The following is a 56,832-nucleotide window of genomic DNA, read 5'->3' as shown; positions in this document are numbered from 1 at the left end:
CAAGCCGCGACGCAGTGCTCGCTGCGTAGAATGGAATAGCTCTGCGAGTAGGGTACGTTTCCAGCTGTTCCAGAGCTCTGGGTTGGTTGCACAGATATCAGCGACAGTTAAGCAAACCAGCAGCTCAAGTGACTCTTCATCGCGAACTTTTTTGGCGAATTCGGTAATCACATCCGGATCGTAGATATCACGGCGCTGAGCGGTCACTGACATTAACAGGTGGTTTTGTACTAGCCACGCAACTTGTTTGGCTTCAGGCTTCGATAGTCCATGCTCAATACAGAAAGAGTAAGCTTCAACAGCACCGATCTCGGAGTGGTCTCCACCACGGCCTTTTCCGATGTCGTGGAAGATTGCGGCTAGGATCAGGAGTTCTTTTTTCTGAACTCGAGGGTACACTTCACAACAAATTGGGTGTTTGTCGTGGTTCTCTACTTGGCTAAAGCGGTTAATGTGCTTGAGCAGGCGAATACTGTGTTCATCCACGGTGTAAACGTGGAACAGATCAAACTGCATTTGGCCGACAATTTGGCTCCATTGCGGTAAGTACGCCGATAGCACGCCCAGTTTATGCATCAAGCTAAAAGCTTTGTGCAGTGCGTTGGGGTGGCGAACTAAATCCATGAACTTGTCACGAGCTTCAGGAATGGTATGCAGGAAGCGGTTCAATCGGCGACGCGCCGTTCGCAGTTGTCGTAATGTTGGTGGGCTTACCCCTTCGATCGTCGAGTCATTCGCGATATGGATAAACATATCGAGAATCGTTTCTGGCCGTGCTTGGAATAGGGCTGGCTTACGCGCTTCGATTAATGAACCTCGACGTTGGAAGTCATTGTCGAGAATCTCGGCTTCTTGTGTTTGACCACCGTTAATGATGGCTTGGTCAAACAGCTTAAGCAGCATCTTGTTGAGCTCTGCTACACGACGAAGTGTTCGGTAGAACTCTTTCATCATCATCTCGACACCACGATTGCCTTCACCGGTATAACCAAGATGTTCGGCTACTTGAGCCTGATGTGCGAAGGTAAGACGATTGTCGTAGCGGCGTAGTTCGATATGCAATGCAAAGCGAACGCGCCATAAGAAATCTTGGCACTCCACGAGTTCACGATATTCGGCATCGGTAAGAAAGCCATACTTGCTCATTTCTAACAAAGAAGTCGCACCGAAGTGGCGACGTGCTACCCAACTCAGAGTGTGGATGTCTCTGAGCCCGCCCGGAGTTGATTTGATATCCGGCTCTAGATTGTAAGTTGTGTCGTGATAACGAGCGTGACGCTCTCTCTGTTCTTGAATCTTCGCCTTGTAGAAGGTCTCACTTGGCCAAAATGAATCGGAATGAATCTTAAGCTTTAACTCTTGAAAGGTGTCTTCGCTTCCGCATAGTAAACGTGACTCTTGCAAGTTGGTCGCAACGGTTAAATCATCGATGCCGATCTCAAGACACTCGGCAATGGTACGCACTGCGTGGCCGACTTCTAGCTTCAAATCCCACAATAGGGTGATGAATTGACTGACTTTCTCACCTAGTGCTGGTGGCAGAGTTTTTTGCGAGACGATGAGAATATCAATGTCGGATAAAGGGTGTAGTTCACCACGGCCATAGCCGCCTACTGCGACCAGTGCGATATGTGGCAATTTGCTAAATCCGAAATGTTCCCATAAACGATTGAGAAGCAAATCCATGTATTCGGAGCGCAGCAGAACCAAATCGGTAACTGGATGATGATTTAGAAATTCACTCTTTTGATACTGCGTGAAGATTTCGAGCTGATTTTTTAATTCGCAGATTTCAAGTTGTTCGTCATTGAACGTAATAGGGCATTGATAAGGCATAGTCTGCTATCCGTGCAAGCAAATGAGAATAGTAAACAATTTAACAGAAGCTGATGCAAAATCGAAATTGAGCGGATAAAAAAATATCCTCGGCAATGCGAGGATATTTTCAAAAGTCTGAGGTGTTCAGTTTGTTGAACTAAGCATTCTTCATAATACGTGGAATCGTATCATCGCTGCGTAGTGTTAGTACTTCACAACCTGTATCAGTCACAACTAATGTGTGTTCCCACTGAGCCGAGTTCTTGCTGTCAGCTGTGTACACTGTCCAGCTATCTTCGTCATCTAGACGGCAACCAAATTTACCAGCATTGATCATTGGCTCGATTGTGAAACACATGCCTGCTTTTAGCACTGTGCGATCGCTGTTTTTGTAGTGAACGACTTGTGGATCTTCGTGGAACTCAGAACCAATGCCGTGACCACAGTAATCTTTTACAATAGAGAACTTAGCGCGTGGGTTATTCTTGTTGTTTGTCTTGATGTACTTCTCGATAGCAGTACCAACTTGGCCAAGTTGAACGCCTGGTTTAACCTGACGCATGCCTTCGTAAAGTGCTTCTTGAGCAACCATGCATAGACGTTTGTTTGCTGGTGAAACTTCACCCACAAGGAACATTTTAGATGTGTCACCATGGTAACCTTGCGGACGAGTGCTTAGGTCTGCATTTTCGTCATCAGGAACAATCACAGTGATATCAACGTTTAGAATATCGCCATCTTTCAATACTGCAGGTTTGAATTGACCTGTGCTACCAGTCTCATCTTGTGATGCTGGAATACCATGACACACGATGTGGTTGATAGACGTACAGATAGACTTAGGGAAACCGTGGTAATCAAGTGGTGCTGAGTATGCGCCTCTCTCTAGAGCGTACTCGTGACAGATTTGGTTAAGCTCTTCTGTCGTTGTACCCACTTGGATGTGAGGTTCAATCATCTCTAAAATTTCAGAAGCCAGCTTGCCGGCGACGCGCATTTTTTCAATTTCTTCAGCAGTTTTAATTTTTACAGCCATTGCATATCTCTTAATTTGGTAGCACCTAAGTGTGCATATTGGGGCTATTCTATCAGTGCAGCATTTTAGCGCAACATTCCCATATCCATACAATGCTGGTGGATACTACTTAACTTAAGCCGATATTGCGCTGTAAGACGATGCTGAATCGATTTGATTAGGCCGCGATTTATCGGTGAAATCCACTAATAGGCTACAGTATAGCAGTCGCCATTTTTGGATTTTTTTCTAGCCATAGATAGACAAAATATGGTATAAAGCGCGCCGGACATCAGGACTGTTTTCTCCAATTGGCGAAACAAGCTTTGTGTCCACTAACTTATTTCTTTAAATCACACACATTCCGACACATGTTCCGGGGTGCCTCAACAACACAGATAACGGCTGAAAAGTGGTTAGTTGTTAGGGGTCGGATTCATGGGGGATGTGGAGGCCTAACCCCATAGAGGATTTTAAAATGGCAACTGTATCAATGCGCGATATGCTTAAAGCTGGTGTTCACTTCGGTCACCAAACTCGTTACTGGAACCCAAAAATGAAGCCATTCATCTTTGGTGCTCGTAACAAAGTACATATCATCAACCTAGAAAAAACTGTACCAATGTTCAACGACGCTCTAGCTGAAATCGCTAAAGTTGGCGAGAAGAAAGGTAAAGTTCTTTTTGTTGGCACTAAGCGCGCTGCATCTGAAGCTGTTAAAGAAGCTGCTATCAACAGCAACCAGTTCTACGTTAACAACCGCTGGTTAGGCGGTATGCTAACGAACTACAAAACTGTTCGTCAGTCTATCAAGCGTCTGAAAGAACTTGAAGCGCAAGCTCAAGACGGTACTTTCGACAAGCTTACTAAGAAAGAAGCTCTAATGCGCACTCGTGAAATGGAGAAGCTAGAGAAGTCTCTTGGTGGTATCAAGAACATGGGCGGCCTTCCAGACGCTCTATTCGTTATCGATGCTGATCACGAACACATCGCAGTTAAAGAAGCAAACAACCTAGGTATCCCAGTTTACGCTGTAGTTGATACTAACTCTAACCCAGACGGTGTTGACTTCGTTATCCCTGGTAACGATGATGCAATCCGTGCAGTACAGCTTTACCTAAACGCTGCTGCAGACGCGGTTAAAGAAGGTCGTAACAAAGATGTTGCTGCTGTAGCTGCTGAAAAAGACGGTTTTGTAGAAGCTGAATAATAGCGGCTCTGAGCCATATTTAGTTCATATTAAGCGGTCATAATCGATGGCTTAAGAACTGAATACAGTCAATATCAGGGGCCAATTAATTAGGCCCCTGTTTTTTATCTTTTTTAGAATTTACTGAGGAATAGAGAATGGCAACTGTAACTGCAGCTCTAGTTAAAGAACTTCGTGAACGCACAGCTGCGGGCATGATGGAATGTAAAAAAGCGCTTGTTGCTGCTGAAGGCGACATCGAGCTAGCAATTGAAAATATGCGTAAATCTGGCGCAGCGAAAGCAGCTAAAAAAGCTGGTAACGTTGCTGCTGAAGGCGCAATCATCATTAAAGAAGAAGCTGGCGTTGCTGCTCTTCTTGAAGTGAACTGCCAAACTGATTTCGTAGCTAAAGATGCAGGTTTCCTTGCATTCGCTAACGAAGTTGCTGAAGTTGCTCTAGCTGAACGTCTAGACATCGTTGCACTTCAAGCTAAGTTTGAAGACGCACGTATCGCTCTAGTAACTAAGATCGGTGAGAACATCAGCATCCGTCGTGTTGAGCTTGTTGAAGGTGTTGCACTAGCTTCTTACCGTCACGGCGAGAAAATCGGTGTTGTTGTTGCTGGTGAAGGCGAAGCTGAAACGCTTAAGCACATCGCTATGCACGTTGCTGCTTCTAAGCCTGAGTACGTTAACCCATCTGACGTACCTGCTGACGTAGTAGAAAAAGAAAAAGCTGTTCAAGTTGAAATCGCTATGAACGAAGGCAAACCACAAGAGATCGCTGAGAAAATGGTTATCGGCCGTATGAAGAAATTCACGGGCGAAGTATCTCTTACTGGTCAAGCTTTCATCATGGAACCTAAGAAAACTGTTGCTGACATTCTTAAAGAGAAAGGCGCATCAGTTACTACCTTCGTTCGTTTAGAAGTTGGTGAAGGTATCGAGAAAGCAGCTGAAATGAGCTTCGCAGACGAAGTTGCAGCGGTACAAAAAGGTTAATCCTTAGCGTATTGTTTGAAAAGAGACCGTGGCAAATGCTGCGGTCTTTTTATGAATAATGAATTATTTCCGGCTTTTAGCTGTTATGAATGCAAACTGAGCTCTTCAGTTTTTATCCATGACTGTTAATCATCAACTCTTTGGAAGGTAAGCTCCATGACTACGAACCCTAAACCAGCGTATCAACGTATTCTGTTAAAACTTAGCGGTGAAGCGCTACAAGGCGAAGAAGGTTTTGGTATTGACCCAACGATCCTTGATCGTATGGCTCAAGAAGTAAAAGAATTAGTTGAACTAGGCGTTCAAGTTGGTGTTGTTATCGGTGGTGGTAACCTTTTCCGTGGCGCAGGCCTAGCAGAAGCGGGTATGAACCGTGTTGTTGGTGACCATATGGGGATGCTTGCAACGGTAATGAACGGCCTTGCTATGCGTGACGCACTACACCGTGCTTACGTAAACGCACGTGTAATGTCAGCAATTCCTCTTAAAGGTGTATGTGACGACTACAACTGGGCAGATGCAATCAGCCAACTACGTCAAGGTCGTGTTGTGATCTTCTCTGCAGGTACTGGTAACCCATTCTTTACTACAGACTCTGCTGCATGTTTACGCGGTATCGAAATCGAAGCTGACGTAGTTCTAAAAGCAACAAAAGTAGATGGTGTATTTACTGCTGACCCAGTAGCAAACCCAGACGCAGAGTTGTATGATACGTTGTCTTACAACACAATTCTTGAGAAAGAATTGAAAGTAATGGACTTGGCCGCATTTACGCTAGCACGTGACCACAAAATGCCAATCCGTGTATTTAACATGAATAAGCCAGGCGCACTACGTCGCGTGGTTATGGGTGAAACTGAAGGTACATTAATCAGCGACGCTGACTAATTTTTCGGGCTTACTGAAGTATAATGCTTCGGTAAGCTTATCCTTATCACTCCAAATAAAAAGCTTTCTTGAAGAAAGAACATAATCAAGGTGAAATTGTGATTAACGAAATCAAAAAAGACGCTCAAGAGCGCATGGTAAAAAGTGTTGATGCACTAAAAAACAGCCTACAAAAAATCCGTACAGGCCGTGCTCACCCGAGCCTACTTTCTGGTCTTACTGTTGAGTACTACGGTGCACCAACACCTTTGACTCAAGTAGCTAACGTTATTGCTGAAGACGCACGTACACTAGCAATTACAGTGTTTGATAAAACACTGACTCCTCTTGTTGAAAAAGCAATCATGACTTCTGACCTAGGCTTAAACCCTATGTCTGCAGGTACGGTTATTCGCGTTCCACTTCCACCGCTTACGGAAGAGCGTCGTAAAGACCTAGTTAAAATCGTTCGTGGCGAAGCTGAAGGTGGCCGTGTTGCTATTCGTAACATCCGTCGTGACGCGAATGGCGATCTAAAAGCGCTTCTTAAAGACAAAGAAATTTCAGAAGACGAAGATCGTAAAGCACAAGACGAAATTCAAAAGCTAACTGACGCTGCGGTTAAGAACGTAGACGAAGTTCTAGCAGTTAAAGAAAAAGAGTTGATGGAAGTTTAATTTTCCATATTCTTTTCTTTCAGGAAAAACGCTGTACTCACGGTGCAGCGTTTTTTTATGCTATTCTGTTCGACTATTAGAATTTGATTCACTCTTTTATGCATAATTCTCAAGCGTTCACAGACTCTCTTCCTAAACACATTGCTATCATTATGGATGGTAATGGTCGCTGGGCAAAAGCCCAGGGTAAGCCTCGTGTCTTTGGTCATAAAAATGGCGTTCAAGCCGTTCGAAAAACCATATCTTCAGCAGCCAGACTTGGCATTAAAGCCGTAACTCTTTTTGCTTTTAGTAGTGAAAATTGGCGTCGTCCTGAAGAAGAAGTGGGTCTCTTGATGGAACTGTTTATTTCAGTGCTGTCGAGTGAAGTAAAAAAGCTTCATAAAAATAATCTACAACTTCGTGTTATTGGTGATAAAAGTCGTTTTAATGCGCGACTACAAAAGAAAATAGAAGAAGCGGAAGCTTTGACTAGCACCAATACGGGTATGGTTATTAATATTGCGGCTAACTACGGCGGTAAGTGGGATATCCAGCAAGCGATGACTTCGATTGCTCAACAGGTTAAGTCTGGCGATATTAATGTAGAAGACATTGATGAAGCTATGATTACACAGCACCTGACGATGGCAGATATTCCAGAAGTCGATCTACTTATCCGCACCAGTGGCGAGTGCCGCATTAGTAACTTTATGCTTTGGCAATTAGCTTACGCCGAAATGTATTTCACTGAACAATTCTGGCCAGACTTTAATGAAGACAGCTTAGTAGAAGCTGTGACTTGGTTTGTAAACCGCGAGCGTCGTTTTGGATGCACCGGTGAGCAAATTAAAGCTCTGATGGACAGTTAATAAGGATTTTTTTGGTTTGAAACAACGAATTATTACGGCGTTGATTTTAGCTCCCCTAGTTATTCTAGGTATTTTCGAGTTATCACTTCCTACGTTTATTCTTTCACTAGCAGTAATCTCGCTATTGGGTTTTTGGGAGTGGACTCAGTTTGTTGAAAGCAAATCACGTTATTTAGCGTTGATTCCAACAGTTGTGGTAAGTGCTGCAAGTTTTGCTTTTATACCTTTTGATGCATTTAGCCTTAATAACTTATCGGGTGCTCACTACGCCATTCTAACGATTGGTTCAATTTGGTGGGTAATCGCGAGTGGTATGGCAGTGACTTATCCTAAGTCTATGCCAGCATGGAAAGACTCATCAATTCTTCGTCACGCATTTGGCGTGCTGACTTTGCTACCATTCTTCTGGAGTGTGGTTATCTTACGTGCGAACGGTATCGATGTTGATCCTTACCACGGCGCAAAATTGGTAATGTTCGTTTGCTTGATCGTGTGGGCTGCCGACAGTGGTGCTTACTTTTCAGGAAAGAGCTTTGGCAAGCGCAAAATGGCCCCTGCGGTGAGTCCTAATAAAACGATTGAAGGTCTTATTGGTGGCATCATTACAGCAGTGATCGTGGCCTGGATCTTTGCTGACTTGTTTGATATCCAATTCACAAGCCCTCTCCACATGATTGTTATTACTCTTGTGACCGTCGTTATTTCTGTTCTTGGTGATCTTGTTGAAAGCATGTTTAAACGTGTTTCTGGGGTGAAAGACAGCAGTAATCTGATTCCTGGTCATGGTGGTATACTTGATAGAATAGATAGCTTAACGGCTGCGTTCCCTGTCTTTGCTCTGCTTTATTTAGCATTCTAATAAAAAAGGGCAGTGATTCTGCCCTTTATTACATTTCTACGGTCATATGTGATGCGAAATCTAACTATCCTTGGCGCTACCGGCTCAATTGGTGCAAGTACACTAAAAGTCGTTGAACAAAACCCAGAACTCTATTCGGTTGTAGCAATGGCTGCAGGCTCGAATGTTGAAAAGATGCTGGCGTTAGTTGAAAAGTGGCAACCAAGCTATGTTGCTATGGCTTGCCCTGATGCAGCATCTAAGCTGACTGAAGTGTTGTCTACAAATCACCCAAACATCAAAGTTCTTTCTGGTTCTGAAGGCATGTGTCAGGTCGCTTCTCTAGATGAAGTGGACACGGTAATGGCTGCTATTGTGGGTGCGGCAGGTTTGCTTCCTACGATGTCTGCAGTTAAAGCGGGCAAGCGTATCTTATTGGCTAATAAAGAAGCCTTAGTGATGTCAGGGCAGTTATTTATCGACGCCGTAGAGAAGTACGGCGCTGAACTACTTCCTGTTGATAGTGAACACAATGCTATCTTTCAATGCTTGCCTCAAAACGTACAAACTAACCTAGGCCGTTGTGATTTAGAAGAGAACGGTATCAACCATATTCTTTTGACTGGTTCGGGTGGTCCTTTCCGTTATACGGACGTTGCAGAGCTAGAGTCGGTAACACCAGAACGAGCTATCGCACACCCAAACTGGTCAATGGGCCCTAAGATCTCTGTCGATTCAGCAACTATGATGAATAAAGGCTTAGAGTACATTGAGGCGAAATGGCTATTTAATGCCTCTCAAGAGCAACTCAAAGTTATTATCCACCCTCAGTCTGTGATTCATTCTATGGTTCAGTACAAGGATGGCTCGGTGCTCGCTCAAATGGGCGAACCCGATATGGCAACGCCAATCGCTTTGACGATGTCTTATCCTGAACGCACAGAAGCGGGTGTTAAGCCTCTGGATTTCACCAAAGTGGGCGAGCTTACCTTCTTAGAGCCCGATTTAACTCGTTACCCATGTTTGAGATTAGCCATTGAGGCGTGCTATTTGGGTCAGCATGCAACAACAGCGATTAATGCGGCAAACGAAATTGCAGTCGATGCTTTCTTGAACAATCAAGTGAAGTTTACCGATATTGCTATCATTAACGAGTATGTTATGAACAAAGTATGTGAACAACATAACTCTGAGGGCTTAGATAGCTTGGAAAGCCTTCTTGAGCTCGATAATATGTCTCGTCAAATAGCCATTCAATTTATAAAAGAGCAGCTAGCATGAGTGGAATTCTGTGGAACTTCGCATCCTTTATTGTAGCGCTTGGTATTCTGGTCGCTGTTCATGAATTTGGACACTTCTGGGTTGCTCGTCGCTGCGGTGTGAAAGTAGAAAAATTCTCGATTGGTTTTGGTAAATCGATCTGGAGTAAAGTTGGCCGCGATGGCACAGAGTACAGCTTGTCTGTCATTCCATTGGGCGGCTACGTTAAGATGCTTGATGGTCGTGTTGATGATCTTTCTGAAGACGAACAGCAATACGCTTTTGATAAGAAACCGTTGTGGAAACGAACGGCGATTGTGGGTGCAGGTCCAGCATTCAACTTTATATTTGCCGTGTTCGCATATTGGCTGGTTTTTTTGATTGGTGTTCCAGCGGTTAAGCCTGTGATTGGAGAGGTAACACCTCAATCTATCGTGGCACAAGCCGGAATTGAAAGTGGAATGGAACTTAAATCTATTTCAGGAATCAAAACCGCAGATTGGGAATCAGTAAACTTGGGTTTGATATCACATATTGGTGATGAGTCCATGACTGTAACGGTTTCTTCTCAAGACGACATCGGCTTTGAACAACAGATAACATTGGATATTTCAGACTGGTCGTTCAACCCAGAAACTGAGTCAGCAATGACAACGCTTGGTTTTAGACCGTATTCTCCAGAGATATCGACAGTGCTCGCTCAAGTTATTGATGACGGTGCTGCCTATTCTGCAGGGCTAGAATCTGGCGACAAAATTGTCGAAATTAATGGTCAGCCTATTGAACAGTGGAAGTCGGTTGTTGAATTAATCCGTTCACACCCAATGATGCCCTTGGACCTTGTCGTATTACGAAATGGTGTTGAGCGGTCATTGGTTATGTCGCCGAATAGTCGCGAATTTTCTGATGGTTCTACAATCGGCTATGCGGGTATTGCTCCCGAAGTCGCAGAATGGCCAGAAGATTATCGCTTTGAGTTACAATTTGGTGTAATTGAGTCTGTAGGAAAAGCATTTGATAAAACAGGTCAGATCATTGGTTTGACACTGACAATGCTTAAGAAGCTAATCGTTGGTGATGTTGGCTTAAATAACTTGAGTGGCCCAATTTCAATTGCTAAAGGCGCAGGGGCAACCGCCGATTACGGTTTGGTTTACTTCTTAGGTTTTTTAGCTCTGATCAGTGTTAACTTGGGTATTATTAATTTGGTTCCGCTGCCTATGCTTGATGGCGGACATTTGCTCTTTTTCGCTATTGAGGCCGTTACTCGTAAACCTGTACCTGAAAAAGTTCAAGAAATGGGATACAGAGTGGGAGGCGCAATCCTCTTCTCTTTGATGGCTCTGGCAATATTTAATGATTTTACTCGTCTGTGAATGGTTTCTCACAGGCATTGGTAGTAGCAAGGAATAATTAGAATAAGTATGGCGATTAAGCAAATTCTGTTCGCAAGTCTATTGGCCACTAGTGTGGCTGCGAACGGAGCACAAAACTTTGTAGTTCAAGATATCAAGATCGAAGGTTTACAGCGTGTTGCACTTGGTGCAGCTCTACTGAAAATGCCAGTACGTATTGGCGATGAAGTGGATGACGGCGATGTATCTGAGATCATTCGTGCACTGTATGCTTCAGGCAACTTTGAGGACGTTAAAGTCCTTCGCGATGATGATGTTTTAGTTGTTCAAGTCAAAGAACGACCGACCATCGCAAGCATCTCATTCTCAGGTAACAAGGCGATCAAAGAAGAACAACTTCAGCAGAACCTAGACGCATCTGGTGTTCGTGAAGGTGAAGCCCTTGACCGTACTACACTGAGTAACATTGAGAAGGGCCTTGAAGATTTTTACTACAGTGTTGGTAAATACAACGCGACAGTGAAAGCCGTAGTGACGCCTCTGCCTCGTAACCGTTCTGACCTTAAGTTTGTGTTTACTGAGGGCGTGTCCGCTAAGATTCAGCAAATTAACTTTATCGGTAACGAAGTTTTCTCTGACGCAGATCTACTTAGTCGTTTCAACTTGAACGTTGATGTTGCATGGTGGAATTTCCTTGCGGATGAAAAATACCAGAAGCAAGTACTGGCTGGTGATATCGAAGCGTTGAAATCTTACTACCTTGACCGTGGTTACCTTAAGTTTAAGGTAGATTCGACTCAGGTTGCGATCTCTCCTGATAAGAAAGGTGTTTACATCACGCTAGGCCTAGACGAAGGCGAAGCTTATACCGTTAAAGATGTCTCTTTCCGTGGTGAGCTTATCGGCCGCGAGGCTGACTTCGAAGCGTTAGTGCCATTCGAAGATGGCGATACATATAACGGCTCTTCCGTAACGTCTTTAGAAGAGAGCGTGAAACGAATTCTAGGCGAATCTGGCTATGCGTACCCACAAGTTCGTACGATTCCTGAATTTGACGATGAGACCAAAGAAGTGTCGTTGGTTATCAATGTAGAAGCGGGCAGCCGTATCTACGTTCGTGATATTCGATTCACGGGTAACAACTCAACGAAAGATGAAGTACTGCGTCGTGAAATGCGTCAAATGGAAGGCAGTTGGCTGAACTCCAAGTCGATTGATACAGGTAAGAGCCGCCTTAACCGTTTAGGCTTTTTTGAAACGGTTGATGTGCAAACGGTACGTGTTCCTGGCAGTGAAGACCAAGTGGATCTGGTTTACAACGTTAAGGAAGCGAACTCGGGTAGCGTCAACTTCGGTGTTGGCTACGGTACTGAATCGGGTGTCAGCTTCCAGGTTGGTTTACAGCAAGATAACTTTGCCGGTTCTGGTAACCGTGTTGGCGTAAGCGCCATGATGAACGATTACCAAAAGAATGTTAGCTTAGACTACCGCGACCCATACTGGAACCTTGATGGCGTGAGTATGGGCGGCAAAATCTTCTACAACGAATTTGAAGCCTCTGAAGCGGGTATCGTCGATTATACCAACCAAAGTTATGGTACGAGCTTAACATGGGGTTTCCCTATGGATGAGCTGAACCGTCTCGAGTTTGGTTTTGGTTATACGCACAACAAGATCGGTAACGTTCCTACCTATATTCAAGTTGAACAGTTTGCGAGAAGTATTGACCAATACGGTGATGAGCATATCTTAACCGATGACTTCGATATCAATATCTCTTGGACGCGCAACAACCTTAACCGTGGCTTCTTCCCTACTGAAGGTAACCACCAACGTGCTTTCGCGAAAATGACAGTACCTGGTTCGGATGCGAAATACTTCAAAGCGCAATACGATGTAAAACATTACATTCCGTTGACTAAAAAGCACGAGTTCACACTATTGATGCGTGGTCGATTAGGCTATGGTAACGGTTATGGTCAAACGGATGGTAATGATAACTTGTTCCCATTCTACGAAAACTACTACGCGGGTGGTTTTACAACACTACGTGGTTTTGGTTCTAACTCAGCTGGTCCAAAAGCTGTTTACGGAAATAGTACGGGCAATAACCCGACGTACAATTCTGCAACCGATGATTCGGTTGGTGGTAATGCGGTTGCTTTGGCTAGCGTAGAGTTAATCGTACCAACACCGTTTGCTTCTGATGAAGCGCGCAGTCAGATTCGAACTAGCGTGTTCTTCGATATGGCAAGTGTATGGGATACCGAATTCGTAGACCGTGGCGCACCGAATAGCGGTCAACAGTACTACTACGATTACTCTGACCCAACAAATTACCGTTCATCTTATGGTGCCGCTCTTCAGTGGATGTCACCGATGGGACCATTGGTTTTCTCTCTAGCGAAACCAATCAAAATCTACGAAGGTGATGACGAAGAATTCTTCACATTCACCATTGGTAGAACTTTCTAATCTTTAAAGGACAATATTGTGAAAAATATGATTAAAGCAGCAGGTTTAGGCCTTGTAGTTCTTAGCTCTTCTTTCTTTGCAACAGCGGCTGAAGCTGCGCAAAAAGTGGGCTATGTAAATACTGCACAAGTATTCCAGGCTCTACCTCAGCGTGAAGTTGTTCTTCAAAAAATGCAGGAAGAGTTCAAAGATAAAGCTGCTGAGCTTCAAAGTATCCAAGCGGAAGCTAAAACTAAGATTGAAAAGCTTAAGCGTGATGGTGAGCTATTAGGGCCTGATGAAGTAGAGAAACTTCGTATTGAAGTCGGCCAACTAGACAGCAAATACAAAATCAAAGCTCAAGCACTAGAAAAAGCAAGCCAACGTCGTGAAGCACAAGAGAAGCAGAAGCTATTCAAAGTCATTCAAGATGCTGTAACTAAAGTTGCAGAGAAAGAAGGCTACGACATGATCGTTGATATTCAAGCTCTGCAGTACGGCAAGCCAGAATACAACATCTCTGAAAAAGTAATTAAATCACTGAAATAAGTTTTATGAAGAATCTGACCTTAGCCGAATTGGCAACGATTACCGGTGGAGAGCTACACGGAGACGGCACAGTTACCGTTTCAGCAGTCGCTCCTATGGATAAAGCGCAAGAAGGAAATATTACGTTCCTTTCGAACGTGAAGTACAGCAAGCACCTTGGTGACTGTAAAGCATCCGCTATTATGGTTAAAGAGAGCGAGCGTGAACTGTGTAAAACCAACGTTATTGTGGTCAGCGACCCTTATGTTGCTTTTGCTAAGGTTGCTCAAGCGCTTGATACCACGCCAGCGCCAGCTGCGGGTATTGCTGATTCTGCTTCAATTTCAGGCGACGCGACCATTGGACAAAATGTGTCTATTGGTGCCAATGCTGTGATTGAAACTGGCGTAGTGCTTGGTGATGACGTCGTTATCGGTGCTGGTTGCTTTATTGGTCAAAATGCAAAAATTGGCGCAGGTACTAAGCTTTGGGCTAACGTAAGTGTTTACCATGAAGTGGTGATTGGCGAAGCATGTTTGATTCAATCTAGTACAGTGATTGGATCCGATGGTTTTGGTTATGCGAATGAGAAAGGCGAGTGGGTTAAGATCCCGCAAGTCGGTTCAGTTCGTGTTGGTAACCGCGTAGAAATCGGCGCGTGTACTACCGTTGACCGTGGCGCATTAGATGACACTATTATTGAAGATAACGTTATCTTAGATAACCAACTTCAGATAGCTCATAATGTTCACATCGGATATGGTTCTGCTATTGCAGGTGGTACTATCATCGCCGGCAGCACAACGATAGGTAAGTACTGTATTATTGGTGGCGGTTGTGTGATTAATGGTCATATAGAAATCGTTGACGGCGTTACAATCACCGGTATGGGGATGGTAATGCGCAGTATCACCGAAAAAGGCATGTACTCTTCAGGTATTCCTTTGCAGCCAAATAAAGATTGGCGTAAAACAGCAACGCGAGTTCATCGTATTGATGAAATGAACAAGCGTTTGAAAACCGTTGAAAAACTTATCGAGAACAGCGCGGAATCATAATTCCAGCATTTCTAATAAAAGGCTCGCGTACAGCGAGTCTTTTTCGTTTATAATCCTTCTCATTAAATAAAGAATATACATAGGAATACGACTTTGACTACTGAACAGACAACGATGAACATTACTGAAATTCAGGAACTATTACCTCATCGCTACCCATTCTTAATGGTTGATCGTGTGACTAGCTTTGAAAAAGAAAAAACACTGACTGCGATTAAGAATGTTTCTGTTAACGAACCTCAGTTCACAGGCCACTTCCCACAACTTCCTGTATTCCCAGGTGTGTTGATCTTAGAAGCAATGGCGCAAGCAACAGGTCTTCTAGCATTTAAATCTTTTGGTGCTCCTTCTGGTAATGAGCTTTACTACTTTGCTAGCGTAGATAAAGCGAAGTTCCGCAAGCCAGTAGTGCCTGGTGACCAATTGGTTATCGAAGTTGAGTTCTTAAAAGAACGTCGTGGCATTGCATCGTTCAACGGTGTAGCGAAAGTTGACGGCGTAGTTGTATGTTCAGCTGAACTTAAATGTGCTCGTAGAGAGTTTTAATATGATTCATGAAACAGCGAAAATTCACCCGGCAGCAGTAATCGAAGGTGATGTAACTATCGGTGCTAACGTGACGGTTGGTCCTTTCACTTACATTGCTGGTAACGTGACAATTGGTGACGACACTGAAGTGATGTCGCATGTTGTGATCAAAGGTCACACGACAATTGGTAAGCAAAACCGAATCTTCCCACACGCAGTGATTGGAGAAGAAAACCAAGATAAGAAATACGGTGGTGAAGATACGACTGTTGTGATCGGTGACCGTAATGTGATTCGTGAAGCAGTTCAGATCCACCGTGGTACAACTCAAGACAAAGCGACCACTGTGATTGGCGATGACAACTTACTTTGTGTAAATGCTCACGTAGCGCATGATGTAATCGTTGGAAACCACACTCACATTGGTAACAACGCTATCCTTGGCGGTCACGTGACGGTTGGCGATTACGCTGGTGTAATGGCATTGTCTGCGATTCACCCGTTCTGTTCAATTGGCGCTTATGCGTACATTGGCGGCTGTTCTGCGGTTGTTCAAGATGTACTGCCGTACGTGCTTGCACAGGGTAATCATGCCGCTCCATTCGGCCTTAACCTAGTGGGCTTGAAGCGTAACGGATTTGAAAAACCAGAAATTCGAGCATTACAGAAAGCGTACAAAGAGTTATACCGTTCAGGAAAAACACTTGAAGAAGCGAAAGCCGCTTTAGTTGAAATGGCGAAAGAGTTTGCTTCGGTAACTCCTATGTTAGAAATGCTAGAGAGCTCTGAGCGCGGTATTATTCGTTAATACTTGATGTGGTTATGTACCAATCAATATGAGTATGACAATAGTTACCTCGTTAGATTGGTATAACAAAAAGATCGCTACTCGTTAGGCGATCTTTTTTGTTTTAGGCAAGAAGGGAATTAGAAAACTATGGCACAGCAAGAAGCAGCAACCAATAGCTTGGACTTTGTTTCGAATGAACCTCTGCGCGTAGGTATCGTTGTTGGAGAACTCTCTGGTGACACGCTTGGCGAAGGCTTTATTAAAGCGATCAAATCACAATATCCGAATGCTGAATTCGTGGGTATTGGCGGACCAAAAATGAAGGCGCTTGGTTGTGAGTCTCTTTTCGAAATGGAAGAGCTTGCCGTGATGGGGCTTGTAGAAGTGCTTGGTCGTTTACCTCGCTTGCTAAAAGTGAAAGCGGATCTAGTTAAGTACTTTACTCAAAACCCGCCAGATGTCTTCGTCGGTATTGATGCGCCAGACTTTAATCTAAGACTTGAATTAGATCTTAAGAACGCGGGCATTAAGACTGTTCATTATGTCAGCCCTTCAGTCTGGGCATGGCGTCCAAAGCGTATCTTTAAAATCGACAAAGCAACCGATTTGGTACTTGCTTTCTTACCATTCGAAAAAGCGTTTTATGATAAATATAACGTTGCTTGTGAATTCGTTGGCCACACGCTGGCTGATACCATTCCACTGGAGCCGAATAAGAAAGAGGCTCGCGATCTTTTAGGTTTAGCTCAAGATAAGCCGTGGTTAGCGGTATTGCCGGGTAGCCGTGGTGGTGAAATGAGTTTGATTGCTCAACCATTTATCGAAACTTGTCAGCGCATTAAGCAAAAGTACCCTGATATCAATTTTGTTGTTGCATTGGTTAATGAACAGCGCAAGAAACAGTTTACAGAGATCTGGCAATCGACGGCACCTGAACTTGAATTTACCTTAGTAGAAGATACGGCTACCAATGTGATTACTGCTGCTGATTCTGTTTTGTTAGCTTCTGGTACTGTTGCTCTTGAGTGTATGTTGCTGAAACGCCCGATGGTCGTTGGCTACAAGGTCAACAAGCTCACTGGCTATATCGTTAAGAAATTGTCGATCACAGAATTTGTCTCGTTACCGAATATCCTAGCGGGTGAAGAAATCGTAAAAGAACACATTCTTGAAGAGTGTCACCCAGATTACCTTTTCCCATCGGTCGATAAGATGCTTTCAACCGACAACGCGCCACTTATTGAACGCTTTACTGAAATGCATCACTGGATTCGTAAAGATGCTGACAAACAGGCGGCTAACGCAGTTCTGAAATTGATCGGTCGAGAGTGTGTTGAATCATAAAGTGCTTCTTTCAAAAGCATTTGCTTAAAAGTTACAAAGAGAATTGTCATGGCAGTAAAAGAGAAAAAAGAATTTCCTCCTTTTGAGTATCCTCAAGGCTACCAGTTATTCGCTGGTGTTGATGAAGTGGGGCGTGGGCCGTTAGTTGGTGATGTAGTTACCGCCGCGGTTATCCTCGATCCGAATAACCCAATCGAAGGCTTGAACGATTCAAAAAAACTGTCTGAGAAAAAGCGCCTTGCCCTGCTTCCTGAAATTAAAGAGAAAGCCTTGGCATGGTCTGTGGGTCGTTGTTCCCCACAAGAAATTGATGAGTTGAATATCTTACAAGCGACTATGGTAGCTATGCAGCGTGCTATTGCCGGGCTGAGTGTTCAACCTGATATGGCGCTAATAGATGGAAACCGAGTCCCTGAGCTACCGATGGCCGGTCTGGCTATTGTGAAAGGGGATTTACGGGTGGCTGAAATCAGCGCAGCGTCTATCATCGCTAAAGTGGTTCGTGACCAAGAGATGGAAGAACTTGATAAGCTTCATCCAGAGTTTGGTTTTGCTAAACATAAAGGTTACCCGACAAAAGCGCATTTTGAAGCGATTGAAAAACATGGCGTAACCGAGCATTACCGTAAAAGCTTTAAGCCAGTAAAACGTATTCTTGGCATAGATTAGAGCTTTACGTAAACTAGAGCTTAGCATCGAATAAAGTTGCTTAGTGGCGCTAGAAAAAAATAGAATACACACAGTTGTAATCCTAGGCTCAAACCTAGAACTCAGGAAAAATAATGTCAGATCCAAAATTTGTTCACCTACGCGTACACAGTGACTTTTCGATGGTGGATGGCCTATCCAAGGTGCCACCATTAGTTAAAAAAGTCGCTGAAATGGGTATGCCTGCTCTAGCATTGACCGACTTTACCAACCTGTGCGGTTTGGTGAAATTCTACGGTACTGCTCATGGGTGTGGGGTTAAACCAATTATTGGTTCTGACTTCTTGATGCAGTCTCCTGATTTTGGCGATGAATTGACAAAACTCACCGTTATTGCAACGAGTAATAAAGGCTACAACAACCTAACGTTATTAATATCAAAAGCTTACCTTCGTGGCCATGTGCAGCATCAGCCTGTTATTGATAAAGAGTGGCTGATTGAACATGCGGAAGGCCTGATTCTTTTATCGGGTGCAAAAGAAGGTGAGATTGGTAAAGCGTTGCTGAAAGGCAATAGAGAGTTGGTTGCAAGCAGCGTTGAGTTTTACAAAACACATTTCGCAGACCGTTTTTATCTGGAGCTCATTCGAACTGGACGTACGGACGAAGAGTCTTATCTGCACTTTGCGCTGGAATTAGCCGAGCAAGAAGACCTGCCTGTTGTCGCGACTAATGAAGTGGTCTTCATTTCCGAAGACTTGTTTGACGCTCATGAAATCCGTGTGGCGATTCACGACGGCTTTACCATGGTTGATCCACGTCGACCGAAAAACTACAGTCCACAACAGTACCTCCGTAGCGAAGAAGAGATGTGTGAGTTGTTCTCAGATATCCCTGAAGCATTAGAGAACAGCGTTGAGATCGCCAAGCGTTGTAACGTGACTGTACGTTTAGGGGAGTACTTCCTACCTAACTTCCCAACGGAAGGTTTAGCGATTGAAGACTTCCTGATCAAAAAATCAGAAGAAGGTCTTGAGCGACGTTTAGCATTCCTGTTTCCTGATGAAAAAGTCAGAGCTGAACGCAGGCCTGAATACGATGAGCGACTTAAAATCGAGCTAGAAGTAGTTAATAACATGGGTTTCCCAGGTTACTTCTTGATCGTAATGGAGTTCATCCAGTGGTCAAAAGATAATGATGTACCAGTAGGCCCAGGTCGTGGTTCTGGTGCCGGGTCTTTGGTGGCTTACGCGCTTGATATCACGGATCTTGATCCACTTGAATATGACTTGCTGTTCGAACGTTTCTTGAACCCAGAACGTGTATCCATGCCCGATTTCGATATCGACTTCTGTATGGATAAGCGTGACCAAGTTATTGATCACGTGGCTGAAATGTACGGCCGTGATGCCGTTTCTCAGATCATCACCTTCGGTACTATGGCGGCAAAAGCGGTAATCCGTGACGTTGGCCGTGTATTAGGCCACCCATTTGGTTTTGTTGACCGAATTTCTAAGCTGGTTCCGCCTGATCCGGGCATGACGCTAGAGAAAGCATTCCTAGCTGAGCCTGCATTGCCTGAACTCTACGACGGCGATGAAGAAGTTCGTGAGCTGATTGATAAATGTCGAATTCTAGAAGGTTGTACGCGAAACGCAGGTAAACACGCAGGTGGTGTTGTAATCTCACCGACCACGATTACTGATTTTGCACCTATCTATGCCGATGCGGAAGGTAACTTCCCAGTAACGCAATTCGATAAGAATGACGTAGAAACTGCTGGATTGGTTAAGTTTGACTTCTTGGGGCTGCGTACACTGACGATCATTGACTGGGCACTAGGCCTAGTAAACCCTCGCTTAGCGAAAGAGGGGAAAGATCCGGTTCGTATCGAGTCGATTCCTCTGGATGATCAAGCGTCATTTAACCTATTACAAAATTCTGAAACCACCGCGGTATTCCAACTGGAATCGCGTGGTATGAAAGATCTGATCAAGCGTCTGCAACCCGACTGTTTTGAAGATATCATCGCATTGGTGGCCTTGTTCCGTCCGGGCCCTCTGCAATCAGGCATGGTAGATAACTTTATCGACCGTAAACACGGACGAGAGGCAGTATCTTACCCTGATGAAACGTGGCAACACGAATCGTTAAAAGAAACACTAGAACCGACTTACGGCATCATCCTGTATCAAGAACAGGTAATGCAAATCGCACAAATCCTTGCGGGTTATACGCTTGGCGGAGCCGATATGCTACGTCGTGCGATGGGTAAGAAAAAGCCAGAAGAGATGGCAAAGCAGCGCGGTACCTTTAAAGAAGGTGCTGAAGCCAATGGTGTTGATGGCGAACTGTCCATGAAGATCTTTGACTTGGTAGAGAAGTTTGCGGGCTACGGCTTTAACAAATCTCACTCGGCTGCATACGCATTGGTTTCTTATCAAACACTGTGGTTGAAAACACACTACCCTGCGGAATTCATGGCGGCAGTAATGACCGCGGATATGGATAACACCGAGAAGGTTATTGGCCTTGTCGATGAGTGTTTCCGTATGAAGCTCAAGCTCCTTCCACCTGACATCAACTCGGGCCTCTACCGCTTTAATGTGGATGAAGATGGCGCAATTGTTTATGGCATCGGTGCGATTAAAGGGGTAGGTGAAGGCCCAATTGAAGCCATCATCGAAGCGCGTAACAAAGGTGGTTACTTTAAAGACTTATTCGACTTCTGTGCACGTCTTGATCTGAAGAAGGTCAACAAACGTGTTATCGAAAAGTTGATTCTATCCGGAGCCTTAGATAGATTAGGTCCTCACCGAGCGGCGATGATGGCATCTTTGAAAGATGCGGTTAAGGCAGCAAGCCAACATCACCACGCTGAGTCGTTCGGTCAATCGGATATGTTTGGTGTGTTGACCGACGCTCCGGAAGAGGTTGAACACAAGTATACTCAAGTGCCTAAATGGCCTGAAAAGGTTTGGCTAGAAGGTGAACGCGAAACGCTTGGTTTGTATTTAACGGGTCACCCGGTGAATGCTTACATTAAAGAACTTGCGAAATACACCAGCTGTCGCTTGAAAGATGCGACGCCGACTCGTCGTGACCAATCCTTAACGATTGCAGGTTTGGTCATTGCGGCTAGGGTCATGACCACGAAGCGCGGTACTCGAATCGGTTTGATGACTCTTGATGACCGATCGGGTCGGATGGAAGTGATGTTGTTCTCTGATGCGCTCGATCGCTACGCAGAATTGCTCGAAAAAGACAAAATTGTGGTTGTTTCTGGACAGGTCAGCTTTGATGATTTCAATGGTGGGCTTAAAATGTCCGCGCGCGAGGTCATGGACTTAGGAAGCGCCCGTGAGAAATATGCTCGTGGGGTGTCGATATCTATCGAGCAATCCCAAATTAACGGTCAATTTTTTGAACGCTTTGGTCAAATCTTAGAACCTTATAGAGCCGGAACGGTCCCAGTCAATGTATACTACCAACGTGCCGACGCTAGAGCGCGGTTAACATTGGGCACAGAATGGCGTGTGACGCCAAGTGATACATTACTAGACGAATTAAAACAGCTACTTGGAAATAGCCAAGTAGAACTCGAATTTAACTAAAATTTAGCTCCGTAACTGCGGAGCTGAATCAACAAGGATTCATAGATGAGCCTGAACTTTCTAGAATTTGAAAAGCCTATCGCTGAACTTGAAGCAAAAATCGAAGCGCTACGTGACGTTTCGCGTCACGGTGGTGACACAGCGGTAGATCTAGACAAAGAAATTGAACAACTAGAGAAAAAAAGCTTAGAGCTTAAACAGAAAATCTTTAGTGACTTAGGTGCATGGCAGGTAGCTCAACTTGCTCGTCACCCTCAACGTCCGTACACCAAAGATTACCTGGAGCATGCCTTCACAGAGTTTGAAGAGATGGCGGGCGATCGCGCTTACGCTGACGACAAAGCAATTGTGGGTGGTATGGCTCGTCTAAATGGTCGTCCTGTTATGGTTATTGGTCACCAGAAAGGTCGTGAGACTAAAGAGAAAGTGATCCGTAACTTTGGTATGCCAAAGCCAGAAGGTTACCGTAAGGCACTTCGCCTAATGGAAACGGCTGAGCGTTTCAACATGCCAATCATTACTTTCATCGACACAGCGGGTGCATACCCAGGTGTTGGTGCAGAAGAGCGTGGTCAATCTGAAGCTATCGCTAAGAACCTAAAAGTGATGGCCGGCCTTTCAGTTCCGGTTATCTGTAACGTTGTAGGTGAAGGCGGTTCTGGTGGTGCACTAGCGATTGGTGTTGGTGATTACGTGAACATGCTTCAGTACTCTACATACTCAGTAATCTCTCCAGAAGGTTGTGCTTCAATCTTATGGCGTGATTCAGATAAAGCACCACAAGCTGCTGAAGCGATGGGCCTAGTAGCTCCTCGCCTTAAAGAACTTGAGCTTATCGATGAAATCATCCCAGAGCCTCTAGGTGGCGCGCACCGCGATCCAATACAGACAGCTCAGAACATGAAAGACATGTTAGTTAAGCAGTTAGAAGAGCTAGAGCAATTTGATAACGAAGCACTTCTAGAGCGTCGTTACCAGCGTCTAATGAGCTACGGTTACTGCTGATAAGCGACCTTAGCAAGGTATAAGATCTGCTTTCCGTAACAAGTTGATGAAAGGGTTGGACTCAGTGCCAACCCTTTTTTATTATTAAAACATTCTCCTTTCTCATTAGTACACACGGCTCACTTAACCCCATGACTCACTTAATCGAAACTTTTACCTCTGCATTTCAACAAAGCGATCTAAAACCTCGTCGGTTAGTCGTTGCTTTCAGTGGTGGTGTCGATTCGCGAGTGTTATTGGAATTGGCTGCGCAATACGCTAAGTCCCATCACATTGAGTGCTGTGCGGTGCACGTTCATCACGGTCTCAGTAAGAATGCTGATCTTTGGGCTGAGCAATGCCAAACATGGTGTGATGCTTTGTCGGTTTCGTTAGCAGTAGAAAGGGTCTCGTTGGATATCAACTCTGGTGAGAGCGTTGAAAAGCTTGCTCGAGATGCTCGATACCAAGCTTTTCAGCAGTACATCAGACAGGGCGATGTGCTTGTTACGGGTCAACACATTGACGATCAACTTGAAACCTTCTTGCTGGCGTTAAAACGTGGCAGTGGTCCGAAAGGACTCTCTTCAATGGCGAAAGTGATGTCGTTTGGTGAAGCGTTTATTGTGAGACCTCTGCTGTCAGTGACTCGATCAGACATCGAAGCGTCGGCTCACGACATGGGGTTAACTTGGGTCGAAGATGAGAGTAATCAGGATCTGCGCTTTGATCGAAATTTCATTCGTCATCAAGTCACTCCGACGCTGACAGAGCGCTGGCCTAGCTTTCGAGAATCGGTCTGTCGCAGTGCTCAATTATGTGCAGAACAAGAGTCGCTACTCGACGAACTGCTTGAGTCTCACTTACAACAAGCTTTGGGAGGCTGTAACAGTAAGAGCCAGAGCTTAAGCATTGATTCGTTATCTCAGCATTCTGATTTGTTACGAGCACGTTTGATCAGAATGTGGATCAGCCATTGTAATCAACCTATGCCAAGCCAAAAGCAGCTAAAACTTATTTGGGATGAAGTGGCTTGTGCTCAGGCAGATGCCAATCCTAAGCTGGTGTTGAATGATGTTGAGATTAGGCGCTTTAACAATCAGCTCTATTTGGTACAAGACACCAAAGATTTGTCGAACTGGGAAAGTGAAATCTTGATTGATGAGAATTTATTATTGCCTGATGGTTTAGGTGAGATCCATTTGAAAGCGGTGTCGAGTGGTAGTGCATCTCATAACCGAGACGTACAACGTTTTTCCCTTACTAAAGCCAACGGAACCTTGCGAGTGATCTTTAACCCTGAAGGAGTGTCAGCTCACCCAGTTGGACGCGGCCACAGTAGAAAACTCAAGAAGCTTTTTCAGGAATACCAAGTACCCAGCTGGTTAAGACGTCGAACGCCGATATTAATGGATGGCGATCGAGTGATCGCTGTTTTAGGCTTATTCGTAGATAAAAACTACGAAGGTCAAGATTGTGAAGCGCTTTGGAGCAAGTAGAAAAAGTTTGTGTCACAATTCACCGTCACTTTAATAAAAATAATTAATGGAATATGCAATGAAGAAAATTACACTAGGATTAGTTCTTGGATTTGGACTATTGAGTGGTAACGCTCTGGCGGGTGATGTTGCTGCGGGTCAAGCTAAAGCGGCAATCTGTGCGGCTTGTCATGGCGCAGACGGTATCGCAATGATCCCAGGATATCCAAACCTGAAAGGCCAAAACGAGCAATACATCGCTTCATCAATTAAGGCATATAAGAGCGGCCAGCGCACCGGCGGTTTGGCGGCTGTAATGCAGGCTCAGGCTTCAATGCTGAGTGATGAAGATATTGCTAATCTAGCTGCTTACTACTCAAGCCTTAAGTAAAACCTTCTTAAAGCGCTGATTAAACAAGATGATAAATTTCGAGCCAGAGCTTTAATGCTCTGGCTTTTTTCATTGAATGTTTACTATAGCTAACCGATAATGAGCTATTCGCACAGTTTAAGGGATGAACATGAAAAAGATTGAAGCCATTATCAAGCCATTCAAACTTGATGATGTACGTGAAGCACTTGCAGAAGTGGGTATTACGGGTATGACAGTATCTGAAGTTAAAGGCTTTGGACGTCAAAAAGGTCATACTGAGCTATACCGTGGCGCAGAGTACATGGTCGATTTTTTACCTAAAGTGAAATTGGAAATTGTTGTGACCGACGAAGTGGCTGACCAATGTGTTGATACCATTATCGAAACGGCTCAAACAGGTAAAATTGGTGACGGTAAGATCTTCATTACTGAAGTTGAACGTGTGGTACGTATTCGTACTGGCGAAGAAGACGAAGACGCCGTATAAAAAAACTATTACCTTAAAAGGAGCGTTTATCGCTCCTTTTTCATTTCTGGTAGGGTGCTGTATGTTTAAGAAAACCATCATTGTTATCACGTTATTGATAACGCTTGCTGTTGTTAGCTTTCATATTATCTTCGTGATCCCGAATAAACCCAATTTGATCACTTCTTCTCAAAATACTAGCAACGATATCTACAGCTGCTACCAAAACTCAGCCCCGAAAGCGATTGATGTGTCTGATGGCCTAGACATTACCGTGTGGAATATCTATAAGCAAAACCGAAATAATTGGCAAAGTGAGTTAAATCAGCTGTCAGCCGGTAGCGATTTAGTTTTGCTGCAAGAAGCGAGTATGACAGAAGGGCTTCGCCAATGGGTAACGAGTGGTCAATGGGGAAGTACTCGAGTGAATGCATTTGAAGCCTTTGAGAAAAGTGCAGGCGTACTCAGCCTAGCGACGCATCTACCGATTGAAGCTTGTGCTTATACTCATGAAGAACCTTGGCTTCAATTACCTAAATCTGCACTTTGGTCTCGCTATCTGCTAAGTAATGGCGAAGAGCTGGCTGTGATTAATATCCATGCGGTGAACTTTACCTTTGGTACGGAAGATTACGAGGCTCAGCTCAAGAGCTTAACCGACAATCTGCAACAGTATCGTGGGCCTGTTATTTTTGCTGGGGATTTTAACAGTTGGAGTGAAGCTCGCTTTGCTGTATTGAAAGATGCGTTGGAACAGGTAGGTTTGACGGAAGTTGCTTTTGAACCAGATAACCGTACACAGTTTATGACAGGGTTGGTGCTCGATCATGTGTTTTATCGAGGGTTAGAAGTAGACAAAGCAAAAGCGCCCATTACGGACGCCTCTGATCATAACCCTATGCGAGTGACCTTTAAGGCTAAATAGTAAGAAGCTATTAGCTTATTAGTCATTGGATCTTAGCTATTCACCATTCACACTGTGGTTACTTTGGGTAATAAGCAGTGGAATAAATAGGCTAGTGAATTTTCGCTAGCCTTGTTTTTATCTATTCAGCTTAAAAGATTAAAATGTAGAGAGCCCAGATTAGGTAATAGCCAACCCATGGCAAACCAGAGATGGCCAGTGCCTGACCACGCTCAAACTCCGTCCAAGTTAATACTGCTGCATAACCCAATACAATGTACCAAGGCAACAAGAGTGGTAATGAGCTGGCAAATTGCGACCAATCATTGGTTAGTGGCAACTTGATTAAGCCGTTTAAGCTGTTCAAGTCGGCCGCGTAGCTCATCACATGCCCGTGCTTGAGTATCAGGCTTGCGTAGCTTGCTACATCGCCTAGAACGGCAGGGAATATCACTACCGATGCGGCTGCAAACCATCGCCAAAAGCTATGTTGGTGTTGGCTTGGCTTTGTTGCTAAGTTAAACCAAAATGCCAACAGAATGATGGTTAACGTACGGCCGAATACATCACTGATGATTTCACTCGCGAGTAGAGTATTACTGTCAAGTAACGCCAATTGGTCAGGGTTTGTTTGAGCCAGTTGCTGTGACAACTCAGCGCTTAACCATGCAAAATCTACATTCGAAAAATAGGCTCCCCAAAATAAGAATGGGCTGAGCATTAATACGACGTAGGGTTGCCATCCCCAAGCACTTCTTTGATAAAGCGCTAAGAAACAAGCTGTTGGTGAACGGAATATATCCAACAGCATGACGAGTGGGTTACTTGACGGGTTCATACACTTACCTTAGTTACATCAACATACAGCTTCAGTTTTTGTCCTGGCTGTAGGTATTTCTTGTTCTGCAAAGCGTTCCATTTTACAACATCTGCGCTTTTTACTTTGAACTTTGATGCAATACCGCTGACTGTGTCACCTGATCTTACGTTATAAAAGACAGTTCGGATGATGGCACCGTCTGAACTATTCTTCCAAATGACCAGTTCTTGACCAATTCTAAGAGTGTCACGTGGTCCCATGCCATTCCACTTAGCCAGTGATTGGTGAGATACCTTATTTGCGCGCGCAATCGTCCATAGGCTATCACCACTTTTTACGGTATGGCTAAGCTTATATTGACCACGACTCTTTGACTGTGTGCTTGCTAGGCGATTTGAAGCGCTTAGTGCGTATGTCTTGTCGTCTTTGGTTGATGTTGGAATAAATAAGTGCTGACCAACACGAATATTATTGTTGCTCAAACCGTTTGCAGAGCGGATCACTTTGCTGGTGGTGTTGTATTTACTCGCCAGTACGCTGATGCTATCGCCAGATTGCACTTTATAGCGCACCAACTTCATGCCTTTGCCTTTATTGGCTGCCACTTCTTTGTTGAACTTCTCAACAGAGCTTAGAGGAAGCAATAATTGTTGGTGTTTCTCTGGTGCTGTTGCCCACTGGTTATAAGCCGGGTTGTAGCCTTGCAGCTCTTTTACCGGAATGCCTGCGTAGTTTGCCGCAATCGCCAGATCAAGTTGTTCGTCTGGGTTAACCAGAGTCAGTACTGGCTTGTTCGGGATCGCAGGGATATCGATGCCATACTTTTCTTGGTTGGCAATCACGTCGGCCAGTGCAAGTAGCTTAGGTACATAGCTGCTGGTCTCTTTTGGTAAGTCTAGAGAGAAGAAGTCGATTGGCTTACCCAGCTTCTTGTTCTTACGGATTGCGCTGTTCACGCGACCACCGCCACTGTTGTAGGCAGCGATTGCGTGTTGCCAGTTCCCATCAAAACGTTTGTTTAGGTCGGTTAAGAAGTCCAATGCAGCGTCGGTTGAAGCGGCTACGTCACGGCGGCCATCGTACCAGAAGTTTTGTTCTAGTCCGTAAGCTTTGCCAGTACCCGAAATGAACTGCCATAGTCCAGCAGCGCTACCATGAGAATAAGCAAATGCATCAAACGAGCTTTCAACAACGGGCAACAGGGCCAGCTCTAAAGGCAAGTCTCTTTCTTCAATCTTAGTTGTGATCAAGTAAAGGAAAGGTTCAGCGCGTTTTGATACAGTTTTTAGATGACCAGGGTGCTTGAGGTACCAAGTGCGGTAGTAGTCAACTTTCTTTTGGTCCGGCACTTCCATTTCAAGTTGCATCGCAATACGTTTCCAAACATCTTGCTGTGTTTGTGGAGTAACGACGGGTGTTTCAACTTTTGGTTGTTCTTGGCTCGCTCCCGATGAAACGTTCGCTTGAGAAACTTCTTTAGTAGGGGAGGTGTTGGTTTGCTCGGAAGCTTGGTCTGGATTCTCTGACTGAGTTAATTGGCAACCAGAAAGTAGTAGTACCAAAGCCCAGCTGTACTTAACTCGCATGTTACAGCCTTTTTAATAAACGGCCGATGATAATACTTGCCACTCCCTATGAGTGACAAGCCTGTATTTGTTAAAATTCGTTCTTCCACGCACGTAAAGCGGTAAAAACCGATAAAGGATCGGTCTGCTCAGTACGATTAGATACTGATTTCACTACACTTGGTTCTGTGTAGCGTAAGAAGGGGTTAATAAACTTTTCTTGTCTTAAATTTGTGGGGATGGTCGACTTATTTTGGGCTCGAAGCCGATTCACTTGGTCGCGGTATTGTTGCAAATGTTGGTTGTCAGGCTCAACAGCCAGTGCAAAAGCGATATTGGCTGCCGTGTATTCATGAGCACAGTAAACCTCGGTTTCTTGTGGGAGTGCTGTGATCTTGTTCAATGCATCAAACATCTGCTGTGGTGTGCCTTCCATGATTCGCCCACAACCGGCTGAAAACAGTACATCGCCACAAAACAGTTTGGCATCACCAACATAACCAATGTGCCCAGCGGTGTGCCCACTAAGCCCTAGCACGAGGAATACTTCGCCAAACAGCTCTAATTGGTCACCGTCATCAACGGGATGCGTTAAGGTCGGGATAGGTTCATTTTTGGGGCCAACGACATCCACGCCAGGGAATTGTCTTACCAACTCTGGCACGCCACCAATGTGATCGTGGTGGTGGTGCGTAATCAAGATTGCATCTAAAGTTAGCTCATGGTGTGCTAAGTACTCTAATACTGGAGCTGCATCACCAGGGTCGACAACAGCACAACGGCGATCGCTATTTTGAATCAGCCAGATGTAATTGTCGTTAAATGCAGGTATGCTTTTGATATGTAACATTATTGGTTCTCCAGTCACTTTTAGTGAGACAGAATAAGTGAGACAGATTATTGATGAAGCCAGCACGTAGCAGAAAGAAGTTTGAGCGTCCTTATACTTGGGCACAATTGCACAATGGGGACTGGTTGAGAGAATCTATTCAAACTCGACTCGATGAGTGGTGCCCAAAACTATTTGGTTACCATATGCTCAAACTTGGTGGCCTCAGCAGTGAGATTTCTAGCTGCACATGCAACATTCAACATCAAGTAAACCTAGATATCCAGAACCCATTACATAATGTGATAGCAGATGGTTATAATTTACCCTTTTTAGAGAAAAGCTTTGATGTTGTGGTGCTGAGTCATCAGTTAGATTATAGCAACGACCCACACCGGCTATTGAGAGAAGTCGACCGAGTAATGATGGACGATGGCTATATTATTATCACCGGCTTTAACCCTTTTAGTGTGACTGGGCTTGCCAGTTTGATGCCTTGGCGAAAGAACAGCTTGCCATGGAGTGGGCGTATGTATACGCCAAACCGAATTAAAGATTGGCTAGGCGTACTTAATTATGAAGTGATTCATTGTGACACCTACGCGTTGTTCCCTATGAGTAAATACCAAGCGATGTGGACGTGGTTGGAGAACAGCTTAGGCAGCTGCGCATCGTTCGCTGGTAGCCAATACTTTATTGTTGCTCGTAAACGTACTTATCCACTTAAGCCTATCAAGCCACATTGGCACCTTAAGCGACGCTTCTCTCCTGTAGGAGCCAGTTTTAGAACCAATACGCGTCGCACCTTGGACTCCGCTAAAACTTCGTATCCGTTAAAAGCAGAAAAAGCCGACTCATAGTCGGCTTTCCATTGCTATATCTGTTTTAGATACTGACATTTCCTTTAAGAAAATGATCAGCTTGGCTGATAGCCCGTATCTTCTTGGGTCGGGTTTTCAGCTGCACTTCGAGCTAAATCATCACACATTTCATTTTCTCGGTGCCCCGCGTGCCCCTTAACCCAGCGCCAATCAACGCTATGGCGCGCCGTCTCTTTGTCGAGTCTTTGCCACAGGTCTGCGTTTTTAACGGGCTTTTTATCGGCTGTTTTCCAATCGCGCTTTTTCCAGTTGTGAATCCACTGGGTGATACCTTGACGCACGTATTGGCTATCTGTGGTCAGAATGACAGAGCAAGGCTCTTTGAGGGCTTGGAGAGCCACAACAGCGGCGAGCATTTCCATGCGGTTATTGGTGGTTAAGGTGAAACCTTCGGCTAACGTCTTCTCTACTTTTTTGTAGCGAAGTACGACGCCGTAGCCGCCAGGACCTGGGTTGCCTAAACAAGAACCATCAGTGAAAATTTCAACTTGTTTCGTCATGATTTGATACTATTACCTCAAGCACATTATCGGCATAGTCTGACACAGTTATCCTTATGAATACCAGTAGCACTCCAGAACAAAGCACGAACGAAAAAAACAGTTCGAATGAAAACAAACGCATCGTTGTACTCGATACCGAAACCACCGGTATGAATACAGAGGGTGGCCCCCACTATATGGGACATCGCATCGTTGAAATTGGTGCAGTAGAGATCATCAACCGCAGGCTGACTGGGCGTCACTTTCACGTCTATATCAAGCCCGATCGTGCGATTCAAGAAGAAGCAATTGGCGTTCACGGTATTACCGATGAATTCTTGATTGATAAACCAGAATACCAAGACATACATAAAGAGTTTCTCGATTTTATTAAAGGTGCGGAGCTGGTGGCTCATAACGCGCCCTTCGATACGGGCTTTATGGATTATGAGTTTGAGAAACTTAACCCTGCTATAGGTAAAACGGATGACTACTGTAAAGTTACCGATACCTTGGCGATGGCGAAGAAGATATTCCCAGGGAAAAGAAACAATCTAGATATCTTATGTGACCGTTATGGTATTGATAACTCACACCGTACTCTTCACGGCGCATTGCTCGATGCGGAGATTCTAGCAGACGTCTACTTATTGATGACAGGTGGGCAAACTTCGCTGCAATTTAACGCTGGCCAACAAGAAGGCGAAGGCGAAAGCATACGAAGAGCAGAAAGTGGTCGAAAATCCCTAAAGGTTTTGCGAGCTACGGCCGATGAAGTAGAAGCGCATCAAAGTCGTTTAGACCTCGTCGAGAAAAGCGGAAGCTGCCTCTGGCGTCAGTAGGGAGAAAGTATGTTAAGGGTATTGGCTACCGGTTGTTTATTGCTCTTGAGCTTTGGCTTACACGCAGCAACAGAATCTGTAATGAGTTTATTGGATAATCGCTTTCGAGTTGATCCCAGCATCGAGCAAGTTACTTTTGTAATCTATCGAGCCGATAATTCTAAACCCGTCGTCTTGGTTCGTCCTGATGGCAAGAAGTATCACGCTTTGCGTCATGCTGATAATGTCCGTTGGTACCAAGAATCGTCAATGGATATTATCTCTATCGACAATCCGATGCCGGGTCCCTGGCAAGCGGTAGGTAAAGTCTCACCTAAAAATAATATCAAACTTTTATCTCATCTGGTTTTAGACGCCAATGAATTTCCAGACAAGTTGTACCAAACCGAACACATTAAATTTACCGCTCGTTTGACATCCGATGGCAAGCCGCTTGTGCTGCGTGACTTTCTTGACCGTGTGAAGCTTAAAGTAACATTCACTAAGTTCGTCGAAAACGAAGAGTCCTTAGTGAGAGAAGCGCGGCCAATTCCGGTTGTCATGGGGGAATTTGCCGATGATGGCGTTGATCTTGACGAAAAAGCTGGAGATGGTGTATTCACGGTATCGTTGCCAATGGACATTGAGCCTGGTAAATATCGAGCTCGAATTACTTCTGGTAATGGTGTGTTCCTGCGAGCGCAAGAGCAAGAGGTCTTGGTTTACCCAACGCCAATCACCACCACCTTCATTCAGTCTCGCAAAGAAGGCTTATCTCATACCGTCGTGGCATCTGGCGAGCCAGGTATGATTGCACCGAGCTCGTTAGCAGCTCACGTTGAGTATAAAGCCCCTGATGGGTATGTGATGTATAAGCAAGGCCAAGCCGAAGCTGATGCGATGAAAGTGTCTTTAACGTTGCCTTATAATGATGATTTGGGAATTTACACTTGGTCGGGGATGGTTTATGCCACCGATGCGTCAAGCCAGCGTCCACTGATCTTCCCGATTACCGAGCAGTCGTACAGCGTTGTTCAAGAGATAGACCTAGCAGAATCTCGACGTCTTCAAGAGGAAGCTCTTGCTGAGCAGAAACGTATTGCTGAAAAATTAATGATTCTTCAAAAAAGAGAAGATGACAGGCAGCGCAGCATAATGATTATAGCGGTAGGTAATGTGGCTGCGATTTTATTGGGCTTACTGATTTGGTTTGTAATATGTAAAATCACAGCGAAGAAGAGAGCGTTACCCGAGATGCAGCTCAAGGCACCTAAGTAACTCGTCTGCATTCCTAGAGTTGTCTTGAGGTTGTTGTCTTGAGTGAGTAAACCTCGGGACAACAAACCTCGAGAGACTAAACTTAGATAGAGCAAGCCTCGAGAGTAAGCATTAAAATTTGTGACAATGAAGTGATGAATAAAAAAACGGGACTCATAGGAGTCCCGTTTTTGTTTCTGTCTCTGACCTTAAGCGACGTTATCAATCGATTGTTCTGGGTACTGAGTCTTTGCTGCAAGCTCCTCTGGTGAGAAGTCATCAACGTTAATTGTGTACAGTCTATGTTCCTCAGCGCTAATCAGAAGATTTGCTTCTTCTTGCGTTAAGATACCTTTCTCAAGTCCCAGCTGAGCGACAAGGTCGAGTCGTAAGAAAGCACGTTTTTGATGTGTTTCTTTACAAACCTTATCAAACAGAGGTTCAGCTTGAAGAATCACTTCTAGCGCTTTTTCAATCTTGCCTACAGGGTTGTATTCCGTTGCTTCCAAGTATTGGCCACGGCCGATACGAGAGCGTGTTTCGCTTGGTGTTTGTAGGATGTGCGCGACTTGGCTATCCAGTTTGTCGTTTGGTGCACGACGGATACGACCAAATGGCATTAACACAACGCGAAGTAGTCGACCAATCACAGGGTTAGGGAAGTTCGCCAAGAACTCATCAATCGCGACTTCAGTTTGACGCAAGCTGTCTTGCATACCCCAATGGACTAATGGGAGATCTTCAGCATGGCTACCTTCGCTTTCAAAGCGCTTAAGTGTTGCTGAACCTAGGTAGAGTTGACTCAGGATATCCCCCAGTCTTGCTGACAGGCGCTCTCTGCGTTTCAGTGAACCGCCTAATACAGCCATTGAAATATCAGACAGTAGCGCTAGGTTAGCACTGTAGCGGTTCAGCTGTTGGTAGTAACGCTGTGTCTGCTTATCCGTTTTATTGGATGGTGTTGGAGCATCTGAACCACGACCGTCGGTTAAACCAAACCACAAGCTGCGGACTAGGTTACTCATAGTAAAGCTAACGTGTCCTGCTAATGCTGAATCAAACTTATCAAGTGCATCGCTGCTTTCCGAATAAGCCGCTTCCATTTCGTTCAGAACATAAGGGTGGCAGCGAATCGCGCCTTGACCATAGATGATCATTGAACGAGTCAGGATGTTTGCGCCTTCAACCGTAATTGCAATTGGTGAGCCTTGATAACCACGAGCGAGGAAGTTCGATGGGCCTAAGCAAATGCCTTTACCGCCGACGATATCCATCGCATCGATGATGCTGCGTTGGCCACGGTGAGTACAGTGGTACTTCACGATTGCTGAGATAACCGAAGGCTTTTCACCAAGATCGATACCCGCAACCGTCAGGTTACTTGCTGCATCCATTACATAGGCGTTACCTGCTAGACGTGCCAGTGGCTCTTCAACCCCTTCCATGCGACCAATGGGTTGTTTGAATTGACGACGAATACGAGCGTAAGCACCAGTTGCTAATGCTGCAGATTTAATACCACCGGTTGAGTTTGAAGGCAGTGTGATACCACGACCAACCGACAGACATTCAACCAACATACGCCAGCCTTGTCCTGCCATTTTCTGGCCGCCGATGATGAAATCGATAGGCACGAAGATGTCATCACCTTGAGTCGGACCATTTTGGAAAGGCACGTTGAGTGGGAAGTGGCGGTTACCAATCTCTACGCCTTTTAAATCGGTAGGGATAAGAGCACAGGTGATGCCAAGATCTTGTTTGTCACCAAGCAGACCTTCTGGGTCTCTCAGTTTAAAGGCTAAGCCTAAAACGGTCGCGACAGGCGCTAGAGTGATGTAACGTTTGTTCCAAGTTAGGCGCATGCCCAATACTTCTTCGCCTTGCCATTGACCTTTACACACCACGCCGTAATCTGGGATTGAGCCAGCATCAGAGCCGGCTTCTGGACTGGTCAGTGCGAAACAAGGGATCTCTTTACCTTCAGCTAGGCGTGGCAGGTAATGGTTTCTTTGATCTTCTGTACCGTAGTGCTGCAATAGCTCACCAGGACCTAGTGAGTTAGGTACGCCAACGGTTGAGGATAATACGCTCGAAACACCCGTTAGTTTCTGTAGAACTAAAGACTGAGCGTAAGCTGAGAATTCTAAACCGCCGTATTTTTTCTTGATGATCATGGCGAAGAATTTATGGTCTTTCAGGTACTGCCAAACTTCTGGTGGCAAATCGGCAAGTTCATGTGTCACTTGATAATCGTTGACCATCTCACATACTGTATTTACTGGGCCATCTAAAAACGCTTGTTCCGCCTCAGAAAGTTTTGGATCCGCAATGTTTTGAAGCTTCTTCCACTCAGGCTTGCCTTTGAACAGCTCTGCTTCCCACCATACAGTGCCTGCTTCTAATGCCTCTTTTTCCGTCTGAGACATTGCTGGTAGAACCTTCTTAAACAAAGAAAGTGCTTTTTGACTAATGAGGGTCTGGCGAATTGCTGGTACAGCAAAGATCGCTATGGCCAATAGATAACAAAGCCAACCAGTGACTGCCACGCTGCCAAACAGGGTTAATGCTACCATTGCGCCGGTTAACACAATTAATGCACGGACCAGACTAACTCTATGGTAAAGACAGACGCCTAAGATGGCTGAGATGCCGAGTAGGGAGAGCAATATGTTCATGATCGATTTCCTTTTCAGAGATCACTTATTGTTATTAAGTTTAGGTAAGAGGTCTAACCAGTCAAGTGTAAACGGAATATTAAATATTTGTAAAACTCCAAAGTGAATAAAAAGTGATCTCAATAGAGTTAAAGTTCTAATTGTGAGAGGTTGGTGGTGAATATTTGGACGGATCGACAGTGAGAGGTTAATTAAGGTGGCAATCTTTGGGCTTAAGTGTCGACACTATTTCATGTTTGTGGGTAAACTCAGTGATAAAGAGGGGAAAACCCTCAATTCTCATTTCACGCACTTTAAGTTGCGTCAAAAAACATAAGAGATAAGCCAAATGTACCAAGACCTAATCAAAAGTGAATTGAACGAAGCTGCTGACGTTCTGAACAAGTTCTTGAGTGATGACCATAACATTGCTCAAATTGAAGCTGCTGCAAAAATGATTGCAGATTCATTCAAGCAAGAGGGCAAAGTGCTTTCTTGTGGTAACGGTGGTTCACACTGTGATGCAATGCATTTCGCGGAAGAGCTAACAGGCCGATACCGTGAAAATCGTCCAGGCTTTGCTGGTATTGCGATTTCAGATCCGAGTCACCTGTCTTGCGTGAGTAACGACTTTGGCTACGACCACGTATTTTCTCGTTATGTAGAAGCCGTGGGTCGTAAAGGCGATGTGTTGTTTGGTTTATCGACTTCAGGTAACTCTGGCAACATCCTAAAAGCGATTGAAGCTGCTCAAGCTAAAGGGATGAAAACCATTGCGCTGACCGGTAAAGATGGCGGTAAAATGGCAGGTTGTGCTGATATCGAAATCCGAGTCCCACACTTTGGCTACGCTGATCGCATCCAAGAGATTCACATTAAGATCATCCACATTGTGATTCAGCTTGTTGAAAAAGAAATGGAATAATAGTTTTACAGATATTTGGAGCCTAGGTTTGTGGCTCCATTGGTTTAAATAGGGAGTAGATTAAACCATGTGTGAATTGCTCGGTATGAGCGCGAATGTGCCAACTGATATTTGTTTTAGCTTTACTGGCCTTATGCAACGTGGAGGCAACACTGGTCCACATCGTGATGGCTGGGGTATTACTTTCTATGAGGGAAAGGGTTTTCGTACATTTAAAGACCCTAATCCTAGTTGTGAATCTAAGATCGCTGAGCTGGTTCAAAACTACCCAATTAAGAGCCAAGCTGTTGTCAGTCATATCCGTCAAGCTAATCGCGGTGGCGTTAATCTAGAAAATACTCACCCTTTCACTCGTGAGCTTTGGGGACGATACTGGACTTTTGCTCACAATGGTCAACTAACGGATTATGATGATCTGATTAGTGGTCGATTCAGACCTGTCGGTGAGACGGACAGCGAACTCTCTTTCTGCTGGTTGTTGAAACAACTTGAAGACCGTTTTCCTGAACCTCCTCAAGATATGGAAGGTATGTTTCGCTTTGTCGCTGAGTGCTGTGACCAGTTACGAGAGAAAGGTGTTTTCAATATGTTGCTCAGTGACGGTGAGTACGTGATGAACTATTGTACGAACCATTTATATTGGATAACAAGACGCGCTCCTTTTGGTAACGCGAGCCTGATTGATGAAGATGTTGAGATTAACTTCCAAGAAGAAACTACGCCCAATGATGTGGTAACCGTCGTTGCAACTCAGCCTCTAACAGACAATGAAGAGTGGTTTAGAATGAAGCCGGGTGAATACGCGCTGTTTCATTTTGGTGAGCTGATCGGCAATAATCATAAAGCGTTGGAAGATGTTGCTTACGCACCTAAAAAGGTGGCAAGCCAAGCGCCGACTGAGCCATTGAGCTAAGTATTCCGAATAGTATTAATTTGAAACGCATAAAAGAAAGGCCGCTTACTGAACTAATGAATCAGTAAGCGGCCTTTTTGTTTTTTATTTGGTTTAGTTTTAACGAATTACTCTTCTGCGTAACCGTGTGTACCTAATGTTTCACCGTCTAAGACAGCCTTCCCGTTTACCATCGATAAACGATCTTCAGCAAACCATTTACAAACCATAGGGTAAATACAGTGCTCTTGAGTCAGTACTCGGCTTGCTAACATGTCAGCATCATCATCTTCAAATACCGGCACCTTGGCTTGCAAGATTACAGGGCCACCATCAAGTTCTTCGGTAACAAAGTGGACGCTTGTACCGTGCTCTTTGTCTTGTGCATCAATGGCACGCTGGTGGGTGTGTAGGCCTGGGTATTTAGGTAACAGGGAAGGGTGGATGTTGACCATTTTACCGGCATAGTGACGAACAAATTCTGAACTCAAGATACGCATGTATCCCGCAAGTACGATTAAATCGGGTTGGTAAGTATCGATCTGAATCATCAATTCATGATCGAACTCTTCACGTGAACCATAGTTTTTTGGGTTCACAGAATGTGCGTCAACACCTGCTGATTTTGCTCTCTCTAGACCAAAAGCCTCTGCTTTGTTTGAGAAGACAGCTTTAACTGAAGCATCAATCATATTGCTATCGCAGGCGTCCAAAATTGCTTGCAAGTTACTTCCGCTTCCTGAAACTAACACAACGATGTTTTTACTAGAGATACTGGTTTTATTTGAGAGATTGTTTTTCATAGAGTGGGTCATACGATTGATTAACAGGGGTGCTTACAATTTACCTACATAAACTAAGGTTTTCTGCGGGCTAAATAGCAAAATGAGGACCATTAGGTCCTCATCTATTAACTAAATAAGCGAATGTATCACTTATTTGATTTCAACTTGCTCTTCGCCAGCTTCAGCGTTTGCGATCTCACCGATAACCCAAGCGTTTTCGCCTTCGGCTTTCAGCAGTTCAACAGCTGCGTCTGCTTGATCTTTAGGTAGAGCAACAACTAGGCCTACACCACAGTTGAAAGTGCGGTACATTTCAAATGTCTCCACGTTACCTTTCTCTTGTAGCCAGTTGAAGATAGCAGGCCATTCCCAGCTCTTGCCATCAATCACTGCTTTAGTACCTTCAGGAAGTACGCGTGGGATGTTTTCCCAGAAACCACCACCTGTGATGTGCGAGATAGCATGAATGTCATGCTCTGCAATCATCTTAAGTGCCGATTTGATGTAAATCTTAGTCGGTTCTAGTAGGTGTTCACCGATAGTGCGACCTTCTAGCTCTTCACTCTTATCAGCACCAGAAACTTCTAGAACTTTACGAATCAAAGAGTAACCATTTGAGTGTGGACCACTTGAGCCAACAGCGATAAGTGCGTCGCCTGCAGCTACTTTAGTACCGTCGATGATGTCAGCTTTTTCTACAACACCAACACAGAAGCCGGCTACATCGTAGTCGTCGCCTTCGTACATACCTGGCATTTCAGCAGTTTCACCGCCGATCAGTGCGCAACCTGCTTGAACACAGCCTTCAGCAATACCAGAAACAACATCTGCTGCTGTATCTACATCTAGCTTACCTGTTGCGTAGTAGTCTAGGAAGAATAGCGGCTCACCACCTTGAACGATTAAGTCGTTCACACACATTGCCACTAGGTCGATACCAATGGTGTCGTGTTTTTTCAGATCCAAAGCAAGGCGAAGTTTAGTACCAACACCATCAGTACCTGAAACAAGTACCGGCTCTTTGTATTTCGTTGGAAGTTCACATAGGGCGCCAAAGCCACCAATACCGCCCATTACTTCAGGGCGACGAGTGCGTTTAACAGCACCTTTAATACGGTCTACTAGTGCATTACCTGCATCGATATCAACACCAGCGTCTTTGTAGCTTAGAGAAGAAGTATTACCACTCACGGGATAGTCCTCGAACTTAAGTTGGATGTGAAAACGGCGCTATTCTAACAGGGCTTGATTACGAAGAGCAAACGTTTGCGTGGTTTTTTTTATTAGAATAAAGATTCTGAAATAACCCCACAGTTCGTGTATAATCTACAGGTTTGTTTAAATATTGCCGGAGTTGGAAATGAAAGTTGTTGAAGTGAAACACCCGCTAGTAAAACATAAAATTGGCCTGATGCGTGAAGGTGACATTAGTACTAAGCGTTTTCGTGAGCTAGCGACAGAAGTGGGTAGCCTTCTAACATACGAAGCGACATCAGACTTTGAAACTGAACGTGTAACTATTGATGGTTGGAACGGCCCAGTAGAAGTTGACCAAATTAAAGGTAAAAAGGTAACAGTAGTGCCAATCCTACGTGCAGGTCTAGGCATGATGGATGGTGTTTTAGAGCATATGCCAAGTGCTCGAATCAGTGTCGTGGGTATCTACCGTGACGAAGAAACATTAGAGCCTGTACCATACTTCAACAAGCTAGCATCTAACATTGATGAGCGTATTGCTCTAGTGGTTGATCCAATGTTAGCAACTGGCGGTTCTATGATTGCAACTCTTGACCTTCTAAAAGAGCAAGGCTGTAAAGTATTTAAAGTACTGGTACTTGTTGCTGCCCCTGAAGGTATCGCTGCACTAGAAAAAGCGCACCCAGATGTTGAGCTTTACACTGCTGCAATCGATGAGAAGCTAAACGATAAGGGCTACATTGTTCCTGGTCTTGGTGATGCTGGTGATAAGATCTTCGGTACTAAGTAATTCGGTTTCAGCTTAAGTTACGCTAAACCGTTTCTTAACTCGCTGAATTAGCCGTATTAATAAAAAGGGAGAGCATTCGATGCTCTCCCTTTTTTGATCTTGCTAGCTTGTGATGCTCTTCATTGAGGATCACAAGCCTCTACAGTTTGTTGACTTGCAGTTAGTCGATTTGGGCTTTGTCTACTACGGTGTTGTCGCCTAGCTCTTCAGGAAGGACTAGGTTCAGTAGAATAGCAACGATACCGCATAAGCTTACGCCTTGCAGGCTAAAGTCGCCGATACCAAATGCCATGCCGCCAATGCCGAAGACCAAAGTAATGCCGACAATCACAAGGTTGCGTGATTTGTGTAGGTCTACTTTGTTCTGAATTAGGGTATTCAAGCCTACCGTTGCGATTGAACCAAACAGTAGAATCATGATGCCGCCCATCACAGGAACTGGGATTGTTTGTAATAGAGCGCCTAGCTTACCTACTAATGCTAGAACAATCGCTGTTACTGCAGCCCAAGTCATGATCACAGGGTTGAATGCTTTAGTTAACATTACAGCTCCCGTAACTTCACTGTACGTTGTGTTTGGTGGCGCGCCCAGCATAGAAGCAGCAATCGTTGCCACACCGTCACCAGTAATTGTGCGGTGTAAACCTGGCTTCTTAAGGTAGTCTTTACCGGTTACATTCGAAATAGCAAGCATGTCGCCTACGTGTTCAACAGCAGGTGCAATTGCTACAAATACCATAAAGAAGATAGCGTTGATGTTGAACTCTGGCGCTGTGAAGTTAGGTAGAGCTAACCAAGCAGCCTGAGCGACAGGGGTAAAATCAACGACGCCGTATACTAAGCTCGTCACATAACCCGCAACAATACCGCCGAAGATCGGCAGCAGCTTAAGAAAGCCTTTCGAGAAAACACTGATGACAATCGTCACAAGTAGTGATATCGATGAAATCCATAATGCTGCGTCTGCATCAATAAGTTGAACCGCCCCATCGCCTGTTTTACCTAGCGCCATGTTTACCGCAACAGGCGCAAGACCTAAGCCGATCACCATGATTACAGGGCCAACTACGACTGGTGGAAGCAGTTTGTGGATAAAGGCTACACCACGTACCTTAATTAAGGCACCCATTAATACATACACAACACCTGCCGCCATAAGGCCGCCCATGGTTGCACCTACACCCCAAGTTTGAATGCCAAACATGATAGGTGCGATGAATGCAAAAGAAGACGCAAGGAAAATAGGTACTGAACGGCGTGTAATAAGTTGGAATAAAAGGGTACCGATACCTGCACCAAAGAGCGCTACGTTGGGGTCAAGGCCTGTCAGCAGGGGCACCAGTACAAGTGCACCAAAAGCGACAAATAGCATTTGCGCACCTTGCAGAGCATTTTTCATGTTATGTCCTTAAAAATGGTCGTTATATGAAAAGCGAAAAATAAAATTCGCGGGATTCTATCACTTGGCAATCGGTTGCTATGTCAGATAGATCAAATTTATTTATATTAGTTATGTTTATCTCTATCAAAATAAGAAAAATTCAGTTTACAAGTGAACGATTTATCATGGTCAGGTGATATTTTGTGGTTATTAAACACAGTGGGTGCTAACGACCTTGCCCCTCAATCCATAGTTGCTTATCATCAAGGCACAAGCTTTGAATATTAGGATCAATATGCGCTACATAGCATTGTTGTTGATGGGACTATTAGCCTCTCCGAGTTATGCCTTAACTCAAGTAGATATCTTTAGTGCTGAAGTTGCGATTAACGCTGAAGACAAACAACCAGAACAAGTGGCAAGAAATACTGGCATGGAGCAAGTATTGATACGTGCGACTGGCCAAACTGATGTCGCGTCGAATGAGACGATTCAAAAGGCGATGCGTAAGAGTGCGCAGTACATGTCTCAAATGAGTTTTGGCGAAAGCAATGACCAATCAACATTGCGTATGCGTTTTAACGGTGCTCAAATTCGTTCACTACTGACTCAAGCGCAATTACCGTATTGGCCTGATACTCGCTCAAATATTCTTGTTTGGCTGGTAGAAGAGAGTAACTACGACAAGAACATTGTCTGGGAACACTCCAACTCACTGTTAGCTGTAGGCTTACAAGCCAATGCAAAAGAGCGCGGTTTGCCTTTGATGTTTCCTGTTGGTGATTTTGATGATGTTACGGGAGTGGCCACCTCGGATTTGTGGGGCAGCTTTGTCACACCGATTAGCAACGCGAGTCAACGTTACCCTGTTGATGCTGTTTTGGTGATTAAGGCACAGTCTTCTGGATTACGCTGGACTTTGTATGATCAAAAACCAAACCAACTGACGAGCGCACCAACATCACCGGTAAGTGGTTCGGTATCGGGTAACAGTGCGACGACTTCTAAGAAATTGGTTGATCAAATCAGTAACTACTACGCAGGCAAAAGTGCGGTTGTTGTAGCAAGTGAATCATCAGAGTCGATTTTAACTCAGTTTATCAGTTTGAATAATGCTCAAGACTTCTTCCAATTGGAGAATGCACTGAAGCGTCTAAACTCGGTGGCAAGCTTAGATATTCTACAAATTCAAAACAATGAAGTGACCTTCCGAATTCATTTGTTATCGACCCAACAAGAGTTTGAACAAGAAGTTGAAAGCATTCGCCAAGTCGCGAAGGTTGAAGAGTCTTATATCGAACCTGAAGTGAGCCCAGAATTTGAAGCGCAAGATAACATTATGTCTGTAGGCGATGACTCTGCTGTTGTTACTGATGCGATGGGCAATGAAACTACCCCAAGCGTTCAAGTGATGAAAGGCAGTGAGTTATCTACAGGTGCTGAGCTAACAAATACAACTGAGGTGACGCTAGGTGAATCTGATGAGGAAGCGCTACCAGTCACAGCGCCAGTGCACGCTAAGCCAAGCTTAGTATACGAATGGGTTCGCTCGTAATCGTCTACCGACATGACAGATTGATATGAAATCACGAAAAAAGCCCTGCAAGAGAAATCTCGCAGGGCTTTTTGTTTATCTGTTGCCATGTCAGATCTAGAGCATCGAATCAATATTATTGCTCGAATTTAGCTTTCTCTTTCTTTTCTACTTCGGAAAGGCGCTTCAACTTGATGCCTAACTCTTTGGCTCTAAAACGGGTAAATAATATATTGCCTGCGAAGCCTAGAGTCGTCAAAAGCAGTTCTACAGCGGCTAACAAGCGCTCTCCACCGTCTACATACATAATAGTTAACGCGTGTAGGAAGTAGAGCATTAAGACGAAATTCGCCCAAGCATGCGTATAAGGTTTGCCCGATAATATTCCCGGTAATGGTAGTAACAGCGGTATAGCCCAAGCAATCGCCAGTGTTACATTACTGAGGTGAGGGTGCGGTGAAAGTGTCATCTGCCAAGCAACCACCCAGAATAAAAGCGACAAATTGCCCGTTAAAGCAAGGTAGCGAAATAGCTTGGTTTTGGGAGACATCGGTCTCTCTGACATATACATCATTGAGGCATTCCCTTCTGGTTAATAGCGATGCGCGCTACGCGTTTGCCTAGGTTTTTCGCCAACTCAATTTCTTCTTTGCTTAATGAAGCGCTCTCTCCAGTGCTGCTTGCACCGTAAGGTGTGCCACCGGTTTGAGTGGTGTGCAGCGCAGGTTCTGAATAGGGGATGCCCACGACTAACATGCCATGATGAAGTAGAGGCAGCATCATGCTTTGCTGTGTCGTCTCTTGACCACCATGTAGTGATGAAGAGGAAGTAAATACACAAGCTGGTTTATCGATGAGATCGCCATTAATCCATAACGATGTTGTGCTATCCCAAAAGTGCTTCATTGGCCCAGCCATATTGCCAAACCATACTGGGCTGCCGAGTGCTAAACCGTCGCAAGAACGGAGATCTTGTAAGGTCGCAATAGGATCTGTTGGCTGATAGCGCGAATCCGGCTGCTCTTCTACCGTATACACGTTGTTCACCGTTCTTAGCATGGCTTCGCAGTTCGGGATGGATTCCACCCCACGAGCGATTTGCCTTGCTAGCGCTTGGGTGTTGCCGTGTCGACTATAGTAGAGAACAAGAATGTTGATGCTCATATTGGATTACAGAATCTCTAGTACTTGTTCTGGTGGACGACCAATTTTTGCTTTGTTGTTCGCGACAACCACTGGACGTTCAAACAGTTTTGGATTCGTTGCCATTGCAGCGAAAAGATCTTCATCAGCCACTGATGCGTCACCAAGGTTCGCTTCTTTATAATCCGCTTCTTTGGTACGCATCATGTCGCGAACACTCTCAAAACCAAGCTGAGTGAAAAGCACTTTCAGCTGTTCAATAGTCAAAGGCGTATCTAGGTATTTGATCACCTCTGGCTGTACGCCGTTTGCTTCAAGCAGTTCGAGAGTTTGACGGCTCTTTGAGCAGCGTGGGTTATGATAAATCACGACAGACATGGTTCTTCCTCGTTATTATTTTTGATTTAATAGTTCAGTCGAAGCCAACTGAGTGGCTTCTTATTGTGTAACGTTGAGCTTTCTTTGTATTTTGGCAACGAGCTTTGCTGCCAGTCAATATACTTATTGCAACGATAAGAAGCGTTCGCGCTGTATCATTAGTTGATCAATTCGAGCGTCATAACGTGCTTGTTTTAGGCTGCCTAGTTCTGCTATTTGGCTCGCCTGCGTGTAGTACTGAATCGCTTTGTTCCAGTTGGCTTGCAGTGCCAAAATCTCTGCCCTAGCAGACAATTCTTCATCGCTGTTGCCAAGGTTTGTATTTGCCTTTGAAAGCAGGTACCACCCATTGGTGTCGTTCGGGTTATCGTGCGTGTAACGTTGCAACACGCGAACGGCTTCCTGTAGGTCTTCATTTTCGATCAGCGCATTGGCGTAGTTTATGGTTAGAACTGAGTTGTTTGGTTGACGCTCAAGTGCTGACTTAAGTTCTTTAATCGCAATCTCAGGCTTTTTCTGTTCAATGTGCAGATCTGAAATAGCATCCAGATAGAACAAGTTGGTTGGGTCGCTATTCATCAGCTTGGTCAGAATCGGTTCTGCTTTATCTAGTTTTTTTGAATCTAGGTAAACCAGTGCTTGTCCATACTCTAATGATGGAACCAAGGCTTTGGGGGCTTTCTTCAGCTTTCGCTCAAACCAATCAAGAGCTGCATCATTATTAATACCTGCATAGCGTGCAACAATCCGGGCTCTTGCTAAATGATAATCCAGTGACGGAGCCAGTTTTAGTGGTGTATAGCTGCGAGCACGGGCGCGTGAATCTGTGATTCGGTCTTCAGGCAACGGGTGAGTTAATAGCATTGGTGGCGGTGTGCTTGCATAGCGGTATTCATCAGCTAAGCGGCCAAAGAAACGTGGCATAGCGTTTACATCGAACCCTGCTTTTGCAAGCGTGTTGATGCCAAAGCGGTCGGCTTCTTTTTCATTACTTCGGGTGTAGTTTATTTGGCTTTGCATGTTACCAGCAGTTGTTGCAGTGATAGCTGCGATACCGGCTTCTGGTGCTGCAATCGCTAATAATACAGAAGCGGCCAATGCTGCGATGGTTGCAGGAGAGCGGCGAGCTTGATCTTCCATACTACGTGCTAAGTGACGCTGGGTAACATGCGCGATTTCGTGCGCCAATACGGAAGCGAGTTCACTTTCAGACTGTGCATGCAGGAACAAACCTGAGTGCAAAGCAACATAACCACCAAAAAAAGCAAAAGCGTTGATGTTTCGGTCACGGATCATAAAGAACTGAAAAGGTGTCTTTACATCATTTGCGTTCGCGACAAGGCGATGGCCAAGCGTGTCAATGTATTGGTTTAGAACCGGGTCGTTTACAATAGGCTGGCTGCTTCTGATGATGCGCATGTAGGCATCACCATAGATAAGTTCTTGGTCGATAGTGAGTGTGCCGCCAGCCGCGGTGCCGATATCGGGTAGCTCCAAACCATTGGTATTTGCCAACGTTGGAGTGCTTAATGTAGCTGCGATGCATAAGCAAGCAATTGAGCGAGCGCGTTTAAACATATTAGTCAGTAATACTCCGTTTCTTCTGACAGTAAGACAAGTGCAATGCAAATTGGTTCTCTATCTGATTTAACCTTTACCAAGTGCGTGCGCTATCATGAAGGAAGATGAATGAATGATGGCGCGTTTTCAAAAACAGATTACAATACGACCCTTATAATAAGCATCGAGCTCAAGAATGACACCTAATATTCTAGATTTACGCCAAGAGCGCTGTCCAATGGCACTATTATTAGCCAAGCGTCACAGTGTAAAGTTAGAAGTAGGGCAATCATTGTCAATTTATGTCTCTGATAACAGCTCGATGAAAGATATTGTTACTTTTTTGTCTAAGCAAGCCTATGACGTCATCGTAGAGGTTTGCTCTAATTACCATCATCTCCTCGTCACTAAAAAGGAATTGCAGTCAAATGCTTGAAATGGTCAATCGTTGGTATAAACGACGTTTCTCTGATCCCCATGCTGTCAGCTTGGTTGCCATCATTCTCTTCGGCTTTATAACGATCTACTTCTTTGGTCACCTTATTGCCCCACTTTTGGTGGCTATTGTTTTGGCTTATCTGCTTGAGTGGCCGGTTACTCAACTTCAAAGACTCGGTGTTCCAAGAACCCCATCAGTGATGTTGGTGATTTTAATGTTCTTTAGCCTGATGTTACTGGCGCTGTTTGGTCTAGTACCAACGATTTGGGAACAGGTAGGTAACCTTATCAATGATATTCCAAGCATGTATGGTGGCTTACAGAAGTTCATCGCAACCATTCCTGAGCGTTACCCTGAACTAGCAAACCTGCAGATCGTTGAATCGATTGTGTCTAATGCGAAAAACAAAGCATTAGGCTTTGGCGAAAGCGTTGTGAAGGGCTCTTTAGCTTCTCTTGTTAGTTTGGCGACGCTTGCGGTTTACCTGATTCTTGTACCGCTGCTGATTTTCTTCCTTTTGAAAGACAAAGAAGAGATGATCAGTATGGCTAGTGGTGTTCTGCCTAAGAACCGTCGTCTAGCGACCAAGGTTTGGGTTGAGATGAACCAACAAATTTCAAACTACATTCGCGGTAAGGTGCTTGAGATTTTGATCGTCGGCGGTGTCAGCTACGTAACCTTTGCGATTCTGGATTTACGTTATTCAGCACTGCTGGCTGTCGCGGTTGGTTTCTCGGTATTGATTCCTTACATCGGTGCGGCGGCTGTGACCGTTCCAGTCGCGATTGTTGGCCTGTTCCAGTGGGGCTTAGAACCTCAGTTTTATTGGTTGCTTCTCGCTTACGGTATTATCCAAGCGTTAGATGGTAACGTGCTCGTTCCTGTTCTGTTCTCTGAAGCAGTGAACCTACACCCAGTAGCGATTATTGTAGCGGTGTTGGTGTTTGGCGGACTGTGGGGGTTCTGGGGAGTGTTCTTTGCTATCCCTCTAGCCACGTTGGTGAAAGCGGTTTGGAATGCCTTACCGAGCCATGCTCTAGATGATGACCCTGAACATCAACAGTAACGGAATAACTTATAAATGTTAGTTTTTTTATTAGCACTATTTATTTCGTCACAAGTTTTCGCTGATGGAGATATAAGCTGGGTCAACGCTCAGAACAAGTATTCATGTGCGAAGGAGTTAGAGAACTGCTTCATGGATGATTTTACTTCAGAAGAAGACTCTAAGGTTGTTGATGGGATATTTTTATACTTGGATAATATCGATTATCTAAGTCATTATTATAGCAAAACTAAGTTCCTCGAGAGGTTAGCAGTTATCTCTAAAAAAAACGAGAACTATGCTTTTTTGATCGAAGCAAGTATTTATTACCATGGGGACGGTTTTGTTCAAGATTTAGATAAATCAATAGATATTATTGAGTCAAGTCCTTTTTATAGTGAAAATGATCCTGACCAGATGATTATCCTTGGCAAGAGTTATTATTGGAAGTTTACAAAATCAAAAGAACCGCCTTTAGATTGGCATATAAAAGCCAAAAAATATCTTAAAAAATCTTATAAATTGGATGAAAACTATGCGTCAAGAGAGCTAGCCTTTATCCTAATCGAAGATGAAAATTCAGAAGATTTAGAATTGGCAGGAGATCTCTTTAGAAGGTTTGCTGAAACTGGCGACGAAGATGATGTATATACCTATGAATTGTATATTCAAAGCATGAAGCAATTAAAAGACAACCAATAATTTCTTTCTTACCTGATTCAATGTTTGTTTTGATGTAGAAAGACATTTGCTAGGCTTAGGAATAAAAACTTTGAGTTGCCAATAGCATATTTATTTCTTCAACATGATTTTTCAATATCAAGTTCTATATTGGTCTGGAGAGTATAGTCGCGCTTGTCATATTGATGAAATATTAAAAAGGCCGAATATCCATGATATTCGGCCTTTTTGTATTTGGATTAGTCCATTGTGAACTTAGATCATCTAGGTATGAAATTAGGTCATCAACTCACTAGAAACAACATTAAGCTTCTGGGTTGAAGTAATCTAAAACCACTTCGTGGTGAGTCTTTGTTTTGAACTTGTTGAAGACATGTTCAATCTGACCTTCTTCATCAATTAGAAAGCTAATACGGTGCAGACCATCGTACACTTTACCCATACAGGACTTCTCGCCCCAAACACCAAACTGTTCAGCAACACTGTGGTCTTCATCAGATAGAAGTGTGAAGTTCAGAGATTTCTTCGCAACGAAATTTGGTAGGCGTTTAACTGGGTCAACACTCACACCTAAAACAACCACATTCAGATCATCAAGCTGTGCTTTGATATCACGCAGGCCTTCTGCTTGCACAATACAACCTGGAGTCATTGCTTTAGGGTAAAAATAGAAAAGGACTTTTTTACCTTTGAAGTCACCAAGAGATACGATATTGCCATCTTGATCTGGAAGAGAAAAAGCAGGTGCTGGAACACCAGCCGTTAGCGTATTCATGATATTTCCTTTTTAAAAACTGTTTTTGATAAAGTTGAGCGAGCCTTGTACGGATAGGCTCTGACACAGCGCGTCGAATTCTTCTTGTAGCTGCATCAAATTACATTCTGATTGCACAGAAGCGGTAATAGAGATATGGAATTGGTCGTTGTCGAGCTGAACCTTCGACTTATTGATGGTTCGCGCACTTAACGAATCGAGGCCGATGTTTCGGTCTGCGAAGAACTGGGTAAACTGCTCGGTAAGGCCGATTTTATCGTCTGACTCAACGAACACCTCTACTGTGTAAGAGTTCTCAATAACATCATGAGTTGAGGTTCGCTTCATAATCGTAATCAAGTCGTGCTCTTGTCCAAGCAAGGGCAGGGTGGTTTCAACGCGGGTGATGTTGTTTGCCTTTCCAGACAGTAGCATGATAAGCGTAAATTCTTCGCCAAATTGAGCGATACGGCTATCAATAATGTTACAGCCTGATTGGGTGACTAAATGAACCACTTGGTTGCATACACCTGGGCGATCTGTGCCCACAGCTGTGATTACTAGATGTTGAGTCATAAAATCACGTCTCTTATATTCCATTGATTCATGCATGTTAGCACAGTTAGCTAGAGGAATAAGTGTGTGCTTGGGGCTTTTATGAGGCACTTTGCTTCAAATATGTAACAAGTAATAGGAATATTTAGAGTGTTCAAAATTCAAAGAGTGGTGTGAGAGCATTGCTTACTTGTTACTGACATCGAGTGCTGAGCTATTCGCTAGATTGAGTGTAGGTTACCCAAATTCTAGGTCGAACGCGGTTATAAGTCGTTTTACCTCAAACATACGACAATATTTACTGCAGATGTTGCTGGTAAGCCACTTTAATGTCTTGTGTTTATTGATTGGCTTACAGTAACATGCAAAAAGAATAAATTAAGGGAGATAGACATGTTTTCAGGAAGTATCGTTGCGCTAGTTACACCATTTAATACAGATGGTGAAGTGGATTTCGACAGCCTTAAAAAGTTAGTTGATCACCATGTTGCAGCAGGTAGTGATGGTCTGGTTGCGGTTGGCACAACTGGTGAGTCTTCAACACTCACTATTGAAGAGCATGTCAAAGTCGTCAATAAGGTCGTTGAATTTGCTGATGGCCGTATTCCTGTTATTGCTGGTACGGGTGCAAACGCAACTCACGAATCTGTACTTTTCAGCCGTTTGCTCAATGGTTCTGGTATTGCTGGTTGCCTGAGTGTAACACCGTACTACAACAAACCGACTCAAGAAGGTTTGTACCAACATTACAAAGCAATTGCTGAAGTCAGTGACGTTCCACAGATCCTTTACAATGTACCTGGTCGCACTGCGGTAGACTTGTTGCCAGAAACGGTTGCTCGTCTTGCCGAGATCGAAAACATCGTTGCACTTAAAGATGCGACTGGTGATCTCGAAAGAATTGCAATTCACCGTGAACTTTGTGGCGAAGACTTTATCTTACTAAGTGGTGATGACTTAACTGGTCTTGAATTTGTTAAGCGTGGTGGCGATGGCGTGATCTCTGTAACGAACAATGTTGCAGCTGCTGATATGGCGACTATGTTCAAGCTAGCGAAGGAAGGCAAGTTTGAGGAAGCTGAAGCGATCAATGAGCGTTTGATGCCTCTACATAAGAATTTGTTCGTTGAGTCTAACCCTATTCCCGTAAAATGGGCGGTTCACAAAATGGGTCTGATTGCTGAAGGTGGCTTACGTCTACCACTGACTGAACTGTCAAAACCAGCTCAACCTGTTGTTGCTCAAGCAATGACTGAAGCGTGCATTTACTAAAAACGTATAAAGCAATGCCGAAGCGAACCTTCGGCATTTAGGAGTATAAATGAAGTATTCTCACCAGCTAGTGATCGGTTCACTGGCTGTTTTCGTTCTTACAGCATGTTCTGGCAGCCCGACTCAACGTCGCCAAGCCAAAGATGATTTTGAATACTTAGAAACACCTGAGTTTTCACAATGGCAATTGCCTGAAGATGCTCAGCCTCAGTTTTACCCAAACTTTGATATCCCAAACGGTGAATTCAGTGGTGGTACCGGTCGTCAAGTGGATATTCGTCCTCCTCAACAGGTTCTTGAACTGATCCCAGGTGCTCGTACTGAGCGTCAAAATGGTGAAGTGACGTTATGGCTCCTTCGTGCTGAAGAGGCTGACCGAGTATGGCAAACGGCTGTAGATATGCTGACCCAGCGTAATATCGGCATTCGTGAACAGTCAGAAAATGACATTGAGACTGATTGGGTTACGTGGGTTTCTGAAGATGAAGAAGTCGAGATTGGTAGCCGCTACTCTATCTCTCGTTTCCAAGCGAACAATCGCCATGGCTTCAAGATTAATCTGATTGATTGGCGTGAAGGTTCTGAAGAGAAACCAGTATCGGCAACCAATAAAGAGCGTTACAACGCGTTCTTAACGAATCTAGTGATGGCTAAATACGATGCCAACCTTCGTGCTGAAGCTGCGTTGAAAGCGCAAGAGTTGGTGAAACGTATTCCTATCTCAATGGGTTCGGACCGCAGTGGTTTCCCTGTGATCATTGCTCGTACGCCATATAACGTATTGTGGCAACGTCTACCTACCTTGCTACCGACGATGGGCTTCGAACTTGAAGAGCGTAATCAGTCTCAAGGTACAGTGAAAGCTAAGTATGCAGCGCCAGATGATGAATTCTGGGAAGAGATTGGCCTACAGCCTATTGACTTAGCGCCAGGTACTTACACCTTCTTATTTGGTGATCTTGGCAACCGTACATCGATTAACGTAACGGATGCAACAGGTAAGCCTGTAGAAGAAGAGCTACTTAAGTCAATGGTACCGGTATTGGCACACGTTGCAGACCAAACCAAAGACAAGAAAGAAGCAAAATCTGAATAAGCCCTGAGCAAATTTAGAAGAAAAAAAGAGGACATACAATGTCCTCTTTTTTATGTTTGTTAGTCAGTGTTTTATGTGCCTGTTGTCAATTTATTTTGTCATTTCGCTAACAAGGAGTCACTCGCGCCTGATTTGTTGGGGCTAGCGCATCAAGGGCGTTAGGCTAAGTATTTTTGGTGTCAGTAGACTCATCTTTTTGAGCTTTCTCTTGGTTCTGTTTATCCAATTGATTGAGCTTGTCTAAGTCTTTTTCTGTTTTGTTACGACCTGTCAGATCCATATTAGCGGTCTGTTTGAGCGCAGCAATATTACCCACCACAACGCTAACCACGATGATGATGATAACCCAAGGGTTTGTAAGCCACTCTAACATAAGCGCTCCTAATGACTGATATTCGCCACGAAGCGCGCATAGATCTCGTCTAGCTGCTCCGCAATAATTTCATACCCTAATATTGGCTTAGATTGGAGTTGCTTGCCAAGTAAAGTGGGAGATAACTGTGATAAACACAACTGTGAAACTTTACGGTGGCTTATATGCCAAGGTTCTATCGCCACACCACCAAGGTCTTGGCTGTAAGGAAAGAAGAATCCAAACTGAGATGCGTTGGCAGACAGCCATTGGTAAAACACTTGCTGGTGGCCAGTGAGGTATTCCCATGGTTCCAGTTGTAGCTGAGTCCCCTCAGGTAAGTGATTACGAGCAAAGACATCAAAGTCACAACCCCAATGGTGACGACTCGCTCCGGGAAGCGCAGACCACCTAAGAATCGCCGACAACTTTTGATGTTCACTGAGTGTTGAAGCATCCAGTGGTTGGCTTTCTGAGTCTAATATCTGTGCTTCACCAGAAAACTTGCGGTTCCAAATCAGAGATTGCCTTTCATAGTCGCGAAAGCCACTGGCAATCTCCATTTTGAAACCCGCGAGTTGAGCAGCTTCAATCAAATTGTTTAGGTCATCTTTGACCTCACTGTGAACCAAGAAGGTTTTGCTGCCAATGAGGCTAGGTTCTAGATGAGAATCTGATTGTCCGGTTAGCTGCTCTGGTGTCATAACGTGTCTCACAATAATTAGATGCTATGAATCGCCGATGAAAGACTATTTAGCGAACAGGTTCACTAATGTTCTTTCGTACATGTCAGTTAGCTTCTCTAAATCCGCCACTTTCACGCATTCGTTAACCTTGTGAATGGTAGCGTTCACAGGGCCTAGTTCTACCACTTGCCCTTTCATGCGAGCAATAAAGCGACCGTCAGATGTACCACCTGTGGTAAGCAGTGCAGGCTTAACATCATTTACATGACCGACGGCATCGACAATAGCATCAAGCAATGAGCCTGCGTCTGTTAAGAACGGGTCGCCATTGAAGGTCCATTTCAGATCGTATTCGAAGTCGTACTTATCGAGCGTCGTTGTGATTCGCTCAACGATGATGTCGTTGCTTAACTCTGTGCTAAAACGCAGGTTAAACTGAACATTAAACTCACCAGGAATCACGTTTGAAGCACCCGTACCTGCGCTTACATTTGGGATTTGGAAACTGGTTGGTGGGAAGTAATCATTACCTTTGTCCCACTCAGTCGTTGCTAACTCGTTGATTGCAAGCAGCGAGCTGTGTACCGGGTTGTTCGCAAGGTGAGGGTAGGCAACATGACCTTGTGTACCTTTAATCGTTAGGTCGCCAGTGATAGAGCCACGACGGCCATTCTTCACAACATCACCCACGAACTCAGTGCTCGATGGTTCACCAACGATACACATATCGATGTTTTCACCGCGCGCCATCAGAGCTTCAACAACACGTACTGTACCGTTGATGAAAGGGCCTTCTTCATCTGAAGTGATCAAGAAACCGATTGAGCCTGTGTGGTCTGGGTGTTTGGCAATGAATTGCTCGACAGCAACAATCATTGAAGCCAGAGAACCTTTCATATCTGCCGCGCCGCGACCGTGCAGGAAACCATCTACGATAGTCGGTTCAAATGGCTTAGTGTTCCACTGCTCAATTGGGCCAGCAGGCACTACATCAGTGTGACCAGCAAAAGCAAATAGGGGGGCTTCGGTACCACGGCGAGCCCAGAAGTTCGTCGTATCTTCAAATACCATCACTTCGATTTCGAAACCTAGCGCTTTTAAGCGTTCAATCATCAGGTCTTGGCAGCCTGCATCTTCTGGTGTTACCGATTGACGGCTGATTAGGTCTTTTGCCAGAGCCAAAGTTGGGCTGTCTGTCATCCTTGAGTTCCTTGTTTAAATTAAACGTCTAGTCATTAATTTCAGGCGTTGAACAGGGGAAGTTCAACGCTTTGTTATCTGTTCTAATACAGCTGATTACGCAAAAATAGCAGCGTATTGATCAGCTTTGAAGCCAATATGAAGCTTGCCATCGACTTTCAAGATAGGGCGCTTGATCATTGCTGGTTGTTCAACAAGCAGAATTACGGCTTTTTCTTCCGTTAATGTGTCTTTTTGCTCTTGAGAAAGTTGGCGATAAGTCGTACCACGTTTGTTTAGCACAAGCTCCCACCCAAGCTCTGAACAGAAGCTTGTTACTAACTCTTCAGTGATGCCTTGTTTGCGATAATCGTGAAATTCGAACTCGATACCTTCAGCTTCTAGCCATTTTTTTGCTTTTTTGATGGTGTCGCAATTCGGAATGCCAAACATAGTGATAGTCATTATTCTTCCTTTGGGTGATTTTATTTCGTTGTTATGAGTTGAATCCTATCAGGAAGCGGCAATTCAGACAAAATAGAGTGAGGAATATTTCATAGAGTGAAAAAAAACAGTAAGAAAATGTCACTATTGGAGACTTATTGATCAGCCTCAACATGTTGTCAGCAAAAAAAGAAATAATTGAGTTGCACATATATAGGAGGTGTCAATGGAGTTGAGTCCTGTTTTTGCAAGGCGGCTATATTTAGCATTGTTAGTGGAAAGCCTTGATAGGCCAAATGTGCCTAAACTCATCGAAAAAACGGGGTGGCCTCGTCGTACTATTCAAGATGTACTCAAGGCGTTACCGGGGATCGGTATTGAACTTATGTTTGTTCAAGATGGGCGACGTCATAATGATGGCTATTACCAATTATCCGACTGGGGGCCATTTGACAGTCAATGGGTTATCCAGCGTAAAGGCGATATAGCAACAAGCCTTGGATTTAGTGCATAAGCCAGCGAAAGCTGGCTTTCTTCTTTCTTCTTTCTTCTTTCTTCTTTCTTCTCCTTACCGATTACCGATAAGTCGAATTAGCGACACCGATAAGCGGTGCCCAACATGGTTACGGAAGTCGCAAAATCTTGGGGAAGTGTGAAAATTACGGTGTCCGCACCTAATCCAATAGCATTGGACTTTAGCTCATTCATTGCGCCTTGAATTAGAGTGTCGTTCGGGTAAAACAGGTAACTATACCAGTGACCTTCGCTGCCGGTGACTTCCCCTTTATATTCGCACTCGTTGATATCAATCAGTCCGTGGTAATCCATTTGTACTTGGTCAGATTCGCTATGTGGGACTGTTGTCGGTGTCGTGCACCCGACTAATATGCCTGTCATAGCTAAAGCGACTAATTCCTTTTTCATACATTTATCCTGCTATTTCATCAAATAAATCGCGAAACCTACCCAGCTTGCGATCAATAGTAACCACGGCAATTTGTTGGCGTGATTTGATGTTGTTTCAACAATTGTGTCTACATTGTTCTCTTCGTCTAGATTAGTTTGTTGAGTTTGCTTCTCTTTCTGTACGCGTTTTCTTGCTTTATCGGCTTGGCGGCTGCGTTCTTTTTGCTGTTTCTTATAAAGTGCGATGCCTTTTTCGATACCTTGAGCAATTAATTTTGTTTGTTCTTTGGTTTGAGCTGGCTTTTGCGTCGCTTTGGCTATCTTCAGTGCTTCTTGTTGAGATTCAACAGACGGTGTATTAGTTTTCTTTTTCATACTGAGTTCGACAATTAAAACGGATTAACCAATAAGATAACGCAAACCTAGTTAAGTATGAATGATTTGCGTTAAAGTGTTGGTTTGAAAACAAGTGAAAGTGAGAGTTGTGCGGTACTCCATAGAACAATACGATAAACACGGCTTTTTGAAAGCCCCAATCTTATTATGGTTAGGTTGGCTGTTTCTTGCGAAAGCTTTGGTCGTTTTCATTGTTGCGGGCGCAAGCCGAGAGTCGGGAACGGATATTCTTGAGACCATCTATCCAGACCACCAGATGTTTTATGTCGGGATTGCGTTGAGTGTCCCTAGTTTGTTATTGATGTGGTTGTTTGGACTAAGATCTCCAGATAGAAAGCGCCTTAACAAAGTCGTGTCATGGGGGCGTTGGGTTACCATGATAGCTATCTTGGCACAGGGCTCCCACACAATTTATCTAATCTATTTGGATAACGGATGGTTCCGTTGGTCAAATGCTATCACCCTATTATTGCTCCTCTGGTTAGCGCTTTATTTAACCAATAGCCATGCCGCTAGGGATTGCTTTAAAGTGGTTGAGCACGAAGACTGATTCTCATCAAAACATTTGTACCATTCACAATTATACTTAGAAGCTAAAACTGGAAGGAATAATCTATGCTTAATGTTTCAAATGAGCAGCCTAACGTTCAAAGTGCTATTTTGCCTGAAGCTGGGCCTTTCGCTCTTTACGTTCAACTTAAAGTGAACGCTAATACTGCTAATGTACTAGCAGAAATTCAAAAGCTTCCGACTCTAATCGACGAGCTAAACCAAACTCAACCTGATGCGAACCTAACGGCGTCGGTAGCGTTCTCAAAAGCTTTTTGGGATAAGTTTGAGCAAGCTGCTCCCTCTGATCTAATTGATTTTCCTACGCTTGGTGAAGGTGATATCACAGCACCGAGCACACTGTCTGATGTTCTGATTCACTGTCATTCAAACCGACATGACCTACACTTCTTCATCCTACGTAAATTGCTATCTGAAGTAGCTGCGGACGTGGAAGTGGTTGATGAAACTTACGGTTACCGTTTCCTAGACTCACGTGACATGACTGATTTCGTTGATGGCACTGAAAACCCGAAAGATG

58 protein-coding genes (2 of these 58 only partly in view) are annotated in these 56,832 nt (G+C 44.4%); 36 read left to right on the top strand and 22 right to left on the bottom strand.

Annotation, left to right across the window (positions count from 1 at the left end):
* Both glnD and map read right to left on the bottom strand, forming a co-directional pair.
* Positions 1-1,836: the 5' portion of a bifunctional uridylyltransferase/uridylyl-removing protein GlnD gene (gene glnD / locus OCV30_RS11775; RefSeq protein WP_065679078.1), read on the bottom strand. Its footprint begins 786 nt before the window's first position; 1,836 of the gene's 2,622 nt are visible here — the first part of the coding sequence; its start codon is at positions 1,834-1,836; its stop codon lies off the left edge, out of view.
* Positions 1,837-1,975: 139 nt separating this feature from the next.
* The gene (map, locus tag OCV30_RS11770; protein ID WP_012604605.1) at positions 1,976-2,854 is read right to left on the bottom strand and encodes a type I methionyl aminopeptidase; all 879 of its coding nucleotides are present in this window, start codon (positions 2,852-2,854) and stop codon (positions 1,976-1,978) included.
* Between the two features lie 457 nt (positions 2,855-3,311).
* Between map and rpsB the strand changes: the two genes are divergently transcribed.
* The 21 genes from rpsB (at position 3,312) to OCV30_RS11665 (ending at position 26,064) form a co-directional block, all read left to right on the top strand.
* Positions 3,312-4,043 carry a 30S ribosomal protein S2 gene (gene rpsB, locus OCV30_RS11765; RefSeq protein ID WP_009847420.1) on the top strand — a complete coding sequence of 244 codons (732 nt, stop codon included), beginning with the start codon at positions 3,312-3,314 and terminating at the stop codon, positions 4,041-4,043.
* Between the two features lie 137 nt (positions 4,044-4,180).
* Positions 4,181-5,026, top strand: coding sequence for a translation elongation factor Ts (gene tsf, locus OCV30_RS11760; RefSeq protein WP_009847419.1), 846 nt, complete (start codon positions 4,181-4,183; stop codon positions 5,024-5,026).
* Between the two features lie 156 nt (positions 5,027-5,182).
* A complete protein-coding gene (gene pyrH, locus OCV30_RS11755) occupies positions 5,183-5,914 on the top strand; it encodes a UMP kinase (protein ID WP_009847418.1) in 732 nt (243 codons plus the stop codon).
* Positions 5,915-6,012: 98 nt separating this feature from the next.
* The gene (gene frr, locus OCV30_RS11750) at positions 6,013-6,570 is read left to right on the top strand and encodes a ribosome recycling factor (protein ID WP_009847417.1); all 558 of its coding nucleotides are present in this window, start codon (positions 6,013-6,015) and stop codon (positions 6,568-6,570) included.
* 98 nt (positions 6,571-6,668) lie between these two features.
* Entirely contained in the window at positions 6,669-7,421 is a 753-nt protein-coding gene (locus OCV30_RS11745) for an isoprenyl transferase (protein ID WP_065679077.1), read from the top strand.
* A 16-nt stretch (positions 7,422-7,437) separates the two neighbouring features.
* A complete protein-coding gene (locus OCV30_RS11740; RefSeq protein ID WP_065679076.1) occupies positions 7,438-8,280 on the top strand; it encodes a phosphatidate cytidylyltransferase in 843 nt (280 codons plus the stop codon).
* Positions 8,281-8,331: 51 nt separating this feature from the next.
* Positions 8,332-9,540: a 1-deoxy-D-xylulose-5-phosphate reductoisomerase gene (gene ispC / locus OCV30_RS11735; RefSeq protein ID WP_065679075.1), complete on the top strand. Its 1,209-nt coding sequence runs from the start codon at positions 8,332-8,334 to the stop codon at positions 9,538-9,540.
* Positions 9,537-10,895 carry a sigma E protease regulator RseP gene (gene rseP, locus OCV30_RS11730; protein WP_065679074.1) on the top strand — a complete coding sequence of 453 codons (1,359 nt, stop codon included), beginning with the start codon at positions 9,537-9,539 and terminating at the stop codon, positions 10,893-10,895. Before ispC ends, rseP begins: the two co-directional genes overlap by 4 nt.
* 48 nt (positions 10,896-10,943) lie before the next feature.
* Entirely contained in the window at positions 10,944-13,349 is a 2,406-nt protein-coding gene (gene bamA / locus OCV30_RS11725) for an outer membrane protein assembly factor BamA (protein ID WP_012604598.1), read from the top strand.
* 27 nt (positions 13,350-13,376) lie between these two features.
* Positions 13,377-13,877 (top strand): OmpH family outer membrane protein, encoded by a 501-nt coding sequence (locus OCV30_RS11720; RefSeq protein ID WP_009847410.1) that lies wholly within the window; start codon positions 13,377-13,379, stop codon positions 13,875-13,877.
* Between the two features lie 5 nt (positions 13,878-13,882).
* A complete protein-coding gene (gene lpxD, locus OCV30_RS11715) occupies positions 13,883-14,914 on the top strand; it encodes a UDP-3-O-(3-hydroxymyristoyl)glucosamine N-acyltransferase (protein WP_065679073.1) in 1,032 nt (343 codons plus the stop codon).
* Between the two features lie 93 nt (positions 14,915-15,007).
* The gene (gene fabZ, locus OCV30_RS11710) at positions 15,008-15,460 is read left to right on the top strand and encodes a 3-hydroxyacyl-ACP dehydratase FabZ (protein WP_009847408.1); all 453 of its coding nucleotides are present in this window, start codon (positions 15,008-15,010) and stop codon (positions 15,458-15,460) included.
* Between the two features lies 1 nt (position 15,461).
* Positions 15,462-16,250, top strand: a complete 789-nt coding sequence (gene lpxA, locus OCV30_RS11705) for an acyl-ACP--UDP-N-acetylglucosamine O-acyltransferase (protein ID WP_009847407.1) — start codon at positions 15,462-15,464, stop codon at positions 16,248-16,250.
* Between the two features lie 129 nt (positions 16,251-16,379).
* Positions 16,380-17,576 (top strand): lipid-A-disaccharide synthase, encoded by a 1,197-nt coding sequence (gene lpxB / locus OCV30_RS11700; RefSeq protein WP_065679072.1) that lies wholly within the window; start codon positions 16,380-16,382, stop codon positions 17,574-17,576.
* 48 nt (positions 17,577-17,624) lie between these two features.
* A complete protein-coding gene (gene rnhB / locus OCV30_RS11695) occupies positions 17,625-18,245 on the top strand; it encodes a ribonuclease HII (protein WP_012604594.1) in 621 nt (206 codons plus the stop codon).
* Between the two features lie 113 nt (positions 18,246-18,358).
* Positions 18,359-21,838 carry a DNA polymerase III subunit alpha gene (gene dnaE, locus OCV30_RS11690; RefSeq protein ID WP_017096818.1) on the top strand — a complete coding sequence of 1,160 codons (3,480 nt, stop codon included), beginning with the start codon at positions 18,359-18,361 and terminating at the stop codon, positions 21,836-21,838.
* Positions 21,839-21,883: 45 nt separating this feature from the next.
* Positions 21,884-22,843 carry an acetyl-CoA carboxylase carboxyl transferase subunit alpha gene (gene accA, locus OCV30_RS11685; RefSeq protein WP_009847403.1) on the top strand — a complete coding sequence of 320 codons (960 nt, stop codon included), beginning with the start codon at positions 21,884-21,886 and terminating at the stop codon, positions 22,841-22,843.
* A 131-nt stretch (positions 22,844-22,974) separates the two neighbouring features.
* Positions 22,975-24,321, top strand: coding sequence for a tRNA lysidine(34) synthetase TilS (gene tilS / locus OCV30_RS11680; RefSeq protein WP_065679071.1), 1,347 nt, complete (start codon positions 22,975-22,977; stop codon positions 24,319-24,321).
* A gap of 58 nt (positions 24,322-24,379) precedes the next feature.
* Positions 24,380-24,691 carry a c-type cytochrome gene (locus OCV30_RS11675; protein ID WP_065679070.1) on the top strand — a complete coding sequence of 104 codons (312 nt, stop codon included), beginning with the start codon at positions 24,380-24,382 and terminating at the stop codon, positions 24,689-24,691.
* A gap of 130 nt (positions 24,692-24,821) precedes the next feature.
* Positions 24,822-25,160: a nitrogen regulatory protein P-II gene (glnB, locus tag OCV30_RS11670; RefSeq protein ID WP_017063373.1), complete on the top strand. Its 339-nt coding sequence runs from the start codon at positions 24,822-24,824 to the stop codon at positions 25,158-25,160.
* A 61-nt stretch (positions 25,161-25,221) separates the two neighbouring features.
* The gene (locus OCV30_RS11665; RefSeq protein WP_065679069.1) at positions 25,222-26,064 is read left to right on the top strand and encodes an endonuclease/exonuclease/phosphatase family protein; all 843 of its coding nucleotides are present in this window, start codon (positions 25,222-25,224) and stop codon (positions 26,062-26,064) included.
* A 130-nt stretch (positions 26,065-26,194) separates the two neighbouring features.
* Here the strand turns inward: OCV30_RS11665 and OCV30_RS11660 are convergent, their stop codons facing one another.
* From OCV30_RS11660 to gloB, 3 genes are all read right to left on the bottom strand, one after another.
* The gene (locus OCV30_RS11660) at positions 26,195-26,881 is read right to left on the bottom strand and encodes a YIP1 family protein (protein WP_012604590.1); all 687 of its coding nucleotides are present in this window, start codon (positions 26,879-26,881) and stop codon (positions 26,195-26,197) included.
* Positions 26,878-28,449, bottom strand: coding sequence for a LysM peptidoglycan-binding domain-containing protein (locus OCV30_RS11655; protein WP_065679068.1), 1,572 nt, complete (start codon positions 28,447-28,449; stop codon positions 26,878-26,880). Before OCV30_RS11655 ends, OCV30_RS11660 begins: the two co-directional genes overlap by 4 nt.
* 70 nt (positions 28,450-28,519) lie before the next feature.
* Positions 28,520-29,278, bottom strand: a complete 759-nt coding sequence (gloB, locus tag OCV30_RS11650; RefSeq protein WP_012604588.1) for a hydroxyacylglutathione hydrolase — start codon at positions 29,276-29,278, stop codon at positions 28,520-28,522.
* A gap of 53 nt (positions 29,279-29,331) precedes the next feature.
* Here gloB and OCV30_RS11645 point away from each other — a divergent pair, with 53 nt between their 5' ends.
* Positions 29,332-30,117: a class I SAM-dependent methyltransferase gene (locus OCV30_RS11645; protein WP_009847395.1), complete on the top strand. Its 786-nt coding sequence runs from the start codon at positions 29,332-29,334 to the stop codon at positions 30,115-30,117.
* Between the two features lie 56 nt (positions 30,118-30,173).
* Here OCV30_RS11645 and rnhA read toward each other — a convergent pair whose 3' ends face one another.
* Positions 30,174-30,638, bottom strand: coding sequence for a ribonuclease HI (gene rnhA, locus OCV30_RS11640; RefSeq protein WP_065679067.1), 465 nt, complete (start codon positions 30,636-30,638; stop codon positions 30,174-30,176).
* 56 nt (positions 30,639-30,694) lie between these two features.
* On the opposite strand from rnhA, the gene dnaQ reads away from it, so the two are divergent.
* A complete protein-coding gene (gene dnaQ, locus OCV30_RS11635) occupies positions 30,695-31,462 on the top strand; it encodes a DNA polymerase III subunit epsilon (protein ID WP_009847393.1) in 768 nt (255 codons plus the stop codon).
* Between the two features lie 9 nt (positions 31,463-31,471).
* Positions 31,472-32,719, top strand: coding sequence for a TIGR03503 family protein (locus OCV30_RS11630; RefSeq protein ID WP_065679066.1), 1,248 nt, complete (start codon positions 31,472-31,474; stop codon positions 32,717-32,719).
* 188 nt (positions 32,720-32,907) lie between these two features.
* Here OCV30_RS11630 and fadE read toward each other — a convergent pair whose 3' ends face one another.
* Complete coding sequence (gene fadE / locus OCV30_RS11625) at positions 32,908-35,373, bottom strand: acyl-CoA dehydrogenase FadE (protein ID WP_065679065.1); 2,466 nt, start codon at positions 35,371-35,373, stop codon at positions 32,908-32,910.
* A gap of 328 nt (positions 35,374-35,701) precedes the next feature.
* Between fadE and lpcA the strand changes: the two genes are divergently transcribed.
* Together lpcA and OCV30_RS11615 are read left to right on the top strand one after the other, a co-directional pair.
* The gene (gene lpcA, locus OCV30_RS11620) at positions 35,702-36,277 is read left to right on the top strand and encodes a D-sedoheptulose 7-phosphate isomerase (protein WP_009847390.1); all 576 of its coding nucleotides are present in this window, start codon (positions 35,702-35,704) and stop codon (positions 36,275-36,277) included.
* Positions 36,278-36,344: 67 nt separating this feature from the next.
* Positions 36,345-37,190 carry a class II glutamine amidotransferase gene (locus tag OCV30_RS11615; RefSeq protein WP_065679064.1) on the top strand — a complete coding sequence of 282 codons (846 nt, stop codon included), beginning with the start codon at positions 36,345-36,347 and terminating at the stop codon, positions 37,188-37,190.
* Between the two features lie 107 nt (positions 37,191-37,297).
* Here the strand turns inward: OCV30_RS11615 and purN are convergent, their stop codons facing one another.
* A complete protein-coding gene (gene purN / locus OCV30_RS11610; RefSeq protein ID WP_065679063.1) occupies positions 37,298-37,972 on the bottom strand; it encodes a phosphoribosylglycinamide formyltransferase in 675 nt (224 codons plus the stop codon).
* 132 nt (positions 37,973-38,104) lie between these two features.
* On the bottom strand, positions 38,105-39,145 hold the full coding sequence (purM, locus tag OCV30_RS11605; RefSeq protein WP_008222945.1) for a phosphoribosylformylglycinamidine cyclo-ligase: 1,041 nt from the start codon (positions 39,143-39,145) through the stop codon (positions 38,105-38,107).
* A 169-nt stretch (positions 39,146-39,314) separates the two neighbouring features.
* On the opposite strand from purM, the gene upp reads away from it, so the two are divergent.
* Positions 39,315-39,941, top strand: coding sequence for a uracil phosphoribosyltransferase (gene upp, locus OCV30_RS11600; RefSeq protein ID WP_009847387.1), 627 nt, complete (start codon positions 39,315-39,317; stop codon positions 39,939-39,941).
* A 160-nt stretch (positions 39,942-40,101) separates the two neighbouring features.
* Here the strand turns inward: upp and OCV30_RS11595 are convergent, their stop codons facing one another.
* Positions 40,102-41,340 carry a uracil-xanthine permease family protein gene (locus tag OCV30_RS11595; RefSeq protein ID WP_004734317.1) on the bottom strand — a complete coding sequence of 413 codons (1,239 nt, stop codon included), beginning with the start codon at positions 41,338-41,340 and terminating at the stop codon, positions 40,102-40,104.
* A 277-nt stretch (positions 41,341-41,617) separates the two neighbouring features.
* Between OCV30_RS11595 and OCV30_RS11590 the strand changes: the two genes are divergently transcribed.
* A complete protein-coding gene (locus OCV30_RS11590) occupies positions 41,618-42,877 on the top strand; it encodes a DUF2066 domain-containing protein (protein ID WP_065679062.1) in 1,260 nt (419 codons plus the stop codon).
* Between the two features lie 115 nt (positions 42,878-42,992).
* Here the strand turns inward: OCV30_RS11590 and OCV30_RS11585 are convergent, their stop codons facing one another.
* The 4 genes from OCV30_RS11585 to bepA all read right to left on the bottom strand — a co-directional run bounded on the left by OCV30_RS11585 (position 42,993) and on the right by bepA (position 45,955).
* Positions 42,993-43,430: a DUF2069 domain-containing protein gene (locus OCV30_RS11585; protein ID WP_009847385.1), complete on the bottom strand. Its 438-nt coding sequence runs from the start codon at positions 43,428-43,430 to the stop codon at positions 42,993-42,995.
* Positions 43,427-44,020 (bottom strand): NAD(P)H:quinone oxidoreductase, encoded by a 594-nt coding sequence (gene wrbA / locus OCV30_RS11580; RefSeq protein WP_009847384.1) that lies wholly within the window; start codon positions 44,018-44,020, stop codon positions 43,427-43,429. Before wrbA ends, OCV30_RS11585 begins: the two co-directional genes overlap by 4 nt.
* A gap of 6 nt (positions 44,021-44,026) precedes the next feature.
* Complete coding sequence (gene arsC / locus OCV30_RS11575; protein ID WP_012604578.1) at positions 44,027-44,377, bottom strand: arsenate reductase (glutaredoxin); 351 nt, start codon at positions 44,375-44,377, stop codon at positions 44,027-44,029.
* A 123-nt stretch (positions 44,378-44,500) separates the two neighbouring features.
* Entirely contained in the window at positions 44,501-45,955 is a 1,455-nt protein-coding gene (gene bepA / locus OCV30_RS11570; RefSeq protein ID WP_009847382.1) for a beta-barrel assembly-enhancing protease, read from the bottom strand.
* Between the two features lie 178 nt (positions 45,956-46,133).
* Here bepA and OCV30_RS11565 point away from each other — a divergent pair, with 178 nt between their 5' ends.
* From OCV30_RS11565 to OCV30_RS11555, 3 genes are all read left to right on the top strand, one after another.
* Positions 46,134-46,373: a sulfurtransferase TusA family protein gene (locus tag OCV30_RS11565; protein WP_012604576.1), complete on the top strand. Its 240-nt coding sequence runs from the start codon at positions 46,134-46,136 to the stop codon at positions 46,371-46,373.
* Positions 46,366-47,442 carry an AI-2E family transporter gene (locus OCV30_RS11560; RefSeq protein WP_065679061.1) on the top strand — a complete coding sequence of 359 codons (1,077 nt, stop codon included), beginning with the start codon at positions 46,366-46,368 and terminating at the stop codon, positions 47,440-47,442. The genes OCV30_RS11565 and OCV30_RS11560 overlap by 8 nt, the downstream gene beginning before the upstream one ends.
* 132 nt (positions 47,443-47,574) lie before the next feature.
* Positions 47,575-48,123: a hypothetical protein gene (locus OCV30_RS11555; protein WP_141678289.1), complete on the top strand. Its 549-nt coding sequence runs from the start codon at positions 47,575-47,577 to the stop codon at positions 48,121-48,123.
* Between the two features lie 283 nt (positions 48,124-48,406).
* On the opposite strand, the gene bcp is transcribed toward OCV30_RS11555, so the two are convergent.
* The gene (gene bcp, locus OCV30_RS11550; protein ID WP_065679059.1) at positions 48,407-48,877 is read right to left on the bottom strand and encodes a thioredoxin-dependent thiol peroxidase; all 471 of its coding nucleotides are present in this window, start codon (positions 48,875-48,877) and stop codon (positions 48,407-48,409) included.
* Positions 48,878-48,889: 12 nt separating this feature from the next.
* On the bottom strand, positions 48,890-49,432 hold the full coding sequence (locus OCV30_RS11545; protein WP_009847377.1) for a glycine cleavage system transcriptional repressor: 543 nt from the start codon (positions 49,430-49,432) through the stop codon (positions 48,890-48,892).
* A gap of 372 nt (positions 49,433-49,804) precedes the next feature.
* On the opposite strand from OCV30_RS11545, the gene dapA reads away from it, so the two are divergent.
* Together dapA and bamC are read left to right on the top strand one after the other, a co-directional pair.
* Complete coding sequence (gene dapA / locus OCV30_RS11540) at positions 49,805-50,683, top strand: 4-hydroxy-tetrahydrodipicolinate synthase (protein WP_009847376.1); 879 nt, start codon at positions 49,805-49,807, stop codon at positions 50,681-50,683.
* Between the two features lie 49 nt (positions 50,684-50,732).
* Complete coding sequence (bamC, locus tag OCV30_RS11535; protein WP_065679058.1) at positions 50,733-51,779, top strand: outer membrane protein assembly factor BamC; 1,047 nt, start codon at positions 50,733-50,735, stop codon at positions 51,777-51,779.
* A 163-nt stretch (positions 51,780-51,942) separates the two neighbouring features.
* Here bamC and OCV30_RS11530 read toward each other — a convergent pair whose 3' ends face one another.
* The 4 genes from OCV30_RS11530 to OCV30_RS11515 form a co-directional block, all read right to left on the bottom strand.
* A complete protein-coding gene (locus OCV30_RS11530) occupies positions 51,943-52,152 on the bottom strand; it encodes a DUF2897 family protein (RefSeq protein ID WP_065679057.1) in 210 nt (69 codons plus the stop codon).
* Between the two features lie 8 nt (positions 52,153-52,160).
* On the bottom strand, positions 52,161-52,835 hold the full coding sequence (locus OCV30_RS11525; protein WP_065679056.1) for a M15 family metallopeptidase: 675 nt from the start codon (positions 52,833-52,835) through the stop codon (positions 52,161-52,163).
* A 45-nt stretch (positions 52,836-52,880) separates the two neighbouring features.
* Complete coding sequence (dapE, locus tag OCV30_RS11520; RefSeq protein WP_048616137.1) at positions 52,881-54,017, bottom strand: succinyl-diaminopimelate desuccinylase; 1,137 nt, start codon at positions 54,015-54,017, stop codon at positions 52,881-52,883.
* Between the two features lie 96 nt (positions 54,018-54,113).
* Complete coding sequence (locus OCV30_RS11515) at positions 54,114-54,461, bottom strand: ArsC family reductase (RefSeq protein WP_012604570.1); 348 nt, start codon at positions 54,459-54,461, stop codon at positions 54,114-54,116.
* A 205-nt stretch (positions 54,462-54,666) separates the two neighbouring features.
* Between OCV30_RS11515 and OCV30_RS11510 the strand changes: the two genes are divergently transcribed.
* On the top strand, positions 54,667-54,954 hold the full coding sequence (locus OCV30_RS11510; RefSeq protein ID WP_004734273.1) for a winged helix-turn-helix domain-containing protein: 288 nt from the start codon (positions 54,667-54,669) through the stop codon (positions 54,952-54,954).
* A gap of 77 nt (positions 54,955-55,031) precedes the next feature.
* Here the strand turns inward: OCV30_RS11510 and OCV30_RS11505 are convergent, their stop codons facing one another.
* A complete protein-coding gene (locus OCV30_RS11505) occupies positions 55,032-55,364 on the bottom strand; it encodes a DUF4156 domain-containing protein (RefSeq protein WP_017096840.1) in 333 nt (110 codons plus the stop codon).
* Positions 55,365-55,376: 12 nt separating this feature from the next.
* The gene (locus tag OCV30_RS11500) at positions 55,377-55,721 is read right to left on the bottom strand and encodes a DUF2956 domain-containing protein (RefSeq protein WP_012604567.1); all 345 of its coding nucleotides are present in this window, start codon (positions 55,719-55,721) and stop codon (positions 55,377-55,379) included.
* A gap of 109 nt (positions 55,722-55,830) precedes the next feature.
* Here OCV30_RS11500 and OCV30_RS11495 point away from each other — a divergent pair, with 109 nt between their 5' ends.
* Together OCV30_RS11495 and OCV30_RS11490 are read left to right on the top strand one after the other, a co-directional pair.
* Positions 55,831-56,292 (top strand): DUF2919 domain-containing protein, encoded by a 462-nt coding sequence (locus OCV30_RS11495; protein WP_065679055.1) that lies wholly within the window; start codon positions 55,831-55,833, stop codon positions 56,290-56,292.
* Between the two features lie 65 nt (positions 56,293-56,357).
* Positions 56,358-56,832, top strand: the 5' portion of a protein-coding gene (locus OCV30_RS11490; protein WP_065679054.1) for a Dyp-type peroxidase. 449 nt of this gene lie beyond the right edge of the window; 475 of the gene's 924 nt are visible here — the first part of the coding sequence; the start codon lies at positions 56,358-56,360; its stop codon lies off the right edge, out of view.

Origin of the sequence: Vibrio atlanticus (assembly GCF_024347315.1) — a bacterium.
Taxonomy (GTDB): Bacteria; Pseudomonadota; Gammaproteobacteria; order Enterobacterales; family Vibrionaceae; genus Vibrio; species Vibrio atlanticus.
Note: the sequence above shows the minus strand (reverse complement) of the source record. Positions and strands in the feature narration are given on the sequence as shown.

What these genes read in the sequence shown, in the direction of transcription:
- OCV30_RS11590 (WP_065679062.1), top strand. Translation starts at nt 41,618, where the DNA reads ATGCGCTACATAGCATTGTTGTTGATGGGACTATTAGCCTCTCCGAGT.
- tilS (WP_065679071.1), top strand. Translation starts at nt 22,975, where the DNA reads ATGACTCACTTAATCGAAACTTTTACCTCTGCATTTCAACAAAGCGAT.
- dnaE (WP_017096818.1), top strand. Translation starts at nt 18,359, where the DNA reads ATGTCAGATCCAAAATTTGTTCACCTACGCGTACACAGTGACTTTTCG.
- tsf (WP_009847419.1), top strand. Translation starts at nt 4,181, where the DNA reads ATGGCAACTGTAACTGCAGCTCTAGTTAAAGAACTTCGTGAACGCACA.
- OCV30_RS11615 (WP_065679064.1), top strand. Translation starts at nt 36,345, where the DNA reads ATGTGTGAATTGCTCGGTATGAGCGCGAATGTGCCAACTGATATTTGT.
- OCV30_RS11515 (WP_012604570.1), bottom strand. Translation starts at nt 54,461, where the DNA reads ATGACTATCACTATGTTTGGCATTCCGAATTGCGACACCATCAAAAAA.
- purN (WP_065679063.1), bottom strand. Translation starts at nt 37,972, where the DNA reads ATGAAAAACAATCTCTCAAATAAAACCAGTATCTCTAGTAAAAACATC.
- bamC (WP_065679058.1), top strand. Translation starts at nt 50,733, where the DNA reads ATGAAGTATTCTCACCAGCTAGTGATCGGTTCACTGGCTGTTTTCGTT.
- OCV30_RS11595 (WP_004734317.1), bottom strand. Translation starts at nt 41,340, where the DNA reads ATGAAAAATGCTCTGCAAGGTGCGCAAATGCTATTTGTCGCTTTTGGT.
- bcp (WP_065679059.1), bottom strand. Translation starts at nt 48,877, where the DNA reads ATGAATACGCTAACGGCTGGTGTTCCAGCACCTGCTTTTTCTCTTCCA.
- OCV30_RS11560 (WP_065679061.1), top strand. Translation starts at nt 46,366, where the DNA reads ATGCTTGAAATGGTCAATCGTTGGTATAAACGACGTTTCTCTGATCCC.
- lpcA (WP_009847390.1), top strand. Translation starts at nt 35,702, where the DNA reads ATGTACCAAGACCTAATCAAAAGTGAATTGAACGAAGCTGCTGACGTT.
- pyrH (WP_009847418.1), top strand. Translation starts at nt 5,183, where the DNA reads ATGACTACGAACCCTAAACCAGCGTATCAACGTATTCTGTTAAAACTT.
- OCV30_RS11555 (WP_141678289.1), top strand. Translation starts at nt 47,575, where the DNA reads ATGGATGATTTTACTTCAGAAGAAGACTCTAAGGTTGTTGATGGGATA.
- lpxA (WP_009847407.1), top strand. Translation starts at nt 15,462, where the DNA reads ATGATTCATGAAACAGCGAAAATTCACCCGGCAGCAGTAATCGAAGGT.
- fadE (WP_065679065.1), bottom strand. Translation starts at nt 35,373, where the DNA reads ATGAACATATTGCTCTCCCTACTCGGCATCTCAGCCATCTTAGGCGTC.
- OCV30_RS11585 (WP_009847385.1), bottom strand. Translation starts at nt 43,430, where the DNA reads ATGATGTATATGTCAGAGAGACCGATGTCTCCCAAAACCAAGCTATTT.
- glnB (WP_017063373.1), top strand. Translation starts at nt 24,822, where the DNA reads ATGAAAAAGATTGAAGCCATTATCAAGCCATTCAAACTTGATGATGTA.
- lpxB (WP_065679072.1), top strand. Translation starts at nt 16,380, where the DNA reads ATGGCACAGCAAGAAGCAGCAACCAATAGCTTGGACTTTGTTTCGAAT.
- OCV30_RS11645 (WP_009847395.1), top strand. Translation starts at nt 29,332, where the DNA reads ATGAAGCCAGCACGTAGCAGAAAGAAGTTTGAGCGTCCTTATACTTGG.
- OCV30_RS11655 (WP_065679068.1), bottom strand. Translation starts at nt 28,449, where the DNA reads ATGCGAGTTAAGTACAGCTGGGCTTTGGTACTACTACTTTCTGGTTGC.
- map (WP_012604605.1), bottom strand. Translation starts at nt 2,854, where the DNA reads ATGGCTGTAAAAATTAAAACTGCTGAAGAAATTGAAAAAATGCGCGTC.
- wrbA (WP_009847384.1), bottom strand. Translation starts at nt 44,020, where the DNA reads ATGAGCATCAACATTCTTGTTCTCTACTATAGTCGACACGGCAACACC.
- bepA (WP_009847382.1), bottom strand. Translation starts at nt 45,955, where the DNA reads ATGTTTAAACGCGCTCGCTCAATTGCTTGCTTATGCATCGCAGCTACA.
- rnhA (WP_065679067.1), bottom strand. Translation starts at nt 30,638, where the DNA reads ATGACGAAACAAGTTGAAATTTTCACTGATGGTTCTTGTTTAGGCAAC.
- OCV30_RS11525 (WP_065679056.1), bottom strand. Translation starts at nt 52,835, where the DNA reads ATGACACCAGAGCAGCTAACCGGACAATCAGATTCTCATCTAGAACCT.
- OCV30_RS11660 (WP_012604590.1), bottom strand. Translation starts at nt 26,881, where the DNA reads ATGAACCCGTCAAGTAACCCACTCGTCATGCTGTTGGATATATTCCGT.
- OCV30_RS11505 (WP_017096840.1), bottom strand. Translation starts at nt 55,364, where the DNA reads ATGAAAAAGGAATTAGTCGCTTTAGCTATGACAGGCATATTAGTCGGG.
- rpsB (WP_009847420.1), top strand. Translation starts at nt 3,312, where the DNA reads ATGGCAACTGTATCAATGCGCGATATGCTTAAAGCTGGTGTTCACTTC.
- dapE (WP_048616137.1), bottom strand. Translation starts at nt 54,017, where the DNA reads ATGACAGACAGCCCAACTTTGGCTCTGGCAAAAGACCTAATCAGCCGT.
- OCV30_RS11545 (WP_009847377.1), bottom strand. Translation starts at nt 49,432, where the DNA reads ATGACTCAACATCTAGTAATCACAGCTGTGGGCACAGATCGCCCAGGT.
- gloB (WP_012604588.1), bottom strand. Translation starts at nt 29,278, where the DNA reads ATGTTACATATCAAAAGCATACCTGCATTTAACGACAATTACATCTGG.
- ispC (WP_065679075.1), top strand. Translation starts at nt 8,332, where the DNA reads ATGCGAAATCTAACTATCCTTGGCGCTACCGGCTCAATTGGTGCAAGT.
- OCV30_RS11675 (WP_065679070.1), top strand. Translation starts at nt 24,380, where the DNA reads ATGAAGAAAATTACACTAGGATTAGTTCTTGGATTTGGACTATTGAGT.
- lpxD (WP_065679073.1), top strand. Translation starts at nt 13,883, where the DNA reads ATGAAGAATCTGACCTTAGCCGAATTGGCAACGATTACCGGTGGAGAG.
- OCV30_RS11510 (WP_004734273.1), top strand. Translation starts at nt 54,667, where the DNA reads ATGGAGTTGAGTCCTGTTTTTGCAAGGCGGCTATATTTAGCATTGTTA.
- OCV30_RS11500 (WP_012604567.1), bottom strand. Translation starts at nt 55,721, where the DNA reads ATGAAAAAGAAAACTAATACACCGTCTGTTGAATCTCAACAAGAAGCA.
- arsC (WP_012604578.1), bottom strand. Translation starts at nt 44,377, where the DNA reads ATGTCTGTCGTGATTTATCATAACCCACGCTGCTCAAAGAGCCGTCAA.
- dapA (WP_009847376.1), top strand. Translation starts at nt 49,805, where the DNA reads ATGTTTTCAGGAAGTATCGTTGCGCTAGTTACACCATTTAATACAGAT.
- OCV30_RS11530 (WP_065679057.1), bottom strand. Translation starts at nt 52,152, where the DNA reads ATGTTAGAGTGGCTTACAAACCCTTGGGTTATCATCATCATCGTGGTT.
- OCV30_RS11745 (WP_065679077.1), top strand. Translation starts at nt 6,669, where the DNA reads ATGCATAATTCTCAAGCGTTCACAGACTCTCTTCCTAAACACATTGCT.
- rnhB (WP_012604594.1), top strand. Translation starts at nt 17,625, where the DNA reads ATGGCAGTAAAAGAGAAAAAAGAATTTCCTCCTTTTGAGTATCCTCAA.
- bamA (WP_012604598.1), top strand. Translation starts at nt 10,944, where the DNA reads ATGGCGATTAAGCAAATTCTGTTCGCAAGTCTATTGGCCACTAGTGTG.
- OCV30_RS11720 (WP_009847410.1), top strand. Translation starts at nt 13,377, where the DNA reads ATGATTAAAGCAGCAGGTTTAGGCCTTGTAGTTCTTAGCTCTTCTTTC.
- accA (WP_009847403.1), top strand. Translation starts at nt 21,884, where the DNA reads ATGAGCCTGAACTTTCTAGAATTTGAAAAGCCTATCGCTGAACTTGAA.
- rseP (WP_065679074.1), top strand. Translation starts at nt 9,537, where the DNA reads ATGAGTGGAATTCTGTGGAACTTCGCATCCTTTATTGTAGCGCTTGGT.
- dnaQ (WP_009847393.1), top strand. Translation starts at nt 30,695, where the DNA reads ATGAATACCAGTAGCACTCCAGAACAAAGCACGAACGAAAAAAACAGT.
- upp (WP_009847387.1), top strand. Translation starts at nt 39,315, where the DNA reads ATGAAAGTTGTTGAAGTGAAACACCCGCTAGTAAAACATAAAATTGGC.
- OCV30_RS11630 (WP_065679066.1), top strand. Translation starts at nt 31,472, where the DNA reads ATGTTAAGGGTATTGGCTACCGGTTGTTTATTGCTCTTGAGCTTTGGC.
- OCV30_RS11665 (WP_065679069.1), top strand. Translation starts at nt 25,222, where the DNA reads ATGTTTAAGAAAACCATCATTGTTATCACGTTATTGATAACGCTTGCT.
- OCV30_RS11565 (WP_012604576.1), top strand. Translation starts at nt 46,134, where the DNA reads ATGACACCTAATATTCTAGATTTACGCCAAGAGCGCTGTCCAATGGCA.